At 33.5% G+C, this 57,671-nt stretch carries 47 protein-coding genes and 2 tRNA genes (1 of these 49 cut by a window edge); 15 read left to right on the top strand and 34 right to left on the bottom strand.

Translation table 11 applies throughout. The features are described from left to right. A protein-coding gene (locus MPR_RS06165; RefSeq protein WP_041890330.1) for a class I SAM-dependent methyltransferase crosses the window boundary here: on the top strand, nt 1–768 show its end. It extends 1,365 nt beyond the left edge of the window; the window shows 768 of its 2,133 coding nt (coding positions 1,366–2,133); its start codon lies beyond the left edge, outside the window; it ends in the stop codon at nt 766–768. 111 nt (nt 769–879) lie between these two features. Here the strand turns inward: MPR_RS06165 and secDF are convergent, their stop codons facing one another. The 8 genes from secDF to MPR_RS06125 form a co-directional block, all read right to left on the bottom strand. Further along, nucleotides 880–3,870 (bottom strand): protein translocase subunit SecDF, encoded by a 2,991-nt coding sequence (secDF, locus tag MPR_RS06160; protein WP_041890327.1) that lies wholly within the window; start codon nt 3,868–3,870, stop codon nt 880–882. A 143-nt stretch (nt 3,871–4,013) separates the two neighbouring features. Then, nucleotides 4,014–4,943 (bottom strand): malate dehydrogenase, encoded by a 930-nt coding sequence (locus tag MPR_RS06155; RefSeq protein WP_041890324.1) that lies wholly within the window; start codon nt 4,941–4,943, stop codon nt 4,014–4,016. A gap of 76 nt (nt 4,944–5,019) precedes the next feature. Next, a complete protein-coding gene (gene gyrB / locus MPR_RS06150; RefSeq protein WP_041890321.1) occupies nt 5,020–6,960 on the bottom strand; it encodes a DNA topoisomerase (ATP-hydrolyzing) subunit B in 1,941 nt (646 codons plus the stop codon). Nucleotides 6,961–7,113: 153 nt separating this feature from the next. After that, the gene (locus MPR_RS06145; protein ID WP_041890318.1) at nt 7,114–7,566 is read right to left on the bottom strand and encodes a hypothetical protein; all 453 of its coding nucleotides are present in this window, start codon (nt 7,564–7,566) and stop codon (nt 7,114–7,116) included. Between the two features lie 169 nt (nt 7,567–7,735). After that, complete coding sequence (locus tag MPR_RS06140; protein WP_041890315.1) at nt 7,736–9,499, bottom strand: TonB-dependent receptor; 1,764 nt, start codon at nt 9,497–9,499, stop codon at nt 7,736–7,738. Nucleotides 9,500–9,523: 24 nt separating this feature from the next. Continuing rightward, nucleotides 9,524–12,547, bottom strand: coding sequence for a tetratricopeptide repeat protein (locus MPR_RS06135; RefSeq protein WP_041895217.1), 3,024 nt, complete (start codon nt 12,545–12,547; stop codon nt 9,524–9,526). Between the two features lie 271 nt (nt 12,548–12,818). Further along, on the bottom strand, nt 12,819–13,517 hold the full coding sequence (locus MPR_RS06130; RefSeq protein WP_041890312.1) for an LrgB family protein: 699 nt from the start codon (nt 13,515–13,517) through the stop codon (nt 12,819–12,821). Then, entirely contained in the window at nt 13,514–13,858 is a 345-nt protein-coding gene (locus tag MPR_RS06125) for a CidA/LrgA family protein (RefSeq protein WP_041890309.1), read from the bottom strand. Before MPR_RS06125 ends, MPR_RS06130 begins: the two co-directional genes overlap by 4 nt. Before the next feature lie 448 nt (nt 13,859–14,306). On the opposite strand from MPR_RS06125, the gene MPR_RS06120 reads away from it, so the two are divergent. Continuing rightward, nucleotides 14,307–14,996: a cell division ATP-binding protein FtsE gene (locus MPR_RS06120; protein ID WP_006263274.1), complete on the top strand. Its 690-nt coding sequence runs from the start codon at nt 14,307–14,309 to the stop codon at nt 14,994–14,996. 92 nt (nt 14,997–15,088) lie between these two features. On the opposite strand, the gene MPR_RS06115 is transcribed toward MPR_RS06120, so the two are convergent. The 5 genes from MPR_RS06115 to thrS form a co-directional block, all read right to left on the bottom strand. Then, the gene (locus MPR_RS06115; RefSeq protein WP_041890305.1) at nt 15,089–15,610 is read right to left on the bottom strand and encodes a class IV adenylate cyclase; all 522 of its coding nucleotides are present in this window, start codon (nt 15,608–15,610) and stop codon (nt 15,089–15,091) included. A gap of 114 nt (nt 15,611–15,724) precedes the next feature. After that, the gene (gene rplT, locus MPR_RS06110; protein ID WP_006259287.1) at nt 15,725–16,069 is read right to left on the bottom strand and encodes a 50S ribosomal protein L20; all 345 of its coding nucleotides are present in this window, start codon (nt 16,067–16,069) and stop codon (nt 15,725–15,727) included. 105 nt (nt 16,070–16,174) lie between these two features. Further along, nucleotides 16,175–16,372 carry a 50S ribosomal protein L35 gene (rpmI, locus tag MPR_RS06105; protein WP_016361612.1) on the bottom strand — a complete coding sequence of 66 codons (198 nt, stop codon included), beginning with the start codon at nt 16,370–16,372 and terminating at the stop codon, nt 16,175–16,177. A 54-nt stretch (nt 16,373–16,426) separates the two neighbouring features. Then, nucleotides 16,427–16,981, bottom strand: coding sequence for a translation initiation factor IF-3 (infC, locus tag MPR_RS06100; RefSeq protein WP_198032310.1), 555 nt, complete (start codon nt 16,979–16,981; stop codon nt 16,427–16,429). Nucleotides 16,982–17,026: 45 nt separating this feature from the next. Next, entirely contained in the window at nt 17,027–18,979 is a 1,953-nt protein-coding gene (thrS, locus tag MPR_RS06095) for a threonine--tRNA ligase (protein WP_041890289.1), read from the bottom strand. Nucleotides 18,980–19,477: 498 nt separating this feature from the next. Here thrS and MPR_RS06090 point away from each other — a divergent pair. Then, nucleotides 19,478–19,562, top strand: a tRNA-Ser gene (locus tag MPR_RS06090). A gap of 370 nt (nt 19,563–19,932) precedes the next feature. Continuing rightward, the gene (locus tag MPR_RS06085) at nt 19,933–20,337 is read left to right on the top strand and encodes a glycosyl-4,4'-diaponeurosporenoate acyltransferase CrtO family protein (protein ID WP_235280597.1); all 405 of its coding nucleotides are present in this window, start codon (nt 19,933–19,935) and stop codon (nt 20,335–20,337) included. On the opposite strand, the gene MPR_RS06080 is transcribed toward MPR_RS06085, so the two are convergent. The 7 genes from MPR_RS06080 to MPR_RS06050 all read right to left on the bottom strand — a co-directional run bounded on the left by MPR_RS06080 (nt 20,311) and on the right by MPR_RS06050 (nt 26,291). After that, on the bottom strand, nt 20,311–20,616 hold the full coding sequence (locus tag MPR_RS06080; protein WP_074761259.1) for a hypothetical protein: 306 nt from the start codon (nt 20,614–20,616) through the stop codon (nt 20,311–20,313). The two genes, MPR_RS06085 and MPR_RS06080, sit on opposite strands and share 27 nt — an antisense overlap. A 362-nt stretch (nt 20,617–20,978) precedes the next feature. Beyond that, entirely contained in the window at nt 20,979–21,545 is a 567-nt protein-coding gene (locus tag MPR_RS06075; protein WP_041890281.1) for a DUF6090 family protein, read from the bottom strand. A gap of 153 nt (nt 21,546–21,698) precedes the next feature. Then, nucleotides 21,699–22,097 carry a hypothetical protein gene (locus tag MPR_RS06070; protein ID WP_041890277.1) on the bottom strand — a complete coding sequence of 133 codons (399 nt, stop codon included), beginning with the start codon at nt 22,095–22,097 and terminating at the stop codon, nt 21,699–21,701. A 69-nt stretch (nt 22,098–22,166) separates the two neighbouring features. Further along, on the bottom strand, nt 22,167–23,846 hold the full coding sequence (locus MPR_RS06065) for an alpha/beta hydrolase-fold protein (RefSeq protein WP_041895214.1): 1,680 nt from the start codon (nt 23,844–23,846) through the stop codon (nt 22,167–22,169). Nucleotides 23,847–23,912: 66 nt separating this feature from the next. Continuing rightward, complete coding sequence (locus MPR_RS06060; RefSeq protein WP_041890276.1) at nt 23,913–24,725, bottom strand: helix-turn-helix domain-containing protein; 813 nt, start codon at nt 24,723–24,725, stop codon at nt 23,913–23,915. 29 nt (nt 24,726–24,754) lie between these two features. After that, nucleotides 24,755–25,285: a hypothetical protein gene (locus tag MPR_RS06055; RefSeq protein ID WP_052472646.1), complete on the bottom strand. Its 531-nt coding sequence runs from the start codon at nt 25,283–25,285 to the stop codon at nt 24,755–24,757. A gap of 202 nt (nt 25,286–25,487) precedes the next feature. Further along, on the bottom strand, nt 25,488–26,291 hold the full coding sequence (locus MPR_RS06050) for a helix-turn-helix transcriptional regulator (protein ID WP_006263247.1): 804 nt from the start codon (nt 26,289–26,291) through the stop codon (nt 25,488–25,490). 87 nt (nt 26,292–26,378) lie between these two features. Here MPR_RS06050 and MPR_RS06045 point away from each other — a divergent pair, with 87 nt between their 5' ends. The 4 genes from MPR_RS06045 to MPR_RS06030 all read left to right on the top strand — a co-directional run bounded on the left by MPR_RS06045 (nt 26,379) and on the right by MPR_RS06030 (nt 31,328). Then, entirely contained in the window at nt 26,379–27,710 is a 1,332-nt protein-coding gene (locus tag MPR_RS06045; protein WP_041890273.1) for a TolC family protein, read from the top strand. A 12-nt stretch (nt 27,711–27,722) separates the two neighbouring features. After that, a complete protein-coding gene (locus MPR_RS06040; RefSeq protein WP_041890270.1) occupies nt 27,723–28,781 on the top strand; it encodes an HlyD family secretion protein in 1,059 nt (352 codons plus the stop codon). Continuing rightward, a complete protein-coding gene (locus MPR_RS06035) occupies nt 28,778–30,364 on the top strand; it encodes an MFS transporter (protein WP_041890267.1) in 1,587 nt (528 codons plus the stop codon). The genes MPR_RS06040 and MPR_RS06035 overlap by 4 nt, the downstream gene beginning before the upstream one ends. 238 nt (nt 30,365–30,602) lie before the next feature. Further along, nucleotides 30,603–31,328, top strand: coding sequence for a DUF6624 domain-containing protein (locus tag MPR_RS06030; protein ID WP_235280590.1), 726 nt, complete (start codon nt 30,603–30,605; stop codon nt 31,326–31,328). Nucleotides 31,329–31,978: 650 nt separating this feature from the next. Here the strand turns inward: MPR_RS06030 and MPR_RS06025 are convergent. The 6 genes from MPR_RS06025 to MPR_RS06000 form a co-directional block, all read right to left on the bottom strand. Then, a complete protein-coding gene (locus MPR_RS06025) occupies nt 31,979–32,494 on the bottom strand; it encodes a hypothetical protein (protein ID WP_041890262.1) in 516 nt (171 codons plus the stop codon). Nucleotides 32,495–32,578: 84 nt separating this feature from the next. Beyond that, nucleotides 32,579–33,985 (bottom strand): aminotransferase-like domain-containing protein, encoded by a 1,407-nt coding sequence (locus tag MPR_RS06020; RefSeq protein WP_041890260.1) that lies wholly within the window; start codon nt 33,983–33,985, stop codon nt 32,579–32,581. Between the two features lie 80 nt (nt 33,986–34,065). After that, on the bottom strand, nt 34,066–34,731 hold the full coding sequence (locus tag MPR_RS06015) for a metallophosphoesterase family protein (protein WP_041890258.1): 666 nt from the start codon (nt 34,729–34,731) through the stop codon (nt 34,066–34,068). Nucleotides 34,732–34,800: 69 nt separating this feature from the next. Further along, nucleotides 34,801–34,977: a histone H1 gene (locus MPR_RS06010; RefSeq protein ID WP_006259332.1), complete on the bottom strand. Its 177-nt coding sequence runs from the start codon at nt 34,975–34,977 to the stop codon at nt 34,801–34,803. A gap of 324 nt (nt 34,978–35,301) precedes the next feature. Continuing rightward, the gene (locus MPR_RS06005; RefSeq protein ID WP_041890256.1) at nt 35,302–35,727 is read right to left on the bottom strand and encodes an acetyltransferase; all 426 of its coding nucleotides are present in this window, start codon (nt 35,725–35,727) and stop codon (nt 35,302–35,304) included. A 59-nt stretch (nt 35,728–35,786) separates the two neighbouring features. Beyond that, nucleotides 35,787–36,365 carry a Crp/Fnr family transcriptional regulator gene (locus MPR_RS06000; protein WP_041890255.1) on the bottom strand — a complete coding sequence of 193 codons (579 nt, stop codon included), beginning with the start codon at nt 36,363–36,365 and terminating at the stop codon, nt 35,787–35,789. A gap of 246 nt (nt 36,366–36,611) precedes the next feature. Between MPR_RS06000 and MPR_RS05995 the strand changes: the two genes are divergently transcribed. Further along, nucleotides 36,612–36,696, top strand: a tRNA-Ser gene (locus MPR_RS05995). Between the two features lie 228 nt (nt 36,697–36,924). After that, the gene (locus tag MPR_RS05990; RefSeq protein WP_041890252.1) at nt 36,925–37,647 is read left to right on the top strand and encodes a 2-phosphosulfolactate phosphatase; all 723 of its coding nucleotides are present in this window, start codon (nt 36,925–36,927) and stop codon (nt 37,645–37,647) included. Nucleotides 37,648–37,823: 176 nt separating this feature from the next. Here the strand turns inward: MPR_RS05990 and MPR_RS05985 are convergent, their stop codons facing one another. The 7 genes from MPR_RS05985 to MPR_RS05955 all read right to left on the bottom strand — a co-directional run bounded on the left by MPR_RS05985 (nt 37,824) and on the right by MPR_RS05955 (nt 47,855). Continuing rightward, complete coding sequence (locus tag MPR_RS05985) at nt 37,824–38,972, bottom strand: efflux RND transporter periplasmic adaptor subunit (protein WP_041890250.1); 1,149 nt, start codon at nt 38,970–38,972, stop codon at nt 37,824–37,826. 142 nt (nt 38,973–39,114) lie between these two features. Further along, nucleotides 39,115–40,506, bottom strand: a complete 1,392-nt coding sequence (locus tag MPR_RS05980) for an efflux transporter outer membrane subunit (protein WP_041890246.1) — start codon at nt 40,504–40,506, stop codon at nt 39,115–39,117. 29 nt (nt 40,507–40,535) lie between these two features. Continuing rightward, entirely contained in the window at nt 40,536–43,700 is a 3,165-nt protein-coding gene (locus tag MPR_RS05975) for an efflux RND transporter permease subunit (RefSeq protein ID WP_041890243.1), read from the bottom strand. A 42-nt stretch (nt 43,701–43,742) separates the two neighbouring features. Beyond that, nucleotides 43,743–44,927 carry an efflux RND transporter periplasmic adaptor subunit gene (locus tag MPR_RS05970; RefSeq protein WP_041890240.1) on the bottom strand — a complete coding sequence of 395 codons (1,185 nt, stop codon included), beginning with the start codon at nt 44,925–44,927 and terminating at the stop codon, nt 43,743–43,745. A 166-nt stretch (nt 44,928–45,093) separates the two neighbouring features. Further along, complete coding sequence (locus MPR_RS05965; protein WP_082027819.1) at nt 45,094–45,855, bottom strand: LytR/AlgR family response regulator transcription factor; 762 nt, start codon at nt 45,853–45,855, stop codon at nt 45,094–45,096. 29 nt (nt 45,856–45,884) lie between these two features. Next, complete coding sequence (locus MPR_RS05960; protein WP_041890234.1) at nt 45,885–46,994, bottom strand: sensor histidine kinase; 1,110 nt, start codon at nt 46,992–46,994, stop codon at nt 45,885–45,887. A 330-nt stretch (nt 46,995–47,324) separates the two neighbouring features. After that, on the bottom strand, nt 47,325–47,855 hold the full coding sequence (locus MPR_RS05955; protein WP_041895212.1) for a hypothetical protein: 531 nt from the start codon (nt 47,853–47,855) through the stop codon (nt 47,325–47,327). 351 nt (nt 47,856–48,206) lie between these two features. Here MPR_RS05955 and MPR_RS05950 point away from each other — a divergent pair, with 351 nt between their 5' ends. From MPR_RS05950 to MPR_RS05930, 5 genes are all read left to right on the top strand, one after another. Further along, nucleotides 48,207–48,770, top strand: a complete 564-nt coding sequence (locus MPR_RS05950; protein ID WP_041890231.1) for a hypothetical protein — start codon at nt 48,207–48,209, stop codon at nt 48,768–48,770. A 652-nt stretch (nt 48,771–49,422) separates the two neighbouring features. Next, entirely contained in the window at nt 49,423–50,097 is a 675-nt protein-coding gene (locus MPR_RS05945; protein WP_006259369.1) for a response regulator transcription factor, read from the top strand. 165 nt (nt 50,098–50,262) lie between these two features. Beyond that, nucleotides 50,263–51,624 carry a sensor histidine kinase gene (locus MPR_RS05940; RefSeq protein ID WP_041890228.1) on the top strand — a complete coding sequence of 454 codons (1,362 nt, stop codon included), beginning with the start codon at nt 50,263–50,265 and terminating at the stop codon, nt 51,622–51,624. 294 nt (nt 51,625–51,918) lie between these two features. After that, nucleotides 51,919–54,966, top strand: a complete 3,048-nt coding sequence (locus MPR_RS05935; RefSeq protein WP_041890226.1) for a SusC/RagA family TonB-linked outer membrane protein — start codon at nt 51,919–51,921, stop codon at nt 54,964–54,966. A gap of 10 nt (nt 54,967–54,976) precedes the next feature. Continuing rightward, nucleotides 54,977–56,353 (top strand): RagB/SusD family nutrient uptake outer membrane protein, encoded by a 1,377-nt coding sequence (locus tag MPR_RS05930; RefSeq protein ID WP_235280589.1) that lies wholly within the window; start codon nt 54,977–54,979, stop codon nt 56,351–56,353. 199 nt (nt 56,354–56,552) lie between these two features. Here MPR_RS05930 and MPR_RS05925 read toward each other — a convergent pair whose 3' ends face one another. Further along, complete coding sequence (locus tag MPR_RS05925) at nt 56,553–57,461, bottom strand: helix-turn-helix transcriptional regulator (protein ID WP_041890220.1); 909 nt, start codon at nt 57,459–57,461, stop codon at nt 56,553–56,555. Between the last annotated feature and the right edge of the window lie 210 nt (nt 57,462–57,671).

Genomic DNA, 57,671 nt, shown 5'->3' with positions numbered 1-57,671 from the left:
GAAGGGTATTCAGGTTTTAAAGATTCAGGTTATTTACATGAATACGATGCTGTACAACTCCTTAACACTGCTCAGACAGGTGCATTAGTAGAAGCTAGATTAGAAGTGAATATCTATAATCTATTTTTAAAGTTAAACATACCATTACCTAAATGGTTAGGACAAAAAACAACTATACAAAATGTAGAGAAGATTCAGGCAACTGATTTAGAAAAACTATTACAGTTAAATACAAAAGAATACATCCATAATGATAGTCAAGCTGGTTTCTTAAAGACACACAGAGCTTCTTTTGAAGCAACAGGTATTGATAAAGACTCTGCGATACTAGAATATGTATCCCCTACTCAATATAGTACTAATACGGTAGTAACTCTTCCTGTATTTAAAAACAATGGTACCCTCTATGTAGGTCTAGAAACTAGAAGTCTTCCTGTACCCCAAATATTCACTAACAATAGTACGATTATAACGGTACCAGCATTTCGACTATCTAAAGAGGTAAGAAACTACTATGACTTAGAACAATATCTGAATACCCTGAAGTTTGGCAATAGCAATGTAATTGGATACTCTAAATTAGGAGAAAAGTACTTTCCTAGTATAGGAATTACGCCCGAACAAGTATATCCGTATATTATCCATCTAGATCAGCCTACTGATACACTACATTGGATAAAAATAAATGACCTAATGAATAATCTAGACAAAATAGTTGATGCTCATCTCTTAATAGCATTATGTCGATTATATCATAGTCAACAATAATAACGATTAGATTACTAGCCTAAGTAACACTAGTCTTTGACTAGTCCTAAAATAAAAAAGCCACTCCTTGCGGAGTGGCTTTTTTTTATAAATACAAGTTCTAAGATAGAATTAGTTTTTCTCAACTAACATTTCCTCTTGAGCTTCTTTATGTCTTCTTTCGATTTCTTCTTTATCTTTTCTTGGCATAGTATCCACTAATACTGGAGTAGCTAAGAATAATGAAGAATAAGTACCTACAATAATACCGATTAACATCGCAAAGATAAATCCTCTGATTGAATCACCTCCGAATACGAACATGATTAATAATACTAGGATTAAAGTAAGCGAAGTATTAATAGTTCTCGATAATGTAGTATTTACTGAATCATTAACGATCTTATTGAAATCTCCTTTTGTTTTACCTGCGATGTACTCACGTACACGGTCAAATACAATTACGGTATCATTCATAGAATAACCAATAACAGTTAAGATCGCAGCGATGAAGTGCTGGTCAATCTCCATATGCCAAGGCATAAACTTATATGTTAATGAGTAGATACCTAATACAAAGATAACGTCGTGCGCAACAGAAACAATAGCTCCTAATGAATACTGCCATTTTCTAAAAGAAATAACTAAGTAAATAAAGATAGCAGCCATAGACCCTAATACAGCCCAATATGCATTCTGTTTAACGTCTTTTGCCATACTTGGTCCAACTTTAGAAGCTTGGATAACTCCTAATGTTTTTCCTTCTGTAGCATTAACGAACTCTTCATAAGTCATAGGAGATGAATAGTACCCTTTTAACCCTTCGTATAACTTCTCGTTTACTTCTTGGTCTACTGCAGCACCTTCTTCTTCAACTTTATATTTAGTAGTAAGTTTTAACTGTTGTTTATTTCCGAATACTTTCGCTTCAACATTTACACCAAATACTTCTCCTAATTTATCACTTACTTCGTTAGCTGTAACTTCTTTATCAAACTTAACTTGGAATGTTCTACCTCCAACAAAGTCAGTTCCTTGATCAAATCCGTTGATTGCAAATGAAGCAAAAGAAACCACTACAATGATTAATGATAAACCATAAGTAGCTTTCTTCATTTTTAAGAAATCAAAGTTGAAGTTTGTAAACCAGTTTTTAGTAATATTTGTACTGAATGCTAAAGTTCTACCAGCTTTAACGTCTCTATCCATAAAGATACGAGCGATAAAGATTGAAGTAAATAATGAAGTAGCAATACCGATTAACAATGTCGTAGCAAATCCTTTAATAGGTCCTGATCCAAAAGCGAATAAGATAACCCCTGTTAAGATATGTGTAACGTTAGCATCAACAATTGGACGCATAGCACCATGCCAGCTATAAGATTCTTTAATCGTATCTGCAAGACTCATTCCCTTACGCAAACATTCTTTTGCACGTTCAGAAATAATAATATTCGCATCCACCGCAGTACCCATCGTTAATACGATACCTGCAATACCTGGTAATGTCAATACAGCACCTAAACTAGCAAGGATACCAAATAAGAATAATAAGTTCGCTAATAAAGCAATATTTGCATACCATCCAGCTCTACCGTAGTAGAATGCCATCCAAGCAGCAACAATAATTAAACCAGCCACAGCAGATAACATACCAGCATCGATAGCTTGTTGTCCTAAAGATGGTCCTACGATTTCAGATTGAACGATATCTGCACCTGCAGGTAATTTACCAGCACGTAAGATATTCGCTAAGTCTTTCGCATCAGCAACAGTAAAGTCACCTGAGATAGATGATCTACCACCAGAGATAGGTCCACTAGTAACACCTGGAGCTGAATAAACGATATTATCTAATACAATAGCAATATTAGAGTGCTCTGTATAAGCTTTTCCTGTTAACTCTTCCCATACTTTAGCTCCTTTAGGACTCATTGTCATCCCTACTACAGGACGGCTAAATTGATCATACTCATCTTGAGCACCAGTAATAACGCTTCCACTTAAAGGAGGAATACCTTCTCTATTTGTTTTTAAAGCATATAACTCAACTAAATCAGGAGCTTTTTTACTTGGTTTACCCCATGCAAAACGAGCATATTTTTGATCTGCTGGTAATAAGTTACGTACATCAGCTCTGTTTAAATAAGCATTTACTTTAACTGTATCTTTCGTTTGGAAATATCCTAAGATTGGGCTTCCTTGTTGTCCACCCATTGCGAATAAGTCTAATAAAGGGTTGAATTCTTTATTAGCTGCATTCCCCATAGAGTCTTTTGCTACAGTACCTAATAATGCTTCAACATCTGAGTTAGTTGTTGTATTATCAGTAGCAATCTCTTTTTGATTAGCTTGCTTTTCAGTTGTTTTTAAGTACTCATTAGCAGCCATGATATAGTTTCCTATTTCATCTACTTTATAAGTTTCCCAAAACTCTAACTGAGCAGTACTTTGTAATAAATTTTTAATACGATCTACGTCTTTTGCTCCTGGAAGCTCAACTAAGATACGCCCTGTATCCCCTAACATTTGAATATTTGGCTGAGAAACACCGAACTTGTCGATACGCTCTCTGAATACACGGTAAGCACTCTCTATAGATTCTTTTACTTTTTTATCTAAGATAGACTTTACTTGGCTATCAGACATTCCAACAGTAATCTCACTTAAGTTTCTGTTTGCAAAAATATCTGCAGATGCTAATTTTACATTTCCTTTTGATTCTTTATCAAAAGCAGTGTAAAAAGCATCTAAGTAACTTTGATTACCTTGTCTTTGTGATTCAGCTTCTGCTAACGCTTTATTGAACGTAGCGTTCTTTGAATTATTAGCTAAACCTTTTAAAATGTCTTTGATTGATATTTGCAACGTAACATTAATACCTCCTTCTAAGTCTAATCCTTTATTGATTTGCTTAGCTCTCACTTCATTGAATGTTTGTCCTAAAAATACCGTTTGGTTACCAATTGAATCAAGGTATTGTAATTCTTTTGTTGAATCTCCACCAGCAAAAGCTTTCGCTTTATCCTCATAATGGTTGGTAACAAAGGTAAATGACAGTTGGTAAATACTTACCAATGCAAAGATAATTGCAAAAAATTTAACGAGTCCTTTGTTTTGCATTATTACTAAAAATTAATTATTTACTTTTTTTAAAACGAGCAAATATATGATATAGACAATGATTAAGCAATTCTTTGACTAAGAATATCAGTAAAAAGAGCTTTTTTCTATTACATATATTTTAACAATTAAACAATCTTTTACTATTCAATTGTTAATTCCTTATTTGTATCCCTAACAGCATTTACACTATCAGCAAATTTCTGAGATTCCTCCTCATTTAATTTTAATTCTACAATCTCTTCTATTCCTTCTTTTCCAATAACACAAGGAACTCCTATACACAATCCTTCTTGCCCGTACTCACCTTGTAAGTATACAGAGCATGGGATTAACTTTTTAAAGTCATTTAAGATACTATCCACAACATTAGCTACAGCTGCTCCGGGTGCATACCATGCAGATGTTCCTAATAACTTTGTTAAAGTAGCTCCACCCACCATTGTTGATTTACATACTTCTTCTTGTTCTGCTTCTGTCAACAACTCACTTACTGGAATACCTTTATAAGTAGCCAATCTGATTAATGGAATCATTGTAGTATCTCCATGTCCTCCAATAACCATTCCTTCAATATCTCCAACAGGTTTATTTAGTTTTTGAGATAAGAAATATTTAAAACGTGAAGAGTCTAAAGCTCCTCCCATACCTATTACTTTCTTACGATCTAATCCTGATATTTTTAAAGCTGCTAGAGTCATTGTATCAAGAGGGTTAGTCACTATCACAAAAATAGCATTAGGAGAGTATTTTAAAGCACTTTCCATAACTGACTTTACTACTGATGCATTAGTACCTATTAATTCCTCACGAGTCATTCCTGGTTTTCTTGGAATTCCTGAAGTAACTACTACTACCTCACTATTAGCTGTTAAACTATAGTCATTAGTACTTCCCTTAACAATAGTATCAAATTTAGAGTTAGATGCACATTGCATGATATCCATTGCTTTACCTTCTGCATATCCTTCTGCAATATCAACTAAAACTACTTCACTAGCGATTCTTCTATTAGCAATAACGTCAGCACATGTAGCTCCAACATTTCCTGCTCCAATAATTGTAACTTTCATAACTTTATATCTTTTTATTAAAAAAAGGTCAAGGCATATAATATGCTTGACCTTTATAATTTTACATATTTAAATACTAAGCATCAATTTTAGCATAAGTAGCATTTTTCTCAATAAAATCTCTACGTGGTGGAACTTCGTCTCCCATTAACATAGAGAATACTCTATCTGCCTCTTGTAAACTATCTATTGTTACTTGTCTAAGAATTCTATGTTCTGGATTCATTGTAGTATCCCATAATTGCTCAGCATTCATCTCTCCAAGACCTTTATAACGCTGAACACTTGATCCACTTCCCATTTTCTCCATTAACTCAAGACGTTCTTCATCTGTCCATGCATATTCTTTACGTTGCCCCTTTTTAACCATATATAATGGAGGTGTAGCAATATAAACATATCCATTTTCTATTAACCCTCTCATATAACGGAAGAAGAAAGTTAAAATCAACGTTGCGATGTGGCTACCGTCCACATCGGCATCACACATGATTACTACTTTATGATAACGTAATTTCTCAAGGTTTAATGCTTTACTATCCTCTTCTGTTCCCATTGTAACACCTAAAGCAGTAAAGATATTCTTAATCTCTTCGTTTTCGAATACTTTGTGTCCCATTGCTTTTTCTACGTTAAGAATCTTACCTCTTAATGGTAGAATTGCTTGGAAGTTACGATCACGTCCTTGTTTTGCAGTACCTCCCGCAGAGTCTCCCTCCACTAGGAATACTTCACATTTAGAAGCATCTTGTTCAGAACAATCAGATAACTTTCCTGGTAATCCACCACCGACCATAACAGTCTTACGTTGAACCATCTCACGTGCTTTCTTAGCAGCGTGTCTAGCTTGAGCAGCTAAAATAACCTTTTGAACAATAATCTTAGCATCATTTGGATGTTCTTCTAAGTAGTTCTCTAGCATTTCTGCTACAGCCTGACTCACAGGAGATACAACTTCTCTATTACCAAGTTTTGTCTTTGTTTGTCCTTCGAATTGAGGCTCCATTACCTTCACAGAGACAATTGCAGTCAATCCTTCTCTAAAGTCATCACCTGTAATTTCGAACTTAAGCTTCTCTAACATTCCTGAAGCATCTGCATATTTCTTCAATGTTCTAGTAAGCCCCATACGGAATCCTTGTAGGTGCGTTCCTCCCTCATGCGTATTAATATTATTCACGTAAGAATAAATATTCTCTGCATAAGTATCATTATAAACTAATGCAACTTCAACAGGGATTTCTCCTTTATCAAGTTCCATAGAGATTACATCTTCAATAATTGGCACACGGCTACCATCTAAGAATTTAATAAACTCTTTTAATCCTTCTTTTGAGAAGAATACTTCATGCTTAACTTCACCGTTGTCTTCAATAACTCGTTTATCTGTAAGCGTTATCTTTAATCCTTTATTTAAGAAAGATAATTCTCTTAAACGTCCAGCTAAAGTGTCATACGAATACTCAAGAGTTTGCGTGAAAATAGTATGGTCTGGTTTAAATGTAACCGATGTTCCTCGTTTATCTGTTTCACCAATAACTTTTACTGGAAATAAAGCTTTACCACGCGAATATTCTTGTTCGTAAATCTTACCTTCACGATAAACAGTTGCTCTTAACAAATCAGATAATGCGTTCACACACGATACCCCTACTCCGTGAAGACCTCCAGATACTTTATAAGAATCCTTGTCAAACTTCCCTCCAGCACCAATCTTTGTCATTACTACTTCTAAAGCAGACACTCCTTCTTTTTTGTGGATGTCTACTGGGATACCACGTCCATTATCTTCTACAGTAATAGAGTTATCCTCGTTTATAGTAACGCTTATTGTATCACAATAACCAGCTAAAGCCTCATCAATTGAGTTATCAACCACTTCATATACTAAATGGTGTAATCCTCTTACTCCTACATCACCAATATACATCGAAGGACGCATCCTTACGTGTTCCATTCCCTCAAGAGCTTGAATGCTATCCGCCGAATAATTATTCTTATTTGTTTCTTGGCTCATAATAATAATCTAAAATATCTAACGTACAAATATAACAATTATCAAAGACTTTATCAACTCTAAACAAGTCTAAAATGCATATCTATCACAAATAAAAACAAAAAAACGCAGATGTTTTCACACCTGCGTTTCATACTTTTTTATAAAGGACTTTTACATTAATTCGTGAATTGTAAATTCACAATTGTTAAACGTAAATCTCTCATGTACTTTTCTTCCTAATAACTCCTTGGCGATTGGAGCATCCATAGAAACGGCTAATACAGAACGGTCGTCTAAAACAATTTTTGGCAAAGCTGCTGAGAAAAATAAATACACTGTATTTACTTGTACTAAACTTCCAAATTCTACTACAGAACTCACTTTTTCATCATCTATTTTAGCAACTATATCTCGCATAGCTATGTTTTCTAAAATCTTCTTACTCAAGTTTTCTTGTTCTAAATACATCATTGACAAGCCTGTCTCGTGTTTGTCTCCAGCAGAACTTTTGGCGTCGTTCTGCGCGTCGATTGTCAAATCTTCTACAATTCCTTGCAACGCTTCCACCTTGTCATTTAACCGTTCTAAACAAATTGTTTTTAACTTCTTTTTTAATGTCATCATTACGTCTTTAAAATTTCTTTCTTTGCGAAATCGAAAGAAAATACATGTTTTGTTGTTTGTAACGACAAAAGTAAGTTATTAATCAATGAAAAAAAACAGTATTGTGCACCTTTTAGCGAATTTTAGTCATAAATTATCAGTTTTTAGCTTTTTTTCTGATTACAAAATCTCAAAAATCGAATTTATACATTGCTCCTCCCATAATCTGTACACCTTGCACCTTAAAATTATCCCATTGATTATATTTCTGATTAAATAAGTTATTGGCTTTTAAGAACAGAGTCCAATTTTTAGTTGGTCTATACCCAACTTTCATATTTAAATCTACATAATCTTTCAATTCTACAACTGATGGATCTTCCCATGTATTATAATCCCCTATAAGGCCAGTAGAATCAATTACAAAAACATCTTTGCGTTTTCCTACATAAAACACATCTACACCTGCAAACCATTGTTCTGTAAAGTCAAATTTAAAATCAGCCCCTGCTTTTACTTTTGGTAAATTCCAAGCTTCTAAAGAATTTGTATTATAGTTATTATATTCTCCATGAACTCCTATAGAAACATTCTCTTCGAAGTCAAAACGCAATTCCCCAAACAGATTCAATGTCTTCACATCTCCATATTGCACTCCAAATGAGTTTCCAAACATATATGGTATTCTACTTCTATTCAAAGTATATTCATTGTGCAAAAACATAGCTTTATCTTTCTCCCTTTTGTAAGATCCCTTAATGTTATAAGAAATATTATTATCTAATTTCCCTTTTAATCCAAGATAAATATCATACTTCTTATCAGTAGGAGTAATCAGAATATCTGGAGAAATGAAAGGATTCTCTTCTGAAAACTGTTGAAAAGAGTTCTGTTGCAACCCTCCTTCTATCCCAGCATAAGTAACTAATAATCCAGGAACTAAATCATAAGAAGCTTTAACTTGTGGATAGATATAAAAATTATTCTCTGATTTACCAGCTAATTCTCCATTGTTAAAGAAAACACCTACTCCTACTTGTACAGAATAGTTATCATCTCTAAATGTAAGACTAGGTTGAGCACCAAGATTTAAATGATTATACTTCGTTGTTTCCCCTATAAACGAGTTTTTATATGAGGTTCCTACATAATCAACAACAACTCCAACATTCAATTCTCCAAAGTCCAAAGCTGTTTTTACATTTGGCCTAATCTTAAAACGATTCTCTACTGTTCCAAAATCATCCCAAAAATAATCATATCTAAAATCCAATCCTGTAAAAGGGCTATTTCTAAACTCCAATGCTCCATTTACAAAAACATTTTTATAGTGTTGAGATTCATCTATTCCAGAAATATCACCTTGATTAAAGTCGATTTGTTTCGTTGGTAATCCATAATAATTACTCAATTGATATCTAGCACCTGCTTCTACTGTCCAACCAAAATTCTTTAATTGTCCACCATAAACTAAACCTCCTTTTGTATTAGAGAAGCTATCGTCTAGAAGTAAATTCTTAATCCCTCCTTGAGAAGAAAAGTGACTAGCATATCCTGCTAAAAAACTATTCTTATTTAAGTGTTGACTTAAGAACACCTCTCCATTCAGATTAGTATAATTACCTGCAGAAAAAAGAGCGTAATTATTAAAACTTTTCAACCTACTTGTTCTTTCTACCTCTGCTGCTTTTCCTTTCTCAGGTACAAAAGTAGATGCTACAGGAAAAGAACTAATCGTATAAATTACATCCTTCTTATTACCTGTAGTTTCATCGTCATTATTAGCTGTAGTACGAACCTTAAAAGCATCTGAAATTGTCGCATCATAAGCTCTTACTACATTCACCACTTCAGTCCCTAATTTATTAGTTTCTGTATTTTTATCTTGAGCATAACCTGCTATTCCCCCTAGAGTTAAAACAGATAATATCGTATATATATTCTTATTGTTCATTATAATATCTTCTATATTAAAAAATTATTGAGCAATCGAAGAGTTTCGTTTAGCCTCTTGCGCTGTTATTTTTTGAAGTTCCTCTTTAGCTTCTTTTACTACATCTGGGTAGTCAGTAAAGTTCTTAGTAACACTTTCTAAGATATAAGTAGCCTGATAACTATCTTTTAATTGATAGAAGTTCTTTGCCATTAATACTAATCCTTTAGCACCATAATACTTATAACCTGAATAGTCTTTCGCTAATTTCTGTACACTCTCATTAGATGCTTCATACTTAGCCTCTTTATTCTTAAAGTAAGCATCATAATACATCGCCTCTGCAGCTAATTCTCCTTTTGCTATCTTCAATACCTCTTGATATCCTTTCTTAGCTTTAGCTTCATCATTAGTAGCCATAGCCGTTCTAGCAATAACTATTTGTGCATCACCTTTTACTTTATTGTCTGTTTTAGCCATTTTTAATACAGCTTCAGCATATTGAAGGGCTTCACTATAGTTATTTTGCTCATAGAACAACTTCATTAAATTAGACTTAGCGAACACAACATTCTGTTCTTGTGCAGCCTCTGCATCTAAACGTTTTAAAGTAGCTATAGCCTTAGCAGTATTTTTATTTTTCAAATAAATCTCAGCCAAACGAGCAAGAGAAATCTCTGAGAACTCATTCTTATCCTTAGAAATCACTACTTCATAATGAGCAGTAGCCTTATCTAGATTATTCTCCGCAAAATACATTTGTCCTAAATAGAAATGAGCTTGTAACGCCTTCTGTCCTGTTGGGAAACTTTTTAGGTATTTCTCATATCCGTCTATAGCCGATTGTGTATTATTTTGGATGTACTGTTTCTCAGCCGACTCATAAGTATCTTTATCTAGCTCAGCATCGGTTACTTGGATAAAAGAAAGCCCTTTAACCCATGCAGCATATTCATCTACCTTGCCATTATCCACATAGATTAGTCGTGCATTTTGAACCGCTTCGATAGCCTCAGAAGACTCAGGAGATTCTTTTACCACTTGTTTAAATTTAGCTAACGCCTGATCTGGTTTATTATCATTATAGTTAATCAAACCTTGTCTCAAAATAGCTCTAGCCTTATAACTTGAAGTAGGATAATCTTTCAACATCTTATCAAAAGCACTTAATGCTTTTTGACTTTGATTCATAACGTCGTAAGTCACCCCTATCTCATATTGAGCATCATCAGCTAAGTTAGAAGTTGGATAATCTTTTACAAACTTCGTTAAGTCTTCTATTTTACGAGGATTACGATCTACGAATCCATAGCTAATTGCCTTTTGGAAACGTGCATATTCTACATCAGCTTTATTTGCATCAATAACTTTATTATAAGCCTCCATCGCAGGCCAATACTTACCTGTTACAAAATTACAATCCCCTTGTCTTAAATAAGCATCTAATCGACGTGCCTCATCTTTAGGAGTTTCATCAGTATATCTTTTAAAATAATCCGCCGCTGTACTATATTCTTTCAATTTAAAATATGAATACGCTAAATTATAATACAAATTGTTACGTTCAGACAATCCCTTAGACGCTGTATTTTGATCAAATGCTTTGAACTGAGCGATAGACTCGTTAAAGTCATTTAAATAAAACAATGTCTCACCCTTCCAATATTGAGCCTTTGCAGTATATTTTAAATTTTGCTTCTCTGCTAGAGATTTATCAAAAAGACTTAATGCTTCCTTATAATTCCCTTCATTGAACAATTCTTGACCACGCAAGAATGTCACTTGTTGATACACCTCTTTATTTCCTACAGAACGATTCTTTTCTAATAGAACTAAAGCCTCTTTATAGTTTTTAGAAGAAACATATGAGTCGATTAAAAGGCCTTCTATCTCTCCACGATAAGACGAATTAGGATATTTACTAATATAAGCATTTAATACTGCAGGTGTACTCTCATAAGCATTCCCAATATCATAACTAAGTTTCGCATAGTTTAAGAAAGCATCCTCTTGAATACCTGCATCAAAACGCATTTCAGAAGCATTCTTAAAAGCATTTAGTGCCTGCGTCTTTTTATGTGTTTGAAGGTAGCTTTCCCCTAAATGGTAATACGCATTCTGTGCAATACCATTATCTCCACTGATAATTTTATTAAACTGCTCAATAGCCTTAGGATAATCTTTTGATTTATAATAAGTGTACCCTAATTGATAGAAGTCAGTATTACTCCACTTCCCACCTTTACCTTGATAAGCTAATAAATGAGGTAGCGCTTTATCATATTGCTTTAAGTTAAAATAACTCTCTCCAACTATTTTTGACAACTCTGATTTCTCTTGAGGAGTCGCTTTTGTCATTTGAGAAGTTCCTTGCTCTATAGCCGTTTGGAAGTTTCCTGTCTTAAAGCTCATGTCTGCTTGATAGTACCCCATCTTCTCTTGATAAGAAGACTTAGTTTCTACCTTATCAAACAATTTTTTTGCATCGTCAAAATTATCTGAGTCATAAGCAATATAACCTAAATAATATGTTGCTTGCTCTCCCCACTCACCACGACTATTTACTTTCTTTAAATAACGTTCTGCTTCTTTTTTATTTTTTGTATAGAAGTAGCTATATCCTTTCTGAAAATTAAAACGATCTAACTTCTTATCATTAGTAATTGCGTTTTCTTTCACTTTTACAGCGTATTGCAGTGCTTTAGGGAAATCTCCCTTGCTGAAATAATAATCTGTAACCTCTACATAAGCCTGATTTTGTTTAGAACTAGTAGGATATTTCTTCACAAACTCATCTATCTTATCTTCAGCTCCTTCTTGATTCAACTTAATGGCGCAATACGCGATATAATAAGCACAATCAGCCTCCACCTCAGTATTCTCACCTACATGAGCCTGTTTTACTTTTGTGAATAATAATTGCGCTGCTAAATATTGCTCTTCATTATACAATGCTACAGCATGATTATAATCAGCCAATCTCTCTACATAAGCAGCTGATTGTTGAGCACTTGCAGTTATACTCCCCAGTGCAAGAGTTAATAAAGTTAACCTATTATTTTTGTGCATTTCCATTCAGATTTATATAACGTCAAATATATCATTTTATACTCTTTTAAACTTATTTTTCAGCAATATATTGCCCTAATTGTTATCAAAAATATATTTAAATTGAAATTACACCTCTTCCACAGCAATAAAAAAACATGATAAATTATATCTTTTTGAAATCTAATAAATCGCATTTCACAAGAAAACAGTAAAAAACATATTAGAGCAAAGCTCTTTAAAACAAAAAATCCCAATTCAGAAGAATTGGGATTATATAAAAAAGTCTTTATTACAAATAAGAGGATAACAATCCTAAGATAATAGGAGCTAATACAGCCGTAAAAATCCCATTAAAAATCATCCCTACACTAGCGAAGGCTCCATACTTATTACTCACCTCCATTGCCTTCATCGTACCCATCGCATGAGAAGAAGTCCCCATAGCAATACCTTGTGACATAGGATTACTTATTCGAGTAAGGTTAAGAACCTTGAACCCCACCATACTTCCAAATATACCTGCTATCATAACAGCAGCGGCAGTTACAGACGGAATACCATTAACAGATTTAGATATCTCTAAGGCTATAGGTGTACTAACTGACTTAGGAGCTAGTGATAAAATTATCTCTTGCTCTGCGCCTGTCATTTTAGCTAGTACCACTACTGACACTACCCCTACAACACATCCTATTAATTGACTAATTAAAATAGGAAACAACTGTTTTTTAATTTTTTCCCACTGTACATATAAAGGAACTGCTAAGGCTACAATAGATGGTTTTAAAAAGAAATCGATATACTTACCTGCCTCTTCATAATTTTGATATGGTATTTTTAAAAGATATAAATACCCCATCAAGACAACCATAGACAAGATAATTGGATTAAATATAATCCATTTTTTCTTTTCACTTAAAGCTATTCCTAAAGCATATAAAGCTAAAGTTAGGAATAATAAGAATGTTGGATTGGCTAAAAAATTCATTTCTTTTTTCTTAATAATTGATGAGTAAATCCAGTTACAAAAATCACTATCACTGTACTTACCAGTGTAGCCACAACAATAGGTACAATCGACTGACTAAGAATTCCGAAATAATTCAACATAGCCACACAAGGCGGAACAAAGAATATTCCCATGTTTTTAATTAAGAAGTTAGTAATACCACCTATTGATTCTACTTTTACCCACCTCAGTTTTAACATTGTCCATAATGTGATTAAACCGATGATACTTGATGGTAATTTTAATCCTGTGAGATACACCACTAACTCTCCAAAGGCTAGACAACCTATCACGATTGCCACCTGCTTAATTAAATTCATTTTGTTTAAATATTTATCACAAAATTACTAAATCCAATCTCTATGAAAGAAACAAAACAGATAAAAATAAATTATTTAACAACTATACACCTCGTCAAAAGATATCACTTCAACAATAAAAAAGAATCAATCACTTAGCTTTTTGGTAACTTTTACTTAATCTTATATTCAAAAAATTAGAGCAACTTTGTCATGTAAACAAAAAGAAAAATATGTAAATAAAATATAGATTAAATTGGTTAGTTAGAACAAAAGGAGAGGTCTACAACAGATCTCTCCTTTTGATTTAACCACTTACTACACTGGCTAATTTTATATCATTTACACTCCACGATAAGACCTCAATCTATTTTTTTCTTAAAAACGACATTCGATATAGATATTTTCAGCTCAACTATACTTTATTATTGTTTATCTTAGTATTTTTACCACAAAATACACGATTATTATGTCTAAAACAGTTTTATCCCTACAAGGAGTTGATATCTACCAGAACAAACATAAAGTACTTTCTAATGTTAACTTAGAAGTAAATAAGGGAGAATTTTTATATATAATCGGAAAGACAGGTGCAGGTAAAAGTAGTTTTATGAAAACGCTGTACGCAGACCTTCCTTTAGAAGTAGGCGAAGGCTCTATCGTAGACTACGACTTGAAGACCTTAAAAGAAAAAGATATTCCATACCTGAGAAGATCATTAGGTATCGTATTCCAAGACTTTAAACTACTTCCTGACAGAACAGTCTATGGAAACTTATACTTTGCTTTAAAAGCAACTGGTTGGTCAGAAAAAGAAGCGATGGATAGAAAGATACACGAAGTATTAGACAATGTAAATATGCTAGCCCATATCGAAAAAATGCCTCACCAACTATCAGGAGGGGAACAACAACGTATCGCTATAGCTAGAGCATTGCTAAATGATCCTGATCTAATCCTAGCTGATGAACCAACGGGTAACTTAGACCCTCAGACTAGTGCTGAAGTAATGGAACTTCTACTTAAAATTAATAAGAATGGTAGAACCATTATCATGGTAACACATGATTATGCATTGTTATTAAAATTCCCTGCTAAAACATTAAAATGTGATGATGGTACCCTATTCGAAGTAGTACACAGAACATCTCAAAATTAATAAACAAAAAAGACTATCAGCAGTGATAGTCTTTTTGTTTTATCCTAACTCAATCTACTTCTTTTAAATCAAGAATAAAAGACAAGTCACTACTATTTTTTATTCAACCGAAGAATAAGATCACTATATGATACCGCGACTAAATCCTCTTTAGTCAACTCCATTAGATTGAAAAAATAATCACATTGTTGTTTTAAATCAACACCCTCTTCTACTCCTATATTACAAGCTTCTACTTCCACAAAACACCCCAATCCGTCTACCTGATCTAAGTGAACACTAACATTCTTAAACTTTAAGACCTTACGTACTTTAGATACCTTTACTTTTATACCAAACTGCAATTCTAATATTGCACCTAACGCAGCATCTTTCTCATGTTTATAATAAATTACATCAGAACTCTTCGCTTCTTCCCCATTTACACGATTATAATAAATCAAAGAACTATACTCTTCATATTCACGAAGCTTCACTCTTCCAATAGGGACATTATAATAAGTATCCACTTGCTTATACACCCCATCGAGAATGAGCTCTATTCCTTTTAATTTATCTTCTATGCTATCTAAATCAGCTACACGTGCTTTAAATTCTACATTCTGTAATTCCATTTATCTCTTTTTAGGTTCTAGCAAATATAACCGATTAAAATAAAAAAGCCTCACTACATACAGTAAGGCTTTTAAATATATTAAGTAAGATAAATCAGATTTGACAAACGTTTATTATTTTACTTTATTAACGATAGCTGCGAAAGCTTCTGGGTGATTCATAGCTAAATCTGCAAGAACTTTACGGTTCAATTCGATATTGTTAGCTTTTAATTTACCCATGAATTGAGAATAGCTCATTCCGTGTAATCTAGCACCAGCGTTGATACGCATGATCCATAATGAACGGAAGTTTCTTTTCTTTTGTTTTCTATCACGGTAAGCATATACCATTGCTTTTTCTACCGCGTTTTTAGCTACTGTCCAAACGTTTTTACGTCTTCCAAAGAATCCTTTGGCTTGCTTCAAAATTCTTTTTCTTCTTGCTCTTGAAGCTACTGAGTTTACTGATCTTGCCATTTCTTAAAAATGTGTTTTTTGTAGTGGGCGGTTATGTTTCAAACACTTCTAAACTTTCATTTGCTCCACTCCAGGGTTATTAAATTATTTTAACCGGAATTAAGATTAGATTAATCTTAATTGATCTTTGATACTGTTTGTATCTGCTTTAGACACTAATCCAGAGTGTGTTAAAGCTAATTTACGCTTTTTAGATTTTTTAGTCAAAATGTGACTTTTGAAAGCGTGTTTTCTTTTGATTTTTCCAGAACCAGTCAACTTGAAACGTTTCTTAGCACTAGATTTAGTTTTCATTTTAGGCATTATTTCCTAGGTATTAATGATTATCTTACTTAACTATCTTAATATACTTAAATACTATTTTTTCTTTTTAGGTGCGATAAACATAGTCATACGTTTACCCTCTAAAACTGGCATAGTTTCCACTTTCCCGAATTCCTCAAGATCTTGAGCTAATCTTAATAATAAGATTTGTCCTTGATCTTTATAAATAATCGAACGTCCTTTAAAGAATACGAATGCTTTTAACTTAGAACCCTCTTTCAAGAATTTCATTGCATTCTTCTTTTTGAACTCATAATCGTGCTCATCTGTTTGAGGACCGAAACGAATCTCTTTTACAGTGATTTGAGTCGATTTAGCCTTTAGCATTTTTTCACGCTTCTTCTGTTCGTAAAGGAATTTGTTGTAATCAGTAATTTTACAAACAGGAGGTTCAGCATTTGGTGAAATCTCAACTAAATCCAATTCTAACTCCTCTGCTAAACGCATTGCGTCAGCAAGTTTATATACACCTGTTTCGACGTTGTCTCCTACAAGACGAACTTCAGGAACGCGGATGGCATTATTAATTCTATGCGCATCTTTCTTTTCTTCGCGAGGATTTCTTCCTCTGTTTTGTCTTATTGCTATGGCTATAAAATTTTATGTGCTTGTTCACCAAGCGTTATACTATTTTTACTCTCCAAATTGTTTAATAGAACTATTTACCTCTTCTTGTACTTGAGCGATAAAATCTTCTATCTTCATTGTCTGATTAGATTTACCAGAATCACCGTGTCTTCTTACAGAAATCGTACCGTTTTTCTCTTCATCTTCTCCTACAATTAACATGTAAGGAAATTTTTGTACTTCAGCTTCTCTAATCTTTTTACCGATAGTCTCATTACGGTTATCTACCAGCGCGCGAATTTCGCTATTTTCTAGCAAATTTAAAACTTTTTCGGCATATTTTTCATATTTCTCACTCAAAGACAGGATTATAGCCTGCTCTGGCATTAACCATAGTGGGAAATTACCTCCTGTATGCTCTAAAAGTATCGCTATAAAACGCTCCATAGAACCAAATGGTGCTCTGTGGATCATCACTGGACGATGCAACTCATTATCTGATCCTTTATAACTTAACTCAAATCGCTCTGGTAAGTTATAGTCTACCTGAATGGTACCTAACTGCCAGCTTCTACCTAATGCATCTTTTACCATAAAGTCTAATTTAGGACCATAGAAAGCAGCTTCTCCACTCTCGATCACATAATTAAGTCCTTTATCTCTAGCTGCATTGATAATAGCATTCTCAGCTTTTTCCCAATTCTCTACACTACCGATATACTTATCAGGGTTACTTAAATCACGTACTGATACTTGTGCTGTAAAGTTCTCAAATCCTAACGACCCGAATACATATAACACTAAATCAATTACTTTTTTAAACTCTTCATCTAATTGTTCTGGTGTACAGAAAATATGTGCATCATCTTGAGTAAACCCTCTTACACGAGTTAATCCATGTAATTCTCCTGATTGCTCATAACGATACACTGTTCCAAACTCAGCAAAACGCTTAGGTAAATCTTTATAAGACCATGGTTTTGCATTATAAATCTCACAGTGATGAGGACAGTTCATTGGTTTTAATAAGAACTCTTCTCCCTCTACTGGAGTATGAATCGGTTGGAAACTATCTGCTCCATATTTTGCATAGTGCCCAGAAGTAACATATAATTCTTTTTGTCCAATATGAGGAGTAACTACTTGCTCATATCCAGCTTTCTTCTGTGCTTTACGCAAGAACTGCTCTAATCTATCTCTTAACGCAGCACCTTTTGGCAACCATAATGGTAACCCTTGTCCTACTTTTTGAGAGAATGTAAACAATTCTAATTCTTTACCTAATTTACGGTGATCACGTTTTTTAGCTTCTTCTAATAAAGCTAAATACTCAGTTAAATCCTTTTGTTTAGGGAATGAAATACCATAAACACGAGTTAACTGTTTATTTTTCTCATCTCCTCTCCAGTATGCACCAGCAATAGATAATACCTTAAATGCCTTAATAATTCCTGTATTAGGAATATGACCTCCACGACATAAGTCTGTGAAAGTGTCATGATCACAGAAAGTAATCGTACCATCAGCTAGGTTCTCTATTAACTCAACTTTATAAGGGTTTTCTTCTTTTTTATAAAACTCTAAAGCTTCAGCCTTAGTAGCAGAACGCATTGTAAAATCATGCTTCCCACGTGCTATCTCTAAAACCTTATCTTCAATTTTCTTAAAGTCAGCATCTGTTACTTTATAATCCATGAAATCCACATCATAATAGAATCCATTAGCGATAGCTGGACCTATTGTTAACTTGATTCCTGGGTATAGATCTTGTAAAGCTTGCGCCATTACGTGTGAAGTAGAATGCCAAAAAGCTTTTTTCCCTTCATCATCATTCCATGAATATAAAACTAGACTACCATCCGTGGTCATAGGTGTCGTGGTTTCGATGGTGGTACCATTGAAGTTTGCAGAAATAATATTTCTAGCTAAACCTTCGCTTATACTTTTTGCAACATCGAAAGGAGTTACGCCCGAAGCAAACTCTTTCACTGAACCGTCTGGTAATGTAATTTTTATCATAATAATTTTAAAAAATAAAATGCAAATATACAGGTTTTACCATAGAATCGCAACATTTAGCACTGCTTAACTCATTTTTTTTAACAGTAAAATAATAAAGTGCATCCAATACTTACCTCACTAAAAAAAGAATACTTTATCAATCTCTTTATTTTGACCCTACTCTTAATACCTTTAAGCAAAAACAATCCCTCTTCTTAGCTTTCTATATAACAAACTAAAGCCTCTCCTCCCCCTATTTAAAAACATCTGTTTAGATTGACATCAATCCTACTAACACCAATCTTGACACTCACCTCATCCTCTTATTTAAAAATTGGCCATCAAGACTTATATCCATCTCAAATAACATACGCTTTTTTTCATTCATTACCAACTCAAAATAAATTAGTTACAGAAACACACTTCAAAAAACTTGTTTTTTTCCTTCAAACCGCTTGCAAACATCAGACTTTGCTGTATATTTGCACTCGCAATACGGAAGTAATGTAGACCTCTGGAGAAATGGCAGAGTGGTCGAATGCGGCGGTCTTGAAAACCGTTGACTGTAACAGGTCCGGGGGTTCGAATCCCTCTTTCTCCGCTGAAAAGCCCGATAACACTCGTTATCGGGCTTTTTTTATACCCTTGTGCACCTTTTTTGCACCTATCATAAGGTTTACTTTAAAAATAACAACTAGTTATGCTTTGAGGTGCTCAAATAAAACTTACAAAATGATTTACTCTTAAACGGGACAAGCAAACTACTCCAAACTGACATCATAGTAATGAAACGACCTAACAGAAAACATTTTAAACCATATATTTCAAAATAAACAAACTTTTACATTACTTTTTTTAATATTTTAGCAAATAATTAATAAAAAATAATCATAAATTATATTACAATGTTATTTACATATTTAAGTTTCAGCATTTCAATTATATTCATCTCTTTCATTGTGGGTATGATTATGACTACATTAATAAGAAAAACGGAATTTTACAGCAAAAAATTATCGAATCTAAATTTTGTAAAAAACGAAATGACAAATAAAATTCTTGGAGTTGAAGTAATTAAATGGATGATAAAAAATACATTTTTCAAATTTTTAAACCCTAAACTAAAATTTGATAAAAAAATGAATATTTCTGATGTAAAAACTATTCGAAAAGAAATGACTAAAGCTGAAATAGATCACTTATTTGCACTCATTTTTGTTTCAGTTATAATTATTTGGAAAATATACAATCAAGAATATCTTTTGGCTTTTATAATTTTCCTTATAAACATAGTAATGAATTTACTTCCTTCATTACTACAACAACAAAACAAAAGAAGAATTGACAAATTAATCTTGAAGTTTGAAACTAACTAAATCATATCTATTAAAAGAAATAGTAGTATCAGTATAAACACTCAACGCATATCCTTGACTATTTGAACTCATAAAAACGTTCTTTAACTTATAAATACCTCTATATTCTAGATTACTTGAACTATACGATTCTCCATTTAATACTAAAAAGTCAAAATCTTCTATAGCACAATACATAATTATACTTTTCTGCTCTTTATTAATCAGTTTTTTTTGCTCTTTAGTACATCCGCTAAAAATTAGAGATATAACAAACAACTTCAATATTATCTTCATCATATCATTTAATATTTTTTCTTAAATATCCCATTTCCATAAAAACGATTAAATTAGAAATATATTCCTCAGACCTATACTTGCATAATCCATTACATTGTTTGTTTTCATAGCTTTAAAAGTTGTTAAACTATTATTATCAAAGCATTGGTAATATACTAGATTTAAGAACACCTTCCTCTCATTTTCATCAAAATCAAACTGTCTCGTCCTAAAATAGGTTTACACAAAATAGACTTATTTCTTAAATCGAGAATAAGGTATTTGCTTAGAACGCTATCTTTAATGGAGTTATAAAAAGAAAAAACATACTTCATAAACAGTTAATTCACTAGGTTATACATTAAAAAGAAACACCACAGTTATCACTTCTTATCTCCTTCTTTCTCCATCAGCTCTATACGCTGTTCTAGCGTATTTTCCGTCTGAATAATATCTAATACGACCATCTTAAAAGTCTGTTTGATGCTCTTATCCGTCTTATCCATATTAGAATACAAAAGATTCATTAGAAAAGCACTTTTATTGCTTAACATTTGCTTTAAGTCTTCGATATTAGTCATAGCAGCTACCTTATCATAATCGATTAGATCAATCTTAGTCGCTGCAATAGAGCGCCACGCAGTTGTTTTAATCTGAGGAATGAAGATTCCCTTAGATTCCATGACTATCTGTTGTAGACTTTTCTCTTCGTTATCAGCGTGTTTTTCTAAGGCTTTGACCAAATCTTTCTGTATAGGGAGAATAAACTCTATTTCTTCTCTAGATTCTTTTAGCTCACTATGAACAGTCGAAAACACTTGATTGATATAGGCTTGGTCTTTTCTATGAGCGTTCCAATTATCAATAAAAAGAGCAATAAGAATACCTACCACGACAGGAATAATCTCTTTGATAAAGTGAATACTATAATTTTTAATCTTTTGTTTCATCTAATGATTATTTGTTAAAGTTAGAGATGATTTATTCCTAAAAACTCAAAGCTAATTTAAATAAATAATTGAAAGATGGGAATAGTACTACAAAAAATGTATTGTATAAATGATAATATATCTTAATCCACTGATGAGATAGCCGCCCCTCTTTTATCCAAGATCTAAAAGCAACAGCTCTACATCACTTTCATAATCCTTCATATCAATTGATTGTAATATTAGATTTACACTATTATCTAATACTATAGTCAAGCGACAACTACTTTCGACAGACTGGCAATAGATACCTTTTATTCTCACTCCGATGACCTCTAATTCTTGGGATTTATCTAGGTATATATAACTATCGTCCTCTTCTATTTCTTTTATCTTTTCCATCACTGCAATACCTGCGTCAATAAAAAAGTCAAACCAACCTAAAGCTTCTACTTTTAAATAAAGTACAATTACATTATCACATTCATCACTCATACACGTTATTACGCGCTCTATCCTCAAGCCATTTAACTCTACACAAACGAATTCATCATTCTGATACATTCTCTCCATCGTTTCTACCTATTTTATTAAAAGTACATTAAACCCAAAAAAGCTAGTATTTCTACTAGCTCTATTGTCTTATTCTACTGTAATATCAATCTTATTAATCCAAATCGTCTTTCTCTCTCTAGTCTTATCAAAATTATCTAGCATGAATGCAGTATCGTAATCTACTTTCTCATCATAGTACAATTTTCCATTGACATATACTTTAACCTTGTTCTTCAGGTTTACCATTTCAGGAGAAATAGCAATAGATAAGGATTTAACACGTGATGTTTCTATTCTAAATTCATTGTCTTTATAACGGGCTACAGCCTTAGCTGATAAGCGTGGCATATCGAAAGCATTCTTGTCTACCTCTACCGTTTGTAACTTTTCAACTTTATCATACTCTAGCCATTTGGTAATTTTAAAGTTTCGTTCTTTATGCCAATCTGCTTTCTGGCCAAGCGTATCTAATTTGATATTAGTCAACCAATCCACACCTCCATAAACATTGTCATCAAACTCCCATGTCAACTCTTTATTAAAGCTCTTGCGTTGTCTCTCCTTAAGATCTTTGAACAATATCTCATAAGCTGGTTCTGACTCATCGAACTCTGGGAACCAATGTGGAAAACCGCTATAACGATACTCTTTATAGTCAGCCTTTAACTCATTCATCATGGCTGTAAAAGAATCATTTGCATTAGGTGGATAATAATAGTCCTCATCTGTAGAGAAGTTGATAAAAGAACGATTCTTTATATTCTCTATAAAAGTTCCTCCTGTGAATACCTTAGGTTGAGTATTAAACCCATAGAACCCTGCAAATGGAGAAGAGTCTTTCATCAGATAAGAGAATGAACCCGTCGCTCCATTAGAATGCCCTGCGATAAATACCTTATTATCATCTACATTAATAGCCTTCTTAACTTCTCTCAGCATAGCAGGTATCATAAAGAAGCCATCATTAGATGTCATCCAATTATACTTCTTACCTCCACTTGGGAATATTAATATCACCTCATTTAGATCTCCATATTTCGTATAGTATCTATTCCATCCTCCTAAACTAAGTTCTTTGGTCTGAAACTCTTGAAGATTATTATATCTAACTGCTCCATGCAAAAAGAATAATACAGGGTATTCCTTCTCTGGAGAATAGTTCTTAGGCAAATGAATAAAGAAAGAAGTCTTCACCGTATCATTTATAGCAAAGCTGATAGAATAATCTTGTTTTGCTTTAGGTAGATAAGGATTGTACACTTTGATTTCTTCATATAATTTCTTTCCATTAGTAGAGGTTAACTCTTTAGTAGATTTCACCTTATAGAATTCTTCCTCTTCCTTTTTTAGATTTACATCAAACTTAGCTTTTAACGCATGTGCTTCACGCATCATAGAAACCCATCTAGGATCATCTAATAAGTTCTTGTATTCCTCTAAAGCACTTTTGTTTGTTACATTTTGCCAACCTGGGAAGCCGTATTGTGCACGTTCTATCTTTATCAACCGATATAGATAAGCAAAGGCTTTATCTGCTTCTTTCAACTCCGAGGCAATGATTGATATTTCTGATAAATCAGCTGCTGTTATACTATCTGGAAATGACTTAAACGCCTTTTCATAAAGAGAAAAAGCTTGTCTTTTACTTTGTTCATCCTGATGCTCTTCTAACAAATCATCTGCTTGATTGATCAACTTAGAGTATGTATTCTGTCCGAAACTAACGATACTAAACATAAATGCTAGTAGTACATGATATCCCTTCATAATTCTAATTATTAATAAAGCGAAAGTAAACAACACTACAATACTAAAATTGTACAAATGGAACATCTATTTCTCTAGATGCCAAAAAGTATCTTTACTTCCTAGTTTAGTTCCTTTCTCAAAGAAGTTTTTAGGAGAATTATTAGTCATTGCCTTATAAGTCTTTATTAGATGTGACTGATCATTAAAATTAAAGCGATAAGCAATATCAGTCAATTTCTCTTCAGGAGAGGTATAGAGTTTCTGGTTCACCGTTCTTCTAAACAAATAGATATCATAAAACCTCTTTAAAGATACTCCCATATTGGCCTTAAAAACTCTATTTAGATGTTGTCTGCTCACTCCTAGTCTATCTGCTAACTCTTGTACAGAGAAGTTATTCTCTTCACTGAAGATATAATCTATTGTTTGTTCTAGAAGGCTATTTGAGAATGGCTTATATCTCTTCTCTAGCGCTGTATCTAATAATGTAGTAATAATATCTACATCAGTAGTAGCAAAAACTTCTGCTAATTCACCTACTTCCATAAACTTATAATCAGTAATCAGATTGACAAAACTTAAATGGCGATAAAACTGCTGTATCCCCAATGGATGAAAGACAATAACGACTCTGTGTACTCTCCCCACCTGCCTCACATGAAGTATATCTTCTCTAATAGGAGTGAATATCTGATAATCATCTGCTCCTTCATTAAACGCCATCGAACCATCACTAGCTAGTTGATGAGAGGCATAGATAGAAATCGTATTATTATAATGAGGAAAGCACTGGTACTCTCTCACCTCATTATTCGGCTTTATATCTAAGTAGTAATAGTCCACATACTTCTTTACTAAAGCATTCTTAGGACTAAAGGTTTCAAAAATCTCTTTCATCTCTTCTGTATCATGTATTTTTATCTTTATTATACTCCTACCATTAGGGTAGCCATATTGTCTGCCTCTGCAAATCCCTTTTTGATTAAGGCATTACTGATCTTCTGTTTAAAGATAGCTAATTCTCGATCTAATTGTTCTAACTCTTTTACTAAGTCCTCTTCTATAATGCTCCATTTTACTCTTATCTCATCGTCTTCAAGCATATCGTTTGTATAGTCTGAGAACTCTACCTTTCCTTCTCTTCTCCTATAAAACACCCACGGATGCCCTATCCATAACTGTATCCAAGTATCTTCTTCACTGTCAACTATTGCTAACCAATCTCTACAACTATCCATATCAGAACAGCACATTGGTTCTTGAAGAATTACCTCTCCCTCTATAACAATGATACCACCTGCTAATTTAGCGATTTGATTCTCATATTCTTCTAGCTCTATCTCCTCTAATTCCTTCTCTATAACTACAGATAGAGCATCTTCATCCATAGAGTGTATATCCACTAAAAAAGAACCTTCTTTTACTGCTACTAAATGCCCTAGACTACTATCTGACAAACTTCTATTTCAGAAAGCATTCCATTCTTTTGGGCACTCTGCAGTACTCCCTATAGGACTCTGATAGTCGCTTTTAGCATAATTAAACGGTACTAATTCTATTGCATTAATTAGTTTCATATTTCTTTAGTTGGTAATATTACAAAGCAATTTACAAGATATTTCTACAATTATAAATTCTAGAAAAAGCATATACTATCTTTTACTTTATATTGTGCATTGAAATCTGGAAATCACTTGGTCTTACATTAAACAATTGCTGAAAAGTATTACTAAAAGCAGCAATACTAGAATAGCCAACATCAAAGGCTACTTCACTCACATTCTTATCTGTACTCATCAGAAGCTCCATAGCCTTAATCATTCTTACCATCTTTAAATATTGCAAAAACGAAATATCTAAATGAGATTTAAATAATCTTGTCAATGTCCTCACACTATAGCCAAATACCTCAGCCATTACATTTAGTGTTAATGCTTCACCTAAATTCTTTTGCATATACTCTGTGATCAACAACATTTTAGGTTCTTCTGTTGTAGGCAATTGAATAGAAAATGACTTACCTGGATGCTGCATAATGTAGTGCTTCATCGTAGATAGAAACTCATAAGCCCAAGTATCAGGTAGGATAATTCCCTTCCACTGCCTAGCATAAATCAACATCTCATACATCAAATTACTCACTGGGTAAATACCTAAACGCTCCATAAAGCGATGCTCCACATCAGTATCTTCTTCATAGAAGTAGATATTTAGAATCACGACATCCGTAGTATTAGACTTCACATTGTGTATCATCCCTTTAGGTATCCATACATAATGCTGAGCTGGTATATAATACTCTCTTTCTTTTGTCTTTAGATAAGCGATCCCTCCAGATACTAGTAGTATCTGACTCTTATTGTGCTTATGAGGAGGAAACCTATGTTCTAATTGCTCTCGCATAATATAGATACTATCCTTGTATTGATCTATTTCCTTTTCTGTTTGTAATAACATTTCCATAATGGCTAAAATAAGTAAAATATTGGCTAGTTATATAAAACACTTAGAATCATTCTAATCTAGTTTTGCAGTAAATAAATAGAATACATGAAACAGAACAACTTTTTATACCTAATAGTCTTTTTGCTCATAATAGGTCAAAAAGCACTACCCCAATCTATTAAGGATGATAAAAACACTTTTGATTTAGACAGAATATGGGAACTTACGCAAGAGAATCATAAAAAAATAAAAGCAATACAATTAAATGAGAAAGCGCAACAAGAAAATATTAAAAATACAAAAGCAAGCCAACTTCCTACTATAAACTTACAAGGTAGTTATAGTAGACTATCAGATATGCCCCTATATGAAGATGGTTTTCTAAACAAGCCTACAACAGTTAGGATCAACTCAACCAACTATAGTTCAATGTTAGCGACAGATGTAATACTGTACAATGGACTGAGCAAAAACAGAGAGATTAAAATACAAGAAGTAGATCTAGCCTCTATTCATTCACTACTCCAACTTTCGTTAGCTGAAGTCAAACTAGAAAGTACAAAACTCTTTTATACGCTAATACGCCATACACATTATAAAGATCTTGTCGAAAAAGAGATAAAACAAGACAATAAACAACTTGCTGAGATTAACAGTCTATACAAGAATGGTACTATTCTGAAAAGTGATGTGTTGCGTTCTGAGGTGACCTTGTCTAATCATCAAATGCTATTGACAGAAATAGAAAACAACATTCTGATTATCCAACAGCAACTTAATTTGCTAATGGGGCGTGATGAACTAGCTCCTCTAACACCATTATATAAGGATTTAAAGGAAGAAATAAACTTAGAATCCTCTTATGAATCTTATTTAGAAAAAGCATTACAAAACGCTTATGAGCTGCAAATAGCTGATAATGATATTCAACGAAGTGAATTGGATTTAAAACAACTCCAAGCAAAAATACTTCCTAAGGTAAGTTTGTTCGCTGATTACAGTTTTAACTATCCACAGAATAAGGCATATCCTTATGCTGATGCCTTATACGGTATGGGACAGATAGGTCTTAAACTCAATATTCCTATCTCTAACTTATATCACACCAAGCATCAGAAAATAAGCCAGCAGTCCTTTATCTCAAAACAAAAAGTAGAAAGAGAACAAAAAGTAGATCAGTTAAAAAATGAACTTAGAGCATCTTATGTAAAATATACAGAAACGTTACAAAGAATCTCAGTTGCTGAAAAAAACATCAAGCAAACTACAGAAACATTGCGTATTATCAGAAATAGTTACTTTAATCAACAGTCTTTATTGACAGACTTATTAGATGCAGAAACACAACTGTTACAAGCTCAATTCGACCTCACTACAGCAGAGATCAATGCTAAAATAGAATATTATCAAATACAAAAGGTAATCGGTAATTTATAAGTAAAAACAACTATGAGTACAAATAATAAAATAACAAAAGTAGACCGTATCATTCTTAAAATAACTCAAATAATAGCACTATTGGCTATCGCAGGGTTAGCAGTCTATGGGATGATTTTGGGAATAGAATTTTTAAGATATGAATCAACTAATGATGCTCAAGTAGAGCAATATGTAAACCCTATAAATAGCAAAGTAGGTGGTTATATCAAAACAATACACTTTGAAGAAAATCAATTGGTAAAATCTGGAGATACACTAATCACAATTGACAACAGAGATTATAAAGCTGTTCAACTAGAAGCAAAAGCTTCTCTACAAAGTGCGCAATCTCAAATCGATATACTGGATGCAAATATCAATACATTACATACTAATGCACAAGTAACAAAAGTTCAGATAGAAGTAGCTAGAGCAAAGCTCACTAGACAACAACAAGAGTTTAAACGATTTAAAAATCTACTTGAAGAAGAATCAACTACTCAACAGCAATTTGACAATATCAAAACGGCTCTAGATATAGCAGTATCAGAATACCAAGCTGCTCAACAAGCTTATCAAGCTGCATTGTCTAAAATAGAAGATGTAAAAGCTCAGAAACTGGCAGCTATCTCTAATCTAAAGTTGAGTGAAGCTACTTTAGATAAAAGCAACCTCAACCTAGGCTATACTGTTATCACAGCACCATATACTGGTCGAATAGGCAAGAAGATTATACAAGAAGGACAATTAATCCAATCTGGTCAAACAATCTCTTATATCGTCAATGAAGAAAGAGGTAAATGGATCATAGCGAATTTTAAAGAAACACAAATTGGCAAGTTTAAAATAGGGCAATCTGCTAAAATAACAATAGACGCTTTTCCTGATATAGAATTTATAGGAGAGATAGAATCCATCTCACCAGCTACTGGATCTAGATATTCCTTACTACCTCCTGATAATGCTACGGGGAACTTTGTCAAAATTATTCAACGTATCCCTGTAAGAATCAAACTAAAAGATAATGTAGCTAAGATTAGCAACTTATCTGCTGGGATGAATGCCAATGTATATATAGATAAACCATGAAAAACATAAAACTACCAACTTTTAAAGAGTGGGTACCAGATTACCTTATTCGTATCACTATCTTCTTAATACTCTTTCCTGCTTTAGCTGTATTTGCTTTTTATTATAGCAATACGCTAGAGACGATGAGTTATTATGGTATCGAAGCTTCTGACGTCCAGTACTCTGTAATACTAATGTATGGCGCTTTAGTTTGTTTCTTACCACTAGATGATCGATTAGTCAAGTATTTTTCCTTAAGACAATACCTCTTACTAGGTATTGTCTTTAATACGATTACTTATATCATCTGTGCTATGACTAGAGACTTGACTATCTTCTTTGTTTGTCGTTTTATACAAGGAGCTGTATGTGCTTTATTCTGTAGCATCTGTCTTAATCTTATTTTTCCAAGACTTAATTCTGCTAGAGCCCGAGTGATAGGATATACTATATTCTATGGTACCTTATTAGTTTCTGTTCCGATATGCGGAATATTATGTAGCTACATACTTCAGTACTATTCATTTAATATTATGTTTTACTTACTGATTATCTTACAGGTACCTGGAGCTGTTCTATTACTCACTATTACTAATAATGTACACATTAGAGAAAAACTCCCTCTATATCAGGTAGATTGGATTAGTTATATTTACTTTACGATTATTATCTGTTCTATCGGCTATATATTCGTGTATGGACAACAATTAAACTATTTGGAACACAGTAGAATCAGACTGTTAACTAGTACAACAGTTGTAGGGTTAATCTTATTCATCTTGAGACAGCTCAGTCTTAAAAGACCTTTTATTAATCTAGCTGTTTTTAGATACAAAGACTTTTGTTTAGGTATCCTCTTGATTATGATCTATTACTTTTTTAAAGGAACGACAGGTTTTGCTTACTCCTATTTACAGTCATTAGGCGTATCTTCTATTCATCTGACTAGTATTTATATCAGTAATACCTTAGGGACAATAGCGGGGTTACTAATTGTATCAAGATTATTATTAAATGATGTTGCGATTAAATACATTGTATTACTTGGTTTTGGAACTTTATTAATCTATCACATCCAAGTCTATTTCTTATTCTCTAATACAGGTACAACAGAGAGTTTTATACTTCCCTTTTTTATTCAAGGATTTGCCATTGCAGCTTTACACATTCCCTTAATAATATACGCAGCTGCCTCTATACCACCAGCTATATCTAATGCTGTTTCATTTTTAGGAATTAGCTTTAGGTTCTTAAGTTTTTCTGTTACGATAGGAGTTACCAATTACTTCCAACTGTTTAATAAAAGTATACACTACAATAGAGCTTCTGAATATATAGCATCTACTAATCCATTAAACAATGAAACACTTAAAAATATACAACACCATGTCACACTAGATGGAAAAGATTACACCACAGGAGCTCAACTAGCCACTAAAATTTACAATAACCATATCAATACACAGATTATAACTAGAGCCTCTCAAGACTACTATACTTGGGTTATCTGGGGGTTAATATTTATTATTCTCATGGTCATGTTATCTTCTCCTACCAAGAAGATTCTTAGTAAACTAAGTAAGGACTTTATACCTTATTAATATTTTTCCTTTTTCTAAGCTTTTTATACCACGGGCCAAGTTCTCTCTAGAGGGAACTTGGCTCTTTTTCTTAACTAAAAGTGTAGATAAACTATATAAACAGTGATAACTCATTACAAGATGAGATTGAAATACATTATCTTTATAAAAACAAAATACAATGTTCCGATATATAAGTTACTTTTTATTATTCTCTTTAATCTTTACTAGTTGTACCTCAAATAAAAGGTATCTAAAAATGAGCAATCAGCAAGTACTAGAGTTAATAAAAATAGATTCTCTTAATAATAAAGTTTATAAAATATTATCTCCTAGTAATGACCTTTTAAGTTATGAACAAGCGGCTACATACTCTCCAAAAAAATATACTGTAGATAGATACGTTGACCAACAAAATGATTCTATAGTTTTAAAATTCAAAAAAATCACTAGAAAAGATATAGCGTTTAAAAAGACTATGATGTTGTATCAAACTTATGGAATATATACTGACACTATCAATACTAAATTAGATATCGACTGTACCCAAATAGATAGTCTGTTAAAAGATACTTACCTAAAAGATAAAGAAAATAGATTAAGTGGTACAATGGATCTGAAAATAGATGCACTAAATCAAAGGTTATTATTTAACATCTTTGATCATTGTGATTTTCATACAGCAATAGTAAACAAAAAAGAAAGTAGTTACCATGCTCTTGTCATATTATTACATGCTAATACCAAATATCAAAAGAAATATTTCAAACAAATAAAAAAGGCTATAAAACTAGGCTACTTAGAACCAAAACACTTGGCTTACTTACAAGATAAAATAGCTACAGGCGAAGAAATACCTCAAAAATATGGAACACAATCAACTTATGATGATAAAGGAAATCTAATATTATACCCTTATGATAATCTCAAAAAAGTAAATAAGAGAAGAAAAGAATTAGGGCTTGAGCCTCTCAACATCCAATAATAAAAATGGCCATAAATAAATGTTCACAACCATGATCAAAATTAACTTATAAAATATAATATACTCCTTGTCAAAAGAACTTATTCAATAGATTTCCATCTTATCATGACATAAAAAGGCTTTAATACATTATTGTACAATGGTGTTACTATAGAGAATTATTATAGGTTAAAGCAAAGACAGGAATTGAAATTGTTAAACTAATATGCGAGTTTTGATTTAGATATTTATGAATAAGAGAATCTCCTTAGCTTGCACTTCTTAGGGGATTACTAGGAGTTTTCTTGGACTTTCCTTGCCCAGAAGGTGTCTTTCTCGAAGAAAGGTGCAAGAAACCCTCTAGCAAACCTCTAGTAAGTCAGAACAAAACTATCTTTAGTTTATTAATAAGAAATAGATTTTTAGTGTACTCATTTTCCAAAAAAATAAATTGACAAATTATCATTCATCCATTTACACTTATTTTTATTTTACTTTTTATGTAATTGAAGAAAGACAATTATCAAATAAACTCTGATTTAAAGAAAACTCTTTACTAGCGTACTAATTTTGAACATTACATCTTCAAAAACACATAAATTAAAAAACCACAAGCAATGCTTATGGTTTTCAATCAATAACTTATAAAAAACACTCCTTGTCAAAAGAGCTTATTCACTAGGTTTCCATCTTATCAGGATATAAGAAGGCTTACTAAAAGGCTGTATAACAGACTCCTGATTAATCTCAAATCCCCACTCTTTCAAGAAGGGAATCAAAGGATTATCCTGTAATACCTCTATCCATATTGCGTCATAATTACGGGTTAAGGATAAAGTCTTTTGCCATAAAGACTCTCTTACTCCTACCTCATTATACTCAGAATTGATATAAAAAGACTCGAGATTAATAACTTTTTTATCTTTTAGTACTTCTGGCTGCATTACTTGTTTAATCATCACAAACCCCGCAGGTACTTCTTGATTAAACACTGTTAGCATTTGTGTACTTAGATTATTCAGTTCTAATACAGCTTCCTTATGATTTAATTGTTGAGTTATATATTGATTTAATCGCTCTACTTCCACTGTATCTGCGTACATTTCTCTTATTTGAGCTTCTCTTAATTGAAAAAGAATACCAAGTCCTTCTTCAGTTCCTATTGTGAATTTCGATATTATATCCATATTATTTCATGTTTATCTACAAACATATCCTTTTCTAATTCATCTGTTTCGATACAGTACTCTAAAAAAGCATCGGTACATCCCTTATAATATAGATTCTCCTACTCTTCTTATCGCTTCTAGATTGTGTAAAGTAAGTTGTTTAGAGAATACTGCTCTAAAACAATTATCGTATACATCTGTAAAGGAGAAAGTCTCTCCAGGTGTAAACTGTACTCCTTCTTCTGTACATCGCTTATAGAAAAAGTTCATATCTATATGCGCAGGCAATTGAACCCATGTACAATACCCCCCTTGTGGAAGTTGAACATGAATAGAATCAGGAAAACTATGAATTAATTGTCTTACCAACTGTAATGCCTGACGCTCTAATTGCTGACGAAAAACTCTAAGGTGCTTATCATAAGCTGAAGATTGAAGAAGCTTTATCATTACCTCTTGATTTATTGGAGATACTGAACGACCTAGAGCGAACTTCAAACGCTCTGCCTCAGAAAAAAACTGCCCCGCTGCTAACCATCCTAGCCTTATACCTGGCGCTAACGATTTAGAAAAAGACGAATATGTCATTACTAATCCTGCTTCATCATAGTTACGGATATTACTTGGTCTACTTCCCTTAAAATAAAGACAGCCAAAAACATCATTTTCTATGATGGGTACATTGTGATATAGAGCAGTTGCATAAACTGCTTTTTTACTCTCCTCAGTCATTAATATTCCTGTAGGGTTATGAAAATTAGGAGTTAGTACAATCGCTTTTATATTATTAGTTGCACAGACCTTTTTTAAATAGTCTGTATCAAATCCATCATACGCACGAACAGGTATTTCTATTGTCTTTAGCTTCAGACTAGCAATAACTTCTAAAATAGAGAAGATACATGGGCTCTCCACTGCTATAATATCATTAGGTGAAGTAATAGAACTTAAAGCAATATATAGTGCTTGTAATGCTCCATCAGTAACCAAAAGTTCATCTGATGATATGGAAGCTCCATGAAGTCCAGCTCTCTTCACTAACAAATCTCTTAGCTCTTCTGCCCCATTATTAGGATAATAACGAAGTAAAGAAGCTCCTTTTTCTCTTATTACCTCTTGCATTGTTTTGAGAACTAATTTTTGAGGAATAAATAGGTCAGACGGACTCGCCTCATTAAGTATAGTCTGACTAGTGTCACTTATAGGGTTTGTTATAAGATGTATTTTTTTTCTAAAAACTGCATCGCGAGGGATAATAGGTAATTCTACTTCTAGATTTTGTTCCGCAAGACGATCAGATACCCTATACCCAGAGCGAGGCATACTAGTGACCATGCCTTTAAATACAAGATAATCATAGCCACTCTGAACAGAACTTATACTTAAGTTGTATTCTTTTTTTATAGCTCGAACAGAAGGTAGTTTATCTCCAGGCTTTAACAACCCTTTGTTTATTCCCTCTTCTATTTTATCCGTAAAAATACTATACCTATACTCCTTCATTCTCATATAATCAGTATGTAGAAATTCTTCATGACTTAACGCAATATTGTAAGTAGAATAAAAACTACTCTCAATCAAAGATACAATTATTCATTACTCTCTGATGCTATATCACGCCTATCTGTAGGTATATTTATAATTTCAACAACATTAGCTACTTGATCTAACTTAATACCAGTTAGCCCATAGCCATAATAAGCTCCTGTGTCTATATTATACGAATGACTATCTGCAGTGTACTGAGGTTGATTTTGTTTTAAAGGAGTATGACCATGTACTTGTAATTTATGAAGATTGACTAGTGGCTTACGAGTCCATAATACCCCATCCCAATTAGTCTCCTCATAAGGATTAGTCGTATCACATACTCCAGCATGTGTGACAATAAATGAAGAAGTCTCAAACTTAAGTGGTAGTCTTTCTAAATGTGGTAAAAGGTTTTGCAAATCTACATGATGCATTTGAAAGTCTTCTAAGGTAGCTAATCCACACTGAGATGTCCATATTTCATGATGTCCATCCTTAATATACTGAATAAGTTCAGCTTCATGGTTTCCCTTAAGAACAGTTACTGACAATGTTGTATCACTTAATAAGGTTAAACACTTCTCTACGACTAACCAACTATAATTGCCTCTATCTATTAAATCTCCAACTAATACTAAGTGCTCATTAGAAGAATCCCACTGCTCTAGAAGAGAACAAAACGTGTGATAACAACCGTGTATATCACCAATGATAAAATAGTTCATGCTCTTTTTATAAAATACAAACTTAAAGAATAAAAAAACTCCTACTTAAGAAAGTAGGAGTTTTTATTATTATTGTTTTGAAGCATCTAAAGAAGCTTTTCTAAACTCTTTTAAAAGTTTTTCAATAGATAAAGAAGCTTTACGTGCTCTTGTACCTGCAGCTTTATTTCCGTTTTCTAATTGTAAAGCTGAATCTTGTTGGAACGCTTCAAACTCAGCGTTGATTTTTTCGATTAATTCTTTCATGGTAATTTTTACATTTTAAATATGTATTACAAAAATAGAATATAATCTCACATATACACAGTATTTACTGACTTTTTTACCACTTTCCCTCTCTGTTTTGGTACTTGATATTTTTACATTCTTGTATTTCAAACGGTAAATATCACCTAATTCACTCACTTTCAACACACCAAAGCTAAATACGTCGAATCAACCGTTATTACTACACTTTGCTAAAAAAGTGAGCAGATATTGCTCAAAAGAGATCAGTTTCTATAAATTTAGTCCTTAAACTATCGTGTTTTACACAAAACATTCATTGTTCCTCTTCATTCGTGGGAATAATTACAAGCTTAAATGTAGGATAGGATAAGGCTTTCCTTGTCCATCTGTCTCAGATCTGCTTACTGATTTAAACCCCATGTGTAAATAAAATCCAACTGCTTGATGATTTTGTTCATTTACATCTACTTTCGTAATATGAAGTCTATCTTTAGCATAGTTTAATAACAATTTACCTATTCCTTGTCCTCGAAAATCATTGTGTATGAACAACATTTCTAAGTTCCCATCAGCAACACCTATAAAACCAGTCATTCTTCCCTCTTGATTAAGATGTACATACAACTCCACGAATTCAAAATAACTAGGTATGGTCTTTTTAAAATACTCGAAGTCTTCTCTTGCTAAAAAATCATGAGTATGTATTACTGCACTTTCCCATATCTCTACTAATACTGGATATTCTTGACTCTTTACTTTTCTAATCATAATTTTAAATTTAATAAGGCAAATTTCTAAGCTTTGAAAGACAATCTACTGAACCTGGGTTAAAAAATTCGCTTGCGAATTCTACTCAGCCCTTGCGGGGTAATCCCTAAATAAGAAGCTATATCTTTTAAGGGGATATAATTAAATGTCAATCCATATTCTTCTTGCATTCTCAAATAATATTCTTCTGAAGAATACTTAATTAGATCTATATTACGCTGTAAGAGACGATTTAAAAGCCTTGCGGTTAATTTCCCGAACATTATCTCTAATCCAGAAATAGAAGCGTATAAATCGCTTATTTGCTCTTTATTAATTCGATATACTACTGCGTCCATAACAGCTTGTACAGAAAAGTCCGCTCGCTCTTGAAGAGAAAAAGAAATATTCGACATAGAAAAAGTTCCTTCTTTACAAAACCAAAATGTTTGTTCAGTTCCTTTAGGATCTAAAGTCCAACATCTAAATATTCCTTCATAAATAAAATAACTGTACTGCTCTACCTCTCCTTCTTTTATTAGATACTCATTCTTAGAAATAGAAATTCGTTCGAAGTATTCATCAAACAAAGTATACTGTGAAGAAGTAAATACAGATAATTCAACTTCAAACTCTTTTAATAACTTTTCTAAAAGCATATTCTACTTATTAACTTGATAAATATATAAAAACACTTAGAAAAGTCAAGTAAGTAGAAATAAAAAAAGCCTCTGCATACAGATTTGTGCAAAAAGCTTGAATTTTTAAACAACTATTACTAACTCATTTTAAACAAGTTATAATAACATCATAAAAAAGAATATCTTTTTTATTCAAAAAACCTTGCAAAGCCCAGTATTTGCAGTATATTTGCACTCGCAATACGGAAGTAATGTAGACCATTTGGAGAAATGGCAGAGTGGTCGAATGCGGCGGTCTTGAAAACCGTTGACTGTAACAGGTCCGGGGGTTCGAATCCCTCTTTCTCCGCTGAAAAGCCCGATAACACTCGTTATCGGGCTTTTTTTATGCTTTATTGCTCCCTTCTTTTAATTAAACTCAGATTCCACATTAGCCAAATACTACGCTAATTAGGTGCATTAAATAAACTTTATTTATTGCGCACCTTTCTACTTTATTATGAATATAGATATTCTACAAGAAGTGACTATATTTATATTATTACCGAAATCTAGAACAATTTTTATTACTTAATATATGATATACAATCAACACGAATACGATATAAGAATGGAATGGGGATTAAAGGGAGTAGAAGAGCTTGCTCCTATTTCTGATGTAATCATAATAGTCGATGTTTTGTCTTTTTCTACTTGTGTAGATATTGCAACTAGTAGAGGAGCATTCATCTATCCATATCAATGGAAAAATGAAACAGCTATAGAATATGCTAAAAATGTAGGAGCTATCTTAGCTGATTTTAAACGAAAATATACAGATGGTTTTTCACTTTCCCCAACCTCTCTAACCCATATTACTCCTCATCAAAAATTAGTCTTACCTTCTCCTAATGGAGCTACCCTTAGCTTAACAACAGGGAATACCCCTACACTATGTGGCTGCTTAAGAAACGCTAAAGCAGTAGCCAATTTTGCTAAAAAGTACGGAAAGAAAATATCTATAATCGCTGCTGGAGAACAATGGCAAGACAATTCTTTAAGAGTCTCTCTTGAAGATGTAATAGGAGCTGGAGCAATAATTTCTTATTTAGAAGATAGATTATCTCCAGAAAGTAAGGCTAGTCTAGCGATATTCAAAAGTAGCCAAGAAACGCTACTAAGTGATATTAAAGAATGTAGTTCTGGAAAAGAATTAATAGCTAGAGGATTTGAAAAAGACGTCTTATTAGCTAGTGATTTTAATATTAGTAACTGTGTGCCTGTGCTAAGGAATGGATATTTTGAAAATGGAAATATATAATTGATTATATCAAACCCTTTTACACTAAAAAAAGATACAGTAAAATGATCTTCTAAAAGAAATATACACACTGTGTTCTAATAACTATACCCTTCCTCTAAAGTTAATTTACTGAAAACAAAAAGCCCTCATAGAACATCTACAAGGGCTTTACTTATATATAAAAACTTATCTCATTAATTACTTTTATTCTCAATAGACACACCTTCAAGGGTAGGATCATTCACTAAGGCATACGAAGTATATTTTCTGATAGGAACTATTTCTTTCTTACTTTCCACACCATTTTCACCTTTAATCGTTATGAACTGCTTACCATCACTAGTTAAACTTATAGCAGAATAAGGTATCTCTATAACATCTTTATATACCAATGATATCACCACTCTATTCTCTGCAATACCTTCTCCATTGAGTTTTAATCCTTCCATTACTTGAGGAGATTTATCTAAAAAGAAAATATCTGTATCATTCTTAAGATTTACTTTGACAGGAATACGTTGTCCTTCTTTAGTTTCAAATGAGCTTACAAGAGTATTCTGTCCTGTGATGCCTTGTCTCCACTGCACCATATCATTAGCAGGTATTTCAAAAAACACATCATACCCAACTATAGTAAACAAATTATGCTTATCATTAGCTGTTAGGACATCTCCTACTTTAACAGAGATATTCTTCACGATACCACTATAATCAGACTTAACAGCATGTCTACTATACTTCGTATCAGATGCATTGATTTTATCACTTAGCTCAACTAGGTTCTTACGCAACTCCTCTACAACCTCGCGTTGTTTAACAAAAGCAACACTGTCTCTTCTAGCTAACTTCTGTAATCTATTCTCAGCACGTTCTAGATCTTTTTTTAATCCCTTGTACTCACTCTGTTCTTTATCCTTCTCTTTCTTAGAGACCTGTAGACTCCCTACCTCTACTTCATAGATTACTTGGCCTTCTGAGATAGCCTGTCCTTCTTTTATAAAAAGCGACACTACTTTCCCTTCTATAGACTCCTTGATAGGGGTACTATACTTCATCTTGACCTTAGCTGCATACTCTTTTGTATAAGTATGGTATTTACTATTCAACACTAAGACTGTAGGAGCTACTACCTCTTTTACCTCTTCTGTTTTCTCCTCTTCCTCTTCTAAGGCTACTTCATTGTCAGTTTGGACTACTTCTTCAGTGGCTACAATCGTTTTAGATTCAATCACTTCCTTTTCTCCACCTTTATCCTTATTTCCATAATAACCCACCCCTACTAAGAATACAATACTTAGAAGTGTCATTATAATCTGCTGAAGTTTTACATTTTTTTTATTCATAACCCACTCTTATCCTTACAAAGATAACTAACTGATGCAAAGGACTGAAAAAAAACAATCCAAACATCTAAATTACAATAAAAAAAACCAATATTGTAAACAATATTGGTTTCATCCTCAATCAAAAATCTACTAGATTATATTAATGACCTCCCAGAGCTCTATACAAATCAACTAGCGATGCTAAATGATCTCTCTTTAACTCTGCAAAACTCAAACTACTTTGCAACGCTAAACTCTGTGCATTAATAACCTCTAAGTAAGATACCTTATCCATCTCAAACATAAATTTGATGTTAGACAAAGAAGTGTTTAATATATCCACTCTCTTTTGCATCATCTCCTCCTTTTGAGAAATCTTGTCAATTTTTACTAATGCATTATGCACATCAGTAAATCCTGTGACAACTGTATTTTTAAACTGTATTGCAGCTTTCTCTCTTTCTACAACAGCGATTTCATAAGCTGTTTTTAATTTCTTTTGATTAAATAAAGGCTGTACTAATCCTCCTGCTACCATTCCAAATAAAGAACCTGGAGTTTGGAACCAATCCGAAGCCTTAAATGCATTTAATCCTCCTTGAGCTGATATTACGATATTAGGATACATCTGCCCCTGAGCAGCACCTACTTTCGCATTTGCTACTTTAAGATTGTACTCCGCTACTTGTATATCAGGACGAGTACTTAAAAAATCCGCAGGTACACCCGTATTTAAATCAGTAACAAAACTTAAACCACCTATAGTAACAGAACGAGAAATTGCCTGCGGATAATTATTTAAAAGCAAATTCAATCCACTTTCTTGTAAAGCAATTTCTTGCTCTAATTGAGGTAATAACTCTTTAGACTCTAACCATTGTGCCTCTGCTTGTTGCATCGCTACAATAGTCTCATTACCTACCTCAAACATTTTTTTGGTCAACAAATAAGTATTCTCACGAAGGATAATTCCTTCCTTTGCTATCTTAAGTTGTTCATCAAGCATTAATAAATTAATATAGCTTGTTGCTACCTCAGCTACTAATCTATTCTGTATTGCACGCTTTATCTCTTCAGTTTGTAACATTGTTGCTAATGCAGCCTCTTTCTCCCTTCTAAGCTTCCCCCAAATATCTAATTCCCAAGACAAGTCTAGATTAGCATTAAAATCATCATTAACACGTCCTGCATCATTAGCTGCTAAGTAACTATTCTTAGAAGATTCTGTTCTACTAGCTGCCACATTCATTGTTAATTGTGGCAACAAAGCCATCTTAGATTGCGTATACAATAGATTAGTCTGTTCTATATTCTTAACAGCTACTTGTAAATCCGCATTTCGTTCTAAAGCTATTTGTATTAAACTAGTTAATTCTTCATTCTTAAAGAACTCCGAATAACTAAGTTTAGCTAGATTATTAGCAGTAGTATCAGAAACAGTTTCTTGATAAAACTGCTCTGGCTTTTCTACTGTTGGTCTTTCATAGTCTTTCCCTACTTTACAAGCAGTGAAAAAAATCGAACCTATTACTATATATACTATTTTTTTCATTCTCTAATTAATTACAGTCTGTTGAACTATTAGTCTTCTAATACCTCTGGTTGTTCTGGTGCTTTCCCACTCACTTTCTCTTGTAAATATTGGAAGAATACATATAGGAATGGAATAACAAATACTCCTAAAACAACTCCTACTACCATCCCTCCTGCAGTACCAATACTAATAGAATGGTTACCTTGTGCTGATGATCCCTGAACAAACATCAGTGGCACCAATCCAGCGATAAATGCAAACGATGTCATTAAAATAGGACGAAGACGTAAACGAGAAGCTTCAACAGCTGCATCCACAATACTCATTCCTCCTTGACGTTTCTGAACAGCAAATTCTACAATCAAAATAGCATTCTTAGCTAACAGTCCGACCAGCATGATGAGCCCTACCTGTACATAGATATTATTAGCTATTCCCACAGCTCCAATAGCTAGGAACACCCCCATAATACCAACTGGTAATGATAACAATACTACTAATGGTAAGATATAACTCTCATACTGAGCCGAAAGAATAAAGTAGATAAACAAGATTGATAAACCAAAAATAAATACCATCTGTCCACCTGACTTTTGCTCCTCTTTACTCAATCCTAACCATTCGATTCCATAACCTGCTGGTAATTTCTCAGCAGCTACTTTCTCTACTGCTTTCATTGCATCACCTGTACTTACTCCTGGTTTAATAATACCATTCACAGCAATAGAGTTAAATAAGTTATGACGACTAATTGCCTGTGGACCATACACTTTTTCTAAATGTGCCAATGAACTGATTGGAATCATCTCTCCAGAACCAGCTGTAACATATATAGTCTTAAATGATTCTTCATCTGCTCTAAACTGTGCATCTCCTTGAACAAACACCTTAAACTGTTTACCAAAACGGTTAAAGTCGTTCACCTGTGCTGATCCATAGAATAATTGAACTGCACTCATCATATCACTTACATCCACTCCATGCATCTTTGCCTTTACAGGATCTACTACGATCTTATACATTGGGAAATCAGCTTTAAACATCGTGAAGGCACTCTGTACCTCATCTGTATCACTCAAATCCTTATTGAATTGATTTACAACATTTGCAAAATCTTCAATGCTTCCTCCTCTTTTATCTTGAACAACCAACTCTAATCCATCGAAGTCTCCGAATCCTGGTACAGTTGGATTGGCAAATACATAAAACTCTCCTTCTTTTAATGAAGTCAATTGCGCATTTAATTCAGCTATGATTTCATTAATATCTCTTACTTCTCCTCTTTCTTTTAAATCCTTAAATGAGATGAATCCCATACCGTATGCTGGACTGGCAGCATTACCTAATATATTAAATCCAGAAATAGTAGTAACTGCCTTTACAGAAGGATGCTTTCTCATGATCTCATCACCGTCTTTTAATACTGCTGCAGTTCTATCAATAGATGATCCTGGAGGTAATGAAAGTGCAAACATCGCAAACCCTTGATCCTCGTTTGGAATAAACCCTTTAGGAGTTGAATTCATTAAGAATACCATTCCTACAATAGATCCTAATAAGATACATAGGCTCAATACCTTTCTCTTAATTAAGAACTTAACTCCACCGATATACTTATTCGTTAATGAAGTAAACCCTGCATTAAATGATCTAAAGAATCTAGTTTTAAAACCATTCTTTTTTGTTTCACCTGCATTGTGTTCTAAATCATGGTGGTGATTTTTAAGTAATAAAGCACATAACGCTGGACTCAATGTCAAAGCATTTACTGCCGAGATCATAATCGCTATCGCAAGTGTATATGCAAACTGCTTATAGAATACTCCCACTGGACCTTCCATAAAACCTACAGGTAAGAATACTGCTGACATTACTAAAGTAATCGAGATAATCGCACCTGAAATTTCGCTCATCGCTTTAGATGTTGCTTCTTTTGCATCTAATCCTTCGAGCTCCATCGTACTATGGACGGCCTCTACGACCACAATAGCATCATCTACTACAATACCAATCGCTAATACTAATGCAAATAGTGTCAACATATTGATAGAGAATCCTAACATATTCAAGAAAAAGAAAGTACCGATCAATGATACTGGCACTGCTATCGCTGGAATAATAGTAGATCTAAAATCTTGTAAGAAAATGTATACAATTACGAACACTAGTAAGAACGCTTCAATCAACGTAGTTTTTACTTGATTAATAGACTCGTCTAATTGTGTTTTATTAGCAAAGGTTACATTGTATTTTAATCCTTTTGGTAATTGAGGCGTTAAATCCTCTATCACTTTATATACTTGTGTCTGAATCTCATTGGCATTTGATCCTTTTGTTTGGAACACAGCCATAGATACAGCATCTAAGCTGTTAATCTTATTCTCTTCATCATAAGCCACTGCACCAAACTCTATACGTGCAATGTCTTTAAGATATAATACATTACCACTTTTATCAGCTTGAACTACAATGTCTTCGAATTGCTCTGGTGTATTATATTTTCCAGGATAAGTAAGCGTATACTGAACTGCTCCACCAGCATTCTGTCCTAAGTTACCTGCTGCTACTTCCATACTCTGACTTTGGATAGCACGCTCTACATCTTTAGGAGTTAATCCTCTATTAGCTAATTTGTGTGGATCTAACCATACACGCATAGCATAATCTTTCTCACCATACAACTGTACTTTACCAACTCCCTTAATACGTTTTAACTCACGTACTAAATTAATACGAGCATAGTTCTGTACGAATGTTTCGTCATATAACGTATTGTCCTCACTGATAAGGTCAATAATCATAATCATACCTCTCTGCTCTTTCTGAGTGATTACCCCAGCTTGCAATACCTCAGCTGGTAAAATACCAGATACCTGTGCTACCCTATTTTGTACGTTAACTGCAGCTTGATCTGGATCTGTCTCTAAATCAAAGAAAACAGTGATAGAAGCTGTACCATCATTACTAGCTGTTGATTCGATATGAGTCATATTCTCCACCCCGTTGATTACCTCCTCTAGAGGAGTAACCACAGATTTTAATACTGTCTCGGCATTACCCCCTGGATAAGAAGCCGCTACTGTAACACTAGGAGGTGCAATATCAGGGAACTGTGCGATCGGTAACTGTGTTAAACCAACCGCCCCTAATATTACTATAATAAGAGATATAACGGTAGCCAATACTGGCCTATGTATAATCTTTTTAAGCATTTGTTCTGTTTGTTTTAATTAAATAATGAAGACATCTAGGGATTACTCACTAGCCTTTGCTGTTTGTGAATCTACATTTCCTCCTACATTCTTTGTTGGTGCAGCTAGCACTGCTACTGACATACCATCTTGTAGTTGATTCACACCTGTAATAGCTAGAGTTTCTCCTTGATTCACGCCACTTTCGATAAAGTAAGTATGTAAGTTCTTCCCTATGATTTTAAGCTGTCTTTGGTCTACAGTATTATCCTTATTCACCACATAAGCGAATATCTTATCCTGTAAATCTGATGTTGCAGCGATAGGAATTTGTACTACATTTTTATGAGTAGCCATCAAGTTCACTATTCCTGTACCACCATTTCTCAATAGACGATCTGGATTATCAAATACTGCACGTACGCTAATAGAGTTCGTACCAGCATCAAACTCACCATTAATCACATCTACCTTACCTGTGATAGGGTATTTATCACCATTACTTAATTCTAACTCTATAGGCATCTTTAATACATTATCAGAACTGCCATTCTCTTTTACTAAATTAAAATAATCAGCTTCTGTCAATGAGAAGTAAGCATACATCTGAGAGATATCTGACATTGTAGTCAATTCTTCTGCTTCACCCGCAGTTACTAAGTTTCCTACACGTTTAGTGATACGACCTAAGAACCCATCTACTGGAGCTGTAATAGTACAGTAGCTCAAGTTCAACTTAGCTTCTGCCACAGCTGCCTGCGCTTGTGCTACATTAGCTTTTGCATTATCTAATGCCGCATCTGCCGTTTTTAACTGTATTGGAGAAACGAATTTATTATCTAATAAAGATTGTACTTTATCTCTTTCTAACTGAGCATTTACTAAAGCTGCTTGTGCTGCTTTTAAACTCGCATTAGCATTATTCAACTGAATGCGATAAGGTTGTGCATCTATAAGTATTAATGCCTGACCTTTCTTTACGTAACTTCCCTCTTCTACTAATATCTTCTCGATATATCCAGAAGCTTGTGCACGTACTTCTACGTTAACTCTTCCTTCTAATGATGCAGTATACTTCTTTAATACTAATGCATCACCTTTCTCCACTATACTGGTTTTTACCTCTAATACAGATGTTGTTTCTGCTCCTTCGTTTGCATCACTTTTACAACTAACGAAAAATACAGATAAACCAAATAATAGTCCTCCTAAAAACAAAACTTTCGTACTTCTATAAATTTTATTCATTTCTAACGCTTTTAACACAACAAAAATCAAAAATTATACCGCTCCAACTTCTAGAATTAGTTCGAAGCGTAAAAATTCGAACCTGAAACGTCAAAACTGATTACTTACCTGAATAAACATTCTCTTATACTTATAGATAGACACAAAAAAAGCTACTAATGTAGCTTTATGAATTTAACCAATTTTTAAGTAATGGCGCCTTCTCACGGCTTACGATTACCTCTCTCTGAGGATCTTTTAATAAGCCTATTTTTAATTTACCATTATAGTAGTTCTGTACATGCTCTATACTATCCACACTCACGATATGCTGTCTATTCGCTCTAAAGAATATCTCAGGTGACAACTCTTCCTCTAACTCCTCTAAGGTCTGACTCACGATTACAGTAGTTTTATCCTTTAAGACTAAATGTGTAATCTTTAATTCTGAATAAATAAAATCGATCTCACCTACCTTCACAGTCTTAAAACCATCCTTATAAGGAATCAAAAAACGTGAACGATAAAAAGCTTCTTTCTTGTGTAAACTGCCAAGTATATCTTTAATAGAATCACTTAATACAGGAGTACTTCTAAGTGATTTAAACTTATTCAATGCCTGTTCTAACTCTTCTTCCCTCACAGGTTTCATAATATAATCTATACTATTCACCTTAAATGCTTTTAGAGCATACTCGTCATAAGAAGTCGTAAATATCACAGGAGCCTTTATCTCTATCTGTTCAAATATTTCAAAACACAAACCATCTTCTAATCTAATATCCATCATGATCAAAGACGGTTCCTCGTGATGCTGCAACCATTCTATACATTCTTTTACACTTTCTACTACAGCTACGATTTCTATAGTGGAATCTAATACCTGCAATAAGCGAGATAATTTATTAGCATTTCTTACCTCATCCTCTACGATCAAAACTTTCATCATGTATATTTTTCTTAAGCTATTATTTCTGATTATTTGTCATTCTTATTAAGTAACAAAGGCAATCTTACCACAAAATCTTTATCCGTTTTCTGAATAAGAACCTTGTGCTTACTTAGCAGACGATAGCGTTCCTTTATATTCGTCAACCCTACTTTAGAAGAAGGTAGAGTCACGACTAGCTCTTGTATATTATTTTGAATCACTACGTAATCCTCTTCTACATAAATATCTATTCTCAGAGGACTCTCTTTAGAAGCACTATTGTGCTTCACAGCATTCTCTACTAATAACTGTATAGCGATAGGTGCCACATAGAAGTTTTTCTTATCTTCCTCTTGCACATTTATATTTAACTGTACTTTCGCCCCCATTCTTTCTTTGATTAAGTAAAAATAAGACTCTACGAAAGTCAACTCTTCTAACAGACTGATGGTGTTCTTTCTAACATTAGATAGCATATAACGATATACTAGCGATAAGTGATCTATAAACTTAACAGCGATATCCTGATCTTCTATTACTAACTCAGATAGTGTACTGAAGTTATTAAATAAAAAATGAGGGTCTAGTTGCATCTTTAGTGATTCTAACTCTGACTGACTAGCGATACGTTCTAGTTGTTCTGCTTTTAATTTAAGCTCTGCAGCATCCACCATGGACTTTTTCCAATTATTAATCAAAAAATAGCCTGTGTGAATAGCACTGATAAAAATCCCTGTATTTAAACTAATGATTAATGACTGCCATAAATCTATCTTTGCCTCTAAATCTATTAATTCAAAAGACTCATAAGGAGACAGATAAACATACACAAAATTAATAGCAAAATATACTGTAAAGATAAAAATAAGTAGTAAGAAGAACTGTACTACTACACGCATCACAGGCTGCTTATCCCAAGGCAAAAACTTATTCAAAGCTCTACTCAACCAGAGACTCACCTCTGTGATGGCCATACAGTATAGAAAAAGAACAAAGGCAGACTCCCACATCTCCTCTACATCCATTCTGAACCAATCTGCATCATAAGGATTAAGTAAAAAATGAGAGAATAAATAAAGTAAAAATACCAATGGCACTACCATTAATCGATAGTGTTTTAAAAACAGTGATTCCTCTTTTACTTTCTTAGTCGCCATCTTCCTTAATTAAATTCTATAACAAAAGTAAATTTATATTTCCATATTTAGAACCATACCTTACTCAAAATGATATATACCTACTTGAAACGGAAAAATACTATACCTACTTGTATTCTTTATCTATATTACCCATTTTAATTTTCAAAAACCATGCAATTACTAAGAAAAAAGCACAATTAAACAAAATCAGCAGAGATTTCCACAAATAACAGTCTACAATATACTAAAGATATAATAACAAAAAAAGTAGTATAACATCCACTAGCTATACTACCTTCGGTAAAATGAAACAAAACAAATTATTTAATTAAAAAGATGCTTCTAACCCTAACACCTCAGTTCTGTCAGACCTACTAACCTATTCTCAAAAAACTCTATAAAAGAATAATCTAATAACCTAATAACACCCACCTCATCTGATAATAATGCTGTTAATGTCTGTATATCATCTTGTAGGATATACTCTATATCTAAATCTATATCTTCCAAAAGTTCTTCTACACTATCAATATCACAGTATTGATTCTCATCTAATAGAACAATAGCCCCTTTATGCTCCCCTATTAACAACTCCCCTATCAATGTATGCTCATCCCATCTCCCTATAATAAAGATATACGAAGAGAAGATAGAGTCCTCATTCATCTCCTGAATAGACAATACATGATCTGTAGTAGTAAAAGTAAAGAAAGACACTGAAGCAACAGTTCTCATCAAAGCAGTATGACTACTAACTAACAAAAAACGAAAGTAATCATCCGAAAAGTTATAAGTATGCCTTAAGCCATTTATCTCATGCTTAAAAAGCACATCAACTCCTGAATCTATCAGAAATCGATAACGTAAAAACTCATTCATAGTAGTTGTATTGGTTACCTTAAAATTAATCAATTTAAAGGTATCAAAACACTCCCAACCAAAAACATAACATTCTGATAACATTGATATTAAATCTAAAAAAAGTAAAATGAATAGAAATATACCAAATAGACTATAACTACATTCAAGCATAGTGTAATAAGAGAACCATGAAGCAGAATTAGTTTTTAAACATTTAGTCAATACTGACTCCTAGTTTATGACCATATCAACCAACCCTTCACTATCTAATCAATTATTTCATCTCAAACTATAATAAAATTGCACAAAACAATCATTATTTATAATTTTAACAAAATAAATATATTATATTTATTTAATTTTAAAAATATGAATGAAAATCAGCTATCAAATCTAGGTGATTACTACCGTCTAGATAAAGAAACTTATGAGTTACGCACTAACTATCCTAAATTAATCCTTGGAATCCTTGTCATTATAGCATGTATAGTTCTTGTTATTTATCCAGGTATTATTATGCACGGATGGTTAGTTCGCATCGCTGCTATTGTTCTAGGTTTAATAGCGATCCTTTACACACTAGCATCTGGTTCGGATTTTTACAACAAAAAAACAGGTGGTAAAATAGTCAATATCGGAACTACTAAGTTTGCTAATCCTCCTCGTGGTACAGAACCGTATGGTCCTAGAGATATGCGTATTATCGAAATGTATGAAAACGAAGAATGGGACAAAATAATTAATGAACCTAAAGCTGATGATAGACCAATGCAACTATTAATGGATTATGATGAGAAAGGAAAAGTTATCTATCTATTATTATGTAGATACTTCTCTGATTCTGAGTTTAGAGTTATCGCACCTGTCAAAACCATATCAGAGCCTAACTTCTCTCAACTCCTTAATAAATTTAAACAAACCACTAAATTCTAATCGATTATAACCAATCACTATATACAATAAAAGGATGCACACAATGTGCATCCTTTTATTGTATATAGTTATCTATCTCCCCTACCTCCTACACCCTCTTTTCTCCTATCTATTTTTTTACTACCTTTGTCTATAGTAAAGGCTTTGACTCAATGGCTATTATTGAGAATATTCTTCTATTCTAAGTCTGGTACATCTCACCAAAAAGAAAGCACAAATCACAGCTTTCAAAATCTCAATTTCAAAATTTTAACAAGTTTTTTAACGGTACTAATTCACTGCGAATCGAGTATTCATGCGGTCTCCGTTATGGTTTGTTCGGAAGGTGTTCGGAAAACACCCCCTTTTTCCGAACACTTTGCAAAGAACTCCCGAACAACGTCCAAACAACCCTCCCGAAAACCTTGCTATCACTGGCTTTGTCGCGTGCTGTAAATCACTAAAAAACGCCTAAATGTTAATATTTTTAACAACTGTGATTTGTCCTATTTTTAAAATTTATAGCGGTTAAAATATTCTCATATTTAGAATTTTCATAAGCTATACTCTGCTCTAAATCTATTAAAATAGATATACTTCATCTAACATTAAATTTCTCTAATCCTAAAAAATGGCTTGATTTATGATTTAGTTTTGCAATAAAATCAAAGCTATGAACATACTTTTAATAGAAGACGAAGTAAGTGTATCTAACTTCATTAGAAAAGGTCTAGAGGAGAGCCAACATCAGGTGGCTTTTGCCTACGATGGGATGATAGGATTACAACTAGCGATGGAACAAGAGTTTGATTTGATTATTCTAGATGTTATTCTTCCCTATATGAACGGATTCGAAATCTGTCAACAAATAAAAAAATACAAAGGAGATATTCCTATCCTCATGCTGACGGCATTATCTACGCTAAATGATAAGGTCAAAGGATTTAATATGGGGGCAGATGACTACCTGACAAAACCCTTTCACTTTGAAGAATTATTACTGAGAATAAAGGCACTGACCCGTCGTAATACAATGGCTATGCCTACTCTAGAGTATAAAGCTGCGGATCTAATCATGAATACGTATAAAAAGACGGTTACGAGAGCAAATAAAGAAATCGTTTTAACCCAAAAAGAATATACCTTACTAGAGTATTTCTTAGTGAATAAGAATAGGGTATTAACGAGAACACAGATAGCTGAAGCGGTCTGGGGTATCGGCTTCGATAGAGGGACGAACCTCATCGATGTGTATGTCAATTATGTGAGACGCAAAATAGACAAAGAGTATAATACACAACTGATACATACAGTTATCGGTATGGGGTATATACTGAAGGATGAATAGGCTTTTGGTTTTCAGTTAACGGTTAACGGTTTACAGTATTGCCCTACGAGCATAATGTACTTAGATGATGTAATAGCCTAATGATTGATACAATAGCCTAAACGATTTCACAACATCACAAAAAAACGATTTCACAAAAAGACTATTTCACAAAAAAACAGAATAATGAAAATACGCAATAGACTTTCACTACAGTTCTCTGGCTTATTTGCAATACTCTTATTAGGAGTGCTAATTGCAGTCTATTTTGTAGTATCTAGCCATTGGCAAAATACCTTCTTTAAACAATTAGAAGATCGCGCCTTCACAGTAGGCCATAACTATCTAGCAGAAGACAACTTCACCAAGGCAGAGTTCGATGAAGTCTTGCGCAAATATCCTCGTACATTACCTTTAGAGAAAATAAGAATCTATGACATTAATCTAGATCCAACCTTTATAGAAGAAGGGGATCTTAAATGGGATAAAAAGATATTAGAGGAAGTTATTGCAAAAAAAAAGATATACTTTAAACTTGATCAGGAGTACGTGGTAGGTATTTTCTATAGAGATAATTCTGGGGACTTTATCGTGATGGCTAAGGCAACTAATGAAAAAGGAGTAGCAGCATTACAACAGTTAAGAACGGTTATGCTGATCAGTCTAGTAATTGCCTTGCTTATTACATTTTTCCTCTCGCGTTTATTCGCTGGTTATTTTCTAATCCCGATTACCAGAATTAATAAGTACTTCGCGAAGAAGAATATAAATACTTTATTTCAGCCCATCCCTACACAGGATATGTCTAAAGACGAGATACGTACGTTAAGCGAGACTATTAATGATCTCTTTAATCGAGTACAAGAATCCTTTGACAACCAACAGGCATTCGTGTCTCATGCTTCACATGAGCTAAAAACGCCTATCGCCTCTCTTATGGGAAATGCTGAGATAGCGCTACGTCAGAGCAGAACAGAACAGGAGTATGTAAAGGTGCTGCAAGGGGTAGTGAACGATGCGATACACATAGATCAGATGATCAATAATCTGTTGGCATTATCACAACTAGACAGTTCTGTGTATCCGTTACATAAACATGCTTTTGAGGAGTTCTGGTGGACGATGATAGACCACCTTATAGCAGCTCAGAAAGACTTAAACCTAAACCTGACCATCAGCACAGAAGAAGACTTACACGAGCTATTCTTTAATGGCAATGGCAACTTATTAGAACTAGCCCTTTCTAATATTATACTGAATGCAAACAAGTTTTCTCACAATGAGCCTGTAGAGGTAACACTGGATACTGATACCCACAATATCATCATTATAGTAGAAGATAAAGGCATTGGGATAAAAAAAGAGGATCTAGACAAACTATTTCTTCCTTTTTACCGTTCTAGTAATGCATTCGGGATAAAAGGAACTGGTCTAGGTCTATCGTTAGCTTCTAAAATAGTACAATTACACAAAGGCACATTGACCATAGAATCAGAACTAACAGTAGGTACTAAAGTAACCTTAATGATTCCGAAACTGCATCAATAGTAGTCATCTCAATCATTATCTAAATTATAATTCAACCTAACAGCGAGTATAAGATTTTATACTCGCTGTTTTTTTTGTGATGTTGTGGAGTTGTTTGTTGAAGGAGCTTGTTAGACTCTCTAAGAATATTTAACTATTAAACATCAGATGAAAACTGTTAACCTTAATCTCACATTAAAATTTTCTAATCTCCTTTTAATCCCCTATTCATATCTCTTTAAGACCGTCCTAATTATCATGAAATAAGTTTGCCTTGTTAAAAAGAAAGTAAAAAAATAGACAAGAATTTATTTTATGCATATCACTAAAAGATCATTGTTATCCCTAGCTTTAGTACTGTCAGCGACAGTGACTAGCTATGCACAGGATAAAAAAGCACCTATCGTGGTGAGAGATGCGGAAACGCTAATTCCGCTACCTGGCGTGACTATCGAAGACATTACAAATGATAAAGTAGATATTACTTTAGACAATGGACAGTTCGAATTAGACAATACAGACTTAAAAGAGATAAAACTACGCCTAACTTATATCGGATATACAGATAAAGAAATCACGATAAAGGTGGGAGATTATCCTTCATTTATAGACTTAGATGTAGAGGATAATTTATTAGAAGGAATTGTCGTAACAGGATATACTAAACAGTCTCGTTCTAAAACAACAGGAGCTGTCAGTAAAATAGAAGCTCAAGCGATCAATAAATCACAAGTGAGTTCTATGGATCAAGCCTTACAAGGACAAGTACCTGGATTATATGTAGCTTCTCCTTCTGGGCAACCTGGTACTCCTGGTAGGGTGACTATCCGCGGTATCGGTTCTCTTCAGGATGAGAACACAAATCCTCTTTATGTATTGAATGGAATGCCTATCTCTCCTGCTACATTCTCTGCTCTGAATCCTGAAGACTTTGAAGATATCACTGTTCTAAAAGATGCGGCGGCTACTGCTCAGTATGGTTCTAGAGGAGCTAATGGGGTAATCGTAATCACTTCTAAGAAAGGGGCACATGACTCTGATGGATTAAGGGTGACTTATCAAACTCAATACGGGTATTCTGAAGCTAATAACAGTAAATGGGATATGATGAATACGAACCAACGTCTTCAGTTCGAAGAAATGCTTCAAGACCAAGACTTACCGGGATGGGCATATTCTAGAAACAACCCTTATAAGACAGTAAATGGAGTACAAGTAGCTAAGACAGATGTTGATTATATAGAAGGAGATAGACGATTAGCAGAGATTAGACAGACTAATATTGATTGGAAAAAGAAGTTAATGAGAAGAGGAATTAATCAATCTCATAACTTAAGCTTCCAAGGGGGCGATGATAAGACTCAACACTATACTTCATTAAACTACTTCAAACAAGATGGGGTATTATACAACTCTGGTATAGAAAAGTTCAATGTGAATAGTAATATTCACCATAAGTCTGGTAGATTAAGCACTAACTTCTTTATCAACTTAGCGAATATTAATAGTCAAACTTCGGAGTCTGATTTTGATGTAAGTGAGACAAATCCTGTAGCTTCTATGTACTTCGCGTTACCTTATGAGAATCCGTATGATGAAGATGGAAAGCTTAATCCTGGTACGAATAGATTTGGTACAAATGCTTTAGCGATGTATAACGATGTTAGCCGAAGAGAAAAACAGCAGAAAGGTGTGTTAGCAGGTAACTTTGCTTTTGATATTACAGATGACTTTAAACTGACTAGTACACTAGGGGTTGATTATACCAAACTAAGTAATACACATATCATCAAACCTGATACGTACTTCGGAGACCTAGTAGAAGAAGGGGGTAAAGGAATGTATAGTCAAGGTGATCAGACTAACATAGGGCTAATGGCTAATTTCGGGGCTAACTATAAATACAGATGGGATGCTCACGAGATAGAAGCGATAGCCTTAATGGAGATGAATAGACAGAAGTATAACTATCACGGCTTTACAGGATATGGGTTAATAGATGGGTTAGACCATACCGCAGGTGGTATCACACCAGGTACACCTGAGAATGACTTCATTCCTAAGATAGAAGGTAGAGCTTCTGAGAACTTATTACTTTCTCAAGTTGCTTTAGTGAGATATTCTTATGAGAATAGATTTACGTTGTCTACGAGCTTAAGAAGAGATGGCTCATCACGTGTACCTCGTAACAACAGATATAAGTACTTCTATGCTGTGGGAGGTAGTTGGAATATGAAAACAGAAGACTTTATGCAGAATATAGATGTTATCTCTATGGCACGTTTACGCGCTAGTTATGGATTAACAGGTAATGCTAATGGCTTCGCTAGTGACTTCGGATACCGCCGTCTTTATGGTCCTGGCCAATACAACGGAGGTACTGCGCTTAACCCTATAACGCCAGGGAACAATCAGTACAACTGGGAGATGAATAAAATTCTAGACTTAGGGTTAGAGTTCGGTTTATTTGAAAATAGATTAATTGGAGAAATAGACTTCTATAACCGTATTACGAGTGATTTATTCTTAGATAGATCTCTTTCTAGTACATCGGGGTTTGAATCCATAGCTGATAATATGGGTAAAATCCGAAACCGTGGTATTGAGTTAAAACTTTCTCGAGATGTGGTAAAAAGTGGAGACTTCACTTTTAACTTAGGAGTAAACTTTGCTTATAACAAGAATAAGATCTTGAGCTTAGGAGATGAGGATGAAATCATCACAGAGGACTACTCTATCCATCAAGTCGGCAAGCAAATAGGACATTTCTATATGGTGAAATGGGCTGGTGTAGATCAGCAGACAGGTGCTCCACTCTATTATGACAAAGAAGGTAATATCACGACTACTTATGATCCTGATAATGCTGTATTAGTAAAAGGAGGGTTTGACCCCGCTATCAAAGGAGGGTTTACAACTAACTTTAAATACAAAAACTTAGAAGTAAGTGCTTTATTCTCTTTTATTAAAGGAATGTATAGACTTAATACAGGAGAATTTTACAGAACATCCGCAGACCAAACTTACCGTATCTATAACCAGTCTACAAGTATGTTAGATATGTGGCAAAACCCTGGTGATGTCAGCGATAATCCTAGTGCAAAATATGCTCGTTATATGACTGATAGAGAACTACAAAAAGCAGATTATTTAAAACTTAGAAACTTAAGTGTAAACTATAGATTTAAAGACTTCGGTAAATGGAATAAAATAGTGAAAGAGGTCAATATATTCGCTCAAGGGCAAAACCTATTGACTTGGACAAACTTCAAAGGACAAGATCCTGAAGATGACAACAACTGGTACCAATATGAATACCCACTACCACGTACTATCACAGCAGGTGTAAAAGTAATTTTTTAAAGTAATGTCAATGAAAACAACCTTATATAAAATCAGTGCAATACTATGCTTAGCATTAGGAGCTATTAGTTTCCAGAGTTGTGATAGTATGCTAGATATAGACCCAAAAGATGCTGTAAATGAAGAACACATTTACAGTTCGGTTAAGCAATTTGAGTTTGGAGTGTTAGGAGCTTATACAGAGCTAAACTTAGAATACAATACCTTAATCGGTTCGATCATGGCAGATGATTGTAAATTAGCTCCTGGCAATGCTGGGGTAAACTCTTATGCTGTCAATCTTAACCGATGGACTTTTAGCGCAGATGACGATCTTCTACAACAGATATGGATAGATTACTACCACAGCGTGTACAAGATTAACACACTACTAGAAAACATCCATAAAGTACCTACTAACAATGTGGCTGAAGTAGAAAAACTAAAGCAACTAAAGAGTGAATTACACGGCCTAAGAGCTTTAATACACTTCGAACTACACCGTATGTTTGGACAGTCTGAATATTTAGGAATGACAGCTTATACGGTCCCTTATAAAACAAGTTCTGATGTATATGAGAAGCCAGGTAAACAAACAATACAAGACTTCTATAAACAACTAGAGAACGATCTAGTAGAAGCAGAACAGTATATTAATAAAGATACAACTATTCGCTTAAGTCAAGATGCTATCTTAGCATTAACTGCACGTGTGGCACTATATGCGCATGACTATACAAAAGCAGAAAGATATAGTACTATGCTAATTAATAAATATCCACTAGCAACGGCAAAAGAGTTTGAAGGAATATGGGAGGACACTTCTAATGCTGAGGTTATTTTTAAACTGAAACGCAACAATGATGACAACATTAGACCTAACATATTCTGGTATGACTTCAGTAATGGAAAAACATTGTACTATGCTTCACAGAAACTAAGAGATCAATTTGACTCAGCAAATGACAGAAGATATGAACACTTCTTCGGTATAGAAGATGATGCTGTCATTAGTAAATACGATGGTAGTGCATTCAACGATCGTATTAATGATTACAAAGTATTTCGCATCAGTGAAATGTACCTTATACGCGCAGAAGCATATCTAAAGCTAGGTAACAATGCCAGTGCTACTAATGATCTTAATACACTTAGAGATAATAGAATTAAAGATAATACTCACTTTACTACTGTGACGATACAGGATGTACTACAAGAGCGTTTCTTAGAGCTATCCTTTGAAGGACATCGCTATTTTGATTTAAAGAGATTAGGTATGCCATTAGAAAGAGATCCTCGTGATCTAGCAGTAGATACTGATAACACGACAATTAGTGCTTTTGATGAATACTATCAGCTACCTATTCCACAAAAAGAAGTACAAGCTAATCCAGCATTAAAATACTAATACTAAAAAAGGCTATTCTGTTTAAGAATAGCCTTTTTCATTTACAATAAACCTTGATTTATACTCTAAAGTATAAATCAACAATAGCAGGCCCCCACCTGCTATTGTTTTCGAAACAAACTAACCGTTGTATCTGTATATTTTGACTTAATAATAACTTATCATATACAGTTACAACTTCTACATTAATTCCCCCAAACTAATGTATTTTTATATATTCGTCTTGGTGTTGCTCTAAGGCAAAACGCAATTCTTCAATAACTTCTTCTTTAAGTCTTTCCGGTGACACTACTTTCACATATTTACCAAACTTCATGATTTGTTGCTTTAACTCATAATTTGGTTTTACTAATAAAGTTGCCAAAACTCGTTCTCCACATACGCTTTCCGTAATCACTTGAGTAGCATGAAGTGGACAAGAGTTTAATACACCTCTTTGACTCTTATCAAATGAAAGGACTACTTCGTGAACATCTTGATTAGTAAAGTTTAAACCAATAATCTCACTAAACTTAGTTCTAGCTGACTCTGAACACCCTTTAAAACGTTCGTTCTCAATCATCACATCAGCTATAGTATCTAAAAAGTAGGTACGGTACTCATTATCCTCTAAAGCAACAACATACCATGTATCTTCAAATTCTTTAAATAATATTGGTGCTATCTTTACTCGATGTGGCTCACCATCTAACTGATTAGTATAAGTAAAAGATATTTTTTGATTCTTAGTCATTGCTGTATAGATCATTCTAATCGTATCTATCGGCAATACTCCTTTTTTAGATGCAGGATCTATATAAGTAGAAGCTGATGTTTTAGAACCATTACTTGAATTTAATATATCTGTAGTAACCAGATCCTTTAAATGTAATAAAACTTGATTTGCTCTTGCTAAATACTTTGGAGCAATATAATACCCTTTTTTAGCATTATCCAGTGATACCTCTACCCCAAATTCTGTAGACAAGTCACTAAGTGCGCGATACAGTGTACGTTCACTAATATCAATATCATAACTTGCTAAGTACTCTAAAAGCTTTTCCCGCGAAGGGTAATGATTTTGATTAAGGTAATTTAATACCAAAAAATAATAGCGTAATTTCTTCATTTTAACCCCAATTAAAATTAAGTGATAGTTGTGTTTTTTATAAATAACTAAATTAGCTTTTTTCTTTAATAAAAAAAACTATCTAATTGGGATACAAAAGTAATTCTATATAATAGAAGGTATAAAAAAATTGGGTGAAGCTGTGTTTTTTCTTAGTTAAGCTTACTAGTACTAGTTTTACTAGAATTGAAGTATTTATTAATTATGAGT

This window comes from Myroides profundi, from assembly GCF_000833025.1.
In the GTDB taxonomy this organism is placed as follows: Bacteria; Bacteroidota; Bacteroidia; order Flavobacteriales; family Flavobacteriaceae; genus Flavobacterium; species Flavobacterium profundi_A.
The sequence above is the reverse complement of the archived record's forward strand: the minus strand, read 5'-3'. Positions and strand labels throughout refer to the sequence as shown.

What these genes read in the sequence shown, in the direction of transcription:
- MPR_RS05930 (WP_235280589.1), top strand. Translation starts at nt 54,977, where the DNA reads ATGAAAACAACCTTATATAAAATCAGTGCAATACTATGCTTAGCATTA.
- MPR_RS06075 (WP_041890281.1), bottom strand. Translation starts at nt 21,545, where the DNA reads ATGAAACAAAAGATTAAAAATTATAGTATTCACTTTATCAAAGAGATT.
- MPR_RS05980 (WP_041890246.1), bottom strand. Translation starts at nt 40,506, where the DNA reads ATGAAAAAAATAGTATATATAGTAATAGGTTCGATTTTTTTCACTGCT.
- MPR_RS06125 (WP_041890309.1), bottom strand. Translation starts at nt 13,858, where the DNA reads ATGAATTTAATTAAGCAGGTGGCAATCGTGATAGGTTGTCTAGCCTTT.
- rpmI (WP_016361612.1), bottom strand. Translation starts at nt 16,372, where the DNA reads ATGCCTAAAATGAAAACTAAATCTAGTGCTAAGAAACGTTTCAAGTTG.
- MPR_RS05965 (WP_082027819.1), bottom strand. Translation starts at nt 45,855, where the DNA reads ATGATGAAAGTTTTGATCGTAGAGGATGAGGTAAGAAATGCTAATAAA.
- MPR_RS06155 (WP_041890324.1), bottom strand. Translation starts at nt 4,943, where the DNA reads ATGAAAGTTACAATTATTGGAGCAGGAAATGTTGGAGCTACATGTGCT.
- MPR_RS06040 (WP_041890270.1), top strand. Translation starts at nt 27,723, where the DNA reads ATGAGTACAAATAATAAAATAACAAAAGTAGACCGTATCATTCTTAAA.
- MPR_RS05970 (WP_041890240.1), bottom strand. Translation starts at nt 44,927, where the DNA reads ATGAATAAAATTTATAGAAGTACGAAAGTTTTGTTTTTAGGAGGACTA.
- MPR_RS05935 (WP_041890226.1), top strand. Translation starts at nt 51,919, where the DNA reads ATGCATATCACTAAAAGATCATTGTTATCCCTAGCTTTAGTACTGTCA.
- MPR_RS06060 (WP_041890276.1), bottom strand. Translation starts at nt 24,725, where the DNA reads ATGAAAGAGATTTTTGAAACCTTTAGTCCTAAGAATGCTTTAGTAAAG.
- MPR_RS06085 (WP_235280597.1), top strand. Translation starts at nt 19,933, where the DNA reads ATGACTACATTAATAAGAAAAACGGAATTTTACAGCAAAAAATTATCG.
- MPR_RS06035 (WP_041890267.1), top strand. Translation starts at nt 28,778, where the DNA reads ATGAAAAACATAAAACTACCAACTTTTAAAGAGTGGGTACCAGATTAC.
- MPR_RS06080 (WP_074761259.1), bottom strand. Translation starts at nt 20,616, where the DNA reads ATGATGAAGATAATATTGAAGTTGTTTGTTATATCTCTAATTTTTAGC.
- MPR_RS05925 (WP_041890220.1), bottom strand. Translation starts at nt 57,461, where the DNA reads ATGAAGAAATTACGCTATTATTTTTTGGTATTAAATTACCTTAATCAA.
- MPR_RS05950 (WP_041890231.1), top strand. Translation starts at nt 48,207, where the DNA reads ATGAATGAAAATCAGCTATCAAATCTAGGTGATTACTACCGTCTAGAT.
- MPR_RS06010 (WP_006259332.1), bottom strand. Translation starts at nt 34,977, where the DNA reads ATGAAAGAATTAATCGAAAAAATCAACGCTGAGTTTGAAGCGTTCCAA.
- MPR_RS06135 (WP_041895217.1), bottom strand. Translation starts at nt 12,547, where the DNA reads ATGCACAAAAATAATAGGTTAACTTTATTAACTCTTGCACTGGGGAGT.
- MPR_RS05990 (WP_041890252.1), top strand. Translation starts at nt 36,925, where the DNA reads ATGATATACAATCAACACGAATACGATATAAGAATGGAATGGGGATTA.
- MPR_RS06145 (WP_041890318.1), bottom strand. Translation starts at nt 7,566, where the DNA reads ATGATGACATTAAAAAAGAAGTTAAAAACAATTTGTTTAGAACGGTTA.
- MPR_RS06015 (WP_041890258.1), bottom strand. Translation starts at nt 34,731, where the DNA reads ATGAACTATTTTATCATTGGTGATATACACGGTTGTTATCACACGTTT.
- thrS (WP_041890289.1), bottom strand. Translation starts at nt 18,979, where the DNA reads ATGATAAAAATTACATTACCAGACGGTTCAGTGAAAGAGTTTGCTTCG.
- rplT (WP_006259287.1), bottom strand. Translation starts at nt 16,069, where the DNA reads ATGGCAAGATCAGTAAACTCAGTAGCTTCAAGAGCAAGAAGAAAAAGA.
- MPR_RS06115 (WP_041890305.1), bottom strand. Translation starts at nt 15,610, where the DNA reads ATGGAATTACAGAATGTAGAATTTAAAGCACGTGTAGCTGATTTAGAT.
- MPR_RS06000 (WP_041890255.1), bottom strand. Translation starts at nt 36,365, where the DNA reads ATGCTTTTAGAAAAGTTATTAAAAGAGTTTGAAGTTGAATTATCTGTA.
- MPR_RS06065 (WP_041895214.1), bottom strand. Translation starts at nt 23,846, where the DNA reads ATGAAGGGATATCATGTACTACTAGCATTTATGTTTAGTATCGTTAGT.
- MPR_RS06005 (WP_041890256.1), bottom strand. Translation starts at nt 35,727, where the DNA reads ATGATTAGAAAAGTAAAGAGTCAAGAATATCCAGTATTAGTAGAGATA.
- MPR_RS06140 (WP_041890315.1), bottom strand. Translation starts at nt 9,499, where the DNA reads ATGAACAATAAGAATATATATACGATATTATCTGTTTTAACTCTAGGG.
- MPR_RS05945 (WP_006259369.1), top strand. Translation starts at nt 49,423, where the DNA reads ATGAACATACTTTTAATAGAAGACGAAGTAAGTGTATCTAACTTCATT.
- MPR_RS05975 (WP_041890243.1), bottom strand. Translation starts at nt 43,700, where the DNA reads ATGCTTAAAAAGATTATACATAGGCCAGTATTGGCTACCGTTATATCT.
- MPR_RS06025 (WP_041890262.1), bottom strand. Translation starts at nt 32,494, where the DNA reads ATGGATATAATATCGAAATTCACAATAGGAACTGAAGAAGGACTTGGT.
- MPR_RS05960 (WP_041890234.1), bottom strand. Translation starts at nt 46,994, where the DNA reads ATGGCGACTAAGAAAGTAAAAGAGGAATCACTGTTTTTAAAACACTAT.
- MPR_RS06120 (WP_006263274.1), top strand. Translation starts at nt 14,307, where the DNA reads ATGTCTAAAACAGTTTTATCCCTACAAGGAGTTGATATCTACCAGAAC.
- gyrB (WP_041890321.1), bottom strand. Translation starts at nt 6,960, where the DNA reads ATGAGCCAAGAAACAAATAAGAATAATTATTCGGCGGATAGCATTCAA.
- MPR_RS06050 (WP_006263247.1), bottom strand. Translation starts at nt 26,291, where the DNA reads ATGGAAATGTTATTACAAACAGAAAAGGAAATAGATCAATACAAGGAT.
- MPR_RS06130 (WP_041890312.1), bottom strand. Translation starts at nt 13,517, where the DNA reads ATGAATTTTTTAGCCAATCCAACATTCTTATTATTCCTAACTTTAGCT.
- MPR_RS06030 (WP_235280590.1), top strand. Translation starts at nt 30,603, where the DNA reads ATGAGCAATCAGCAAGTACTAGAGTTAATAAAAATAGATTCTCTTAAT.
- MPR_RS06045 (WP_041890273.1), top strand. Translation starts at nt 26,379, where the DNA reads ATGAAACAGAACAACTTTTTATACCTAATAGTCTTTTTGCTCATAATA.
- secDF (WP_041890327.1), bottom strand. Translation starts at nt 3,870, where the DNA reads ATGCAAAACAAAGGACTCGTTAAATTTTTTGCAATTATCTTTGCATTG.
- MPR_RS05955 (WP_041895212.1), bottom strand. Translation starts at nt 47,855, where the DNA reads ATGAATGAGTTTTTACGTTATCGATTTCTGATAGATTCAGGAGTTGAT.
- MPR_RS05940 (WP_041890228.1), top strand. Translation starts at nt 50,263, where the DNA reads ATGAAAATACGCAATAGACTTTCACTACAGTTCTCTGGCTTATTTGCA.
- MPR_RS06020 (WP_041890260.1), bottom strand. Translation starts at nt 33,985, where the DNA reads ATGAGAATGAAGGAGTATAGGTATAGTATTTTTACGGATAAAATAGAA.
- MPR_RS05985 (WP_041890250.1), bottom strand. Translation starts at nt 38,972, where the DNA reads ATGAATAAAAAAAATGTAAAACTTCAGCAGATTATAATGACACTTCTA.
- MPR_RS06070 (WP_041890277.1), bottom strand. Translation starts at nt 22,097, where the DNA reads ATGGAGAGAATGTATCAGAATGATGAATTCGTTTGTGTAGAGTTAAAT.